Raw genomic sequence first — 57,671 nt, 5'->3', positions numbered from 1 at the left:
CTGGAAATGGTATTGTCGGGAACAATGTCTCCGCCACCTTCTGCCCAAGTAATTCCCGTCTGTTCATAATTCACTTTTACGCTGGCAACCAAAGACATATTCGAAGGATCGGTAATATTGACGACCGCAATCCCTTCGCCGCCCATTGCCAATAACGCATAGCGGTTACCGCCTTGAGCGTTATAAATTTTGATATCGCGAATGAAACCGCCTACTTCCAATCCGTATTCCGTACTTTTGGTTGTACCGAGCTGAGTGACTTTCAACTCATTGGCAACGTTAAACACAGTCCACTCGACAGCGTCTTTCGTGAAAAACTGCACTGAAGAAGTCGCCCCACCGATCCGTTCCGCCGTACTCAATGATGCCTCTTGAGGCACGTTACAGGTTTCTGGAATGCCATCACTGCTACTACAGCCACTCAACGTCAACACTGACGCCAACAACACCCCCAACCCGGACAAAATAGGACGTTTATTTGAACTTGACCCCATATATAAACTTCGCATACCCCTTCCCCCAAAAACCTTAAAAAAAATATTAGTTAGTGCTTTTATTAAAACATTGCCCCCCTTGTTTTAATAATTCTTTTTACTTATCGGAAAACTCGATTCCATAAAAAGCATTAATCACTGTGTGGAAATTTTCGTTATAGCAAATCTCATTATGATTTGTGTTATTTCTATGATTACCTTTCATAGGTCGAAACTTTTTTTAAGGTATAAAAAAACCCGCATTAAGCGGGCTTTTTATAAACAAACAGACGTCTTGGAATTACTTGTCCAATTCGAAAGCTTCGTGTAATGACTGAACCGCCAATTCAAGATAAGCTTCGTCGATAATGACCGAAATCTTGATTTCCGTCGTACCGATCATTTGGATATTGATGTTATTATCCGCCAACGTCTTAAACATCTGGCTAGCGATGCCGGAATGAGACTTCATGCCGACTCCCACCATAGAAATCTTAACGATCGTATCGTCCGAAAGCACTTCGCGAGCGCCTAACTTGTTAGCAGTGCTTTGCAGAATTTCCAAAGCGGCTGCTAAATCGCCGCGCGCAACCGTAAAGGTAAAGTCGGTCGTACCGTCAATTCCTTGGTTTTGGATAATCATGTCGATTTCAATATTCGCATCCGAAATCGGACCAAGAATCTGGTAAGCGACACCCGGCTTATCCGGCACACCTAAGACCATCAATTTTGCTTCATCGCGACTGAACGCAATACCGGAGATTAGAGGTTTTTCCATCTCGTTTTCCTTAAAATTCTCTTCTGAAGTAATGAGCGTTCCGCCCCCCTCTTGCATCGAGGAAAGCACACGCAAAGGGACATTGTATTTACTGGCGAACTCGACCGAACGAATCTGTAAAACTTTCGCTCCCAAACTGGCCATTTCAAGCATTTCGTCAAACGTAATATGATCCAAACGCTTTGCTTCCGGCACCACACGCGGGTCGGTCGTATAAACGCCGTCAACGTCGGTATAGATTTGGCACTCGTCCGCATTCAAAGCCGCAGCCAAAGCCACCGCAGTCGTATCCGAACCGCCACGTCCCAACGTCGTAATATCACCATCCGGCGTAACGCCTTGGAATCCGGCAACAACAACGACCTTGCCTTCATTCAATTGATTGAAGATTTTCTCGGAATCAATCTCTTCAATACGCGCTTTACTGTGGACGTCATCCGTTTTAATCGGAACCTGCCAACCGGTATAGGAAATCGCCGGATACCCTTTTTCCTGCAAAGCCATGCTTAACAAAGCAATCGTCACCTGCTCGCCCGTCGTTAACAATACGTCCATTTCACGCTTGGAAGGACGTGCTTGAATCTCTTGAGCCAAAGCAGTCAAACGATTGGTTTCGCCACTCATAGCCGAAACCGCGACGACGACCTGATGACCTTCATCGACAAATTTAGCGACTTTATTCGCTACGTTCTGGATACGCTCAACGTTACCGACCGACGTACCGCCATATTTTTGAACAATTAATGCCATTGCTTTCTATTTTCTTCTTATTTCGACTCTACCCAGGCATGAACCGAGGCAAGTGCTTTATCTAGATTACTTGGGTCTTTACCGCCAGCTTGCGCCATATCAGGACGACCCCCTCCTTTTCCGCCAACTTGCTGTGCCACAAAATTGACGAGTTCACCCGCTTTAAAGCGATCGGTTGCCGACTTACTCACACCCGCAACCAACGTCACTTTTTCGCCATCCACTGCAGACAGTAGAATAACGGCCGGTTCCAACTTATCTTTCAACTTATCAAGCGTTTCACGTAAGGTATTGGTATCGGCACCTTCCATCTTGGCGGCCAATACATTCACACCGGAGATCTCAACCGCCTGACCGGCAAGGTCATCGCCTTGAGAAGCGGCCAACTTGCCTTGAAGCTGCTTAAGCTCTTTTTCCAGCGCCTTATAATCGGCCACCATCTGAGAGACTTTTTCCGCCACCAGGTTTTTATCGGACTTCACGGCATCGGCTATCTGTTCCAGACGTGCATCTTCGTCATAAATCATCGACCAAGCCTGCTCGCCGGTAGCCGCTTCGATACGACGTACGCCGGAAGCGATCCCGCTTTCCGATACAATACGGAACGGGCCGATATCACCCACCGAATTAACGTGCGTTCCACCACAAAGTTCAACCGAGAAATCACCCATATCGACAACACGTACGACATCGCCGTACTTCTCGCCGAACAGTGCCATCGCCCCTTTCGCTTTCGCCGATTCGATGTCCATCTCGTTCATGCCGACCGCTTCGTTCAACATGATGTTATGGTTGACCAATTTTTCAATTTCACGCAATTGCGCGGCTGAAATCGGTTCGAAATGCGAGAAGTCGAATCGTAAACGATCCGGCTTAACCAAAGATCCTTTCTGCTGAACGTGCGTACCAAGAATCGAACGCAAAGCGGCATGCAACAAGTGCGTGGCCGAATGGTTCTTTTCGCTGGCGCGACGGTCGGCGATATTGATCTTGGCGTGAATTTCCTGATCAACTTGAATCGTACCCGCCGTCACCTTACCGTGGTGCAGGAACAACTTGCCTTGCTTATGGGTATCGTTGACATGGAAACTGTTCATCCCTTCGGTCAAGCTTCCGCTATCGCCGACCTGACCACCGGATTCCGCATAAAACGGCGTGCTGCCTAGAATCACAATCGCTTCGGTCCCTTCGTCAGCGGATTCGACCGACTTGCCGTCTACGAAAATCGCCAGAATCGTCGCATCCGCTTCGTCGCGATCGTAACCGATAAAATGCGTTTCACCCTCAAAATCGACACGGTTCTGTGCACTGCCCGAGAAGCTGCTGGCAGAACGGGCACGCTCACGCTGCTCTTCCATCGCTTTTGCAAAGCCTTCCTCGTCCACCGTCAGACCTTTTTCACGCGCAACGTCTGCCGTCAAATCAAGCGGGAAACCAAACGTATCGTACAACTTAAAGGCCATATCGCCTTCAATCACGGTACCTTTCATGTCGGCAACGTAATCTTCAAGCTGCTTCATACCGTTTTCTAACGTTTCCGCAAAACGCTCTTCCTCAAGCTTCAAGGCACGCTCGACATTGGCCGCTTCCGCTTTCAATTCAGGATAGGCTTCGCCCATCTGCTCGACTAAAGTACCGACCAACTGATGGAAAAACGGCTGGCTTTGACCCAATTTATAACCGTGACGGATCGCTCGACGGATGATACGGCGCAATACATATCCGCGCCCTTCGTTCGAAGGTAATACACCGTCGGTAATCATGAACGCACAAGAACGGATGTGGTCGGAAATGACACGCAAAGAACTGTTTGAAAGGTTCTTCTCGCCGGTCAGTTCACTCGCCTTTTTAACCAAAGCACGGAACAAATCGATATTGTAGTTATTGTGAACGCCCTGCATAACCGCCGCCAAACGCTCCAATCCCATACCTGTATCAACAGAAGGCTTCGGTAATGGCGTCAAAGTACCGTCTGCAGCACGGTCGAATTGCATGAATACCAAGTTCCAGATTTCAATGTAACGGTCACCGTCTTCGTCCGGTGAACCCGGAGGACCACCGGCAACGTCCGAACCATGATCGTAGAAAATTTCACTACAAGGACCGCAAGGACCGGTATCACCCATCGACCAGAAATTGTCTTTTGCACCGCAACGCGAGAAACGCTCTGCACTGACGCCCATCTCTTTCAACCAGATATCTTCGGCTTCCTGATCTTCTTCAAAGACGGTAATCCACAGTTTTTCTTCCGGCAGTTTTAACTCTTTGGTCAAAAATTCCCAAGCATACTGAATCGCTTCACGCTTGAAATAATCGCCGAAACTGAAGTTCCCCAACATTTCGAAGAAAGTATGGTGACGGGCGGTATAACCGACGTTTTCCAAGTCGTTGTGCTTACCGCCGGCACGAATACAACGTTGCACCGTAGTCGCGCGGTTGTAATCACGCTGTTCCTGGCCTAAGAAGGTCTCTTTAAATTGCACCATCCCCGCATTGGTAAACAACAGGGTCGGATCATTTCCAGGGACGACAGGGCTGGAATGCACTGCGGTATGGTTTTGCTTAACAAAAAAGTCTATAAAAGCCTTTCTAAGTTCTGCACTGGTCATAGGGTTAAAACCTTAGTTCAATAAAAATAATTCTGTTTAAATCTCGATCGCATCAACGATAGACTTTCCAAATCCACTCAGCCGGAAACCCCCGACTTTGCAGAAAGCGCATCCTTTTCGCCTGCTCGTTGCGTTGTTGCGGTTTGTCGAGTTCGCCGTATTTTTTAAGCAGCACTTCGCGCATTACGTCCAACCAATCCGCTTCGTCCAAATCCAGACTGGCTTCAATCTGCGATGAATCGTCGCTGGTCTGCTGCAGCTTCTGACGGATTTTCAACGGCCCCTGGCCTTTGTTCATAAGACTGAACACCGCCTGCTCGATATAACGTTGATCGCTCTGCCAGTTGTTTTCCTGACAACGTTGAATCACGTCATCCACCAAAAGCTTCAACAAACCCGGTGGTTGCCGAGTTTCCGCCAACAACTCGTCGGTTTCGGGAAACTTCGTCAACAGCTTGGCTTTCAGCTCTTTTGCGCCATGCTCGCGAATCGCCAACAAGGCTACCGCTTTAGATTCAATCTGCCGACTCAACGACTCGACAATCGAATCCGCATCCTCCTGTTCAACAGGAGCGGACGACGCCTCTGGCTGCTTTAACTGCTGGAGGAACTCTTCCGCGCTTTTCAAATCTTACTCGGCAGCCGTTTCTAATTCCGCTTCTACGGCTTTTTTACCGGTTTTAGCCGGCATCATTATTTCTTTAATCTGAGTCATCAGCGTTTCGGCGATTTCCGGATTTTCAATCAAGTACTGGCGCACATTGTCTTTCCCTTGGCCGATCTTCTGATCGTTGTAGCTATACCAAGAACCGGATTTTTCAATCAATTTCTCTTTTACGCCCAAATCGATGATTTCGCCTTCGCGTGAAATACCCTGACCGTAAAGAATATCGAATTCCACCTGTTTGAACGGAGGAGAAACCTTATTTTTCACGACCTTAACACGGGTTTCGTTACCTAGAATTTCATCGCCTTTCTTGATCGCACCGATTCGACGAATATCCAAACGTACCGACGCATAGAATTTCAATGCGTTACCACCGGTAGTGGTTTCAGGGCTACCGAACATAACACCGATTTTCATACGAATCTGGTTGATGAAAATAACCAAGGTGTTGGTACGCTTGATATTCGCCGTCAACTTACGCAACGCCTGAGACATCAGTCGCGCCTGCAGACCCATGTGTGAATCACCCATATCGCCTTCGATTTCCGCTTTAGGCGTCAAAGCAGCGACCGAATCCACAACCACGATATCTACCGCACCGGAACGCACCAACGCATCGGTAATTTCCAATGCCTGCTCACCGGTATCCGGCTGTGACACCAATAAGTTATCGATGTCTACGCCTAGCTTTTCTGCATAAATCGGATCCAATGCATGCTCGGCGTCGACGAATGCCGCCGTACCGCCTAATTTCTGGGCTTCTGCAATGGCGTGCAACGTCAAGGTTGTCTTACCCGACGATTCCGGACCGTAAATTTCAACAATACGCCCTTTCGGCAAACCGCCTATGCCCAACGCCATATCCAAACCTAAAGAACCTGTAGAGATCGCTTCGATATCACGTACAACGCCTTCGTCGCCCATACGCATAATCGAGCCTTTACCAAATTGCTTTTCAATTTGACCTAAAGCGGCGGCCAGTGCTTTTTGCTTATTTTCATCCATCTTTTTACGGTCCTTTTATTGGCTTAACATTCGCCCGCTAACTAACAAGACAGCGGGAGTGCATTTTGAAACATCCCTTCAGGCACTCAAACCTTACTTAGAGACTTTTCGCGCAGAATCAATGCCCATCAATAAAAAGCCCTTGTTTAACCGGAACCGAATTTTCCGTTTAAACAAAGGCTTTTCGCGTCTTGGTTTTCCCAACTAATTCAACACCCTACTCAGGGGAATAAAACCGAGACGATGACCGCACCAACTTCTCCCCTACAGAGCCGCAGAATTATCCCACAATTTAAAATCAAATCCTAGAGTTATGATTGTGATTCTGCACTTTACGAAAAGGAATTCATCCTTGTAAAATTTTCATGATTCCCATTAACGCAACCTCCGTCGTCTGCTCTCTGATCGATTGCCGATCTCCGCTGAACAAAAAGGCCTGACTCTCTACCTTATCGTGCCCTTGTAACGCCCAAGCAATCCACACGGTTCCTACCGGCTTATCCGGCGTTCCACCGGTCGGACCGGCAATTCCACTACAAGCCACACTGACTTTAGCATGCGATTGCTGCAACGCACCCAGCGCCATTTCCTGTACGCATTCCTGACTGACGGAACCCTTTTTCTGAATAGTGGCTTCATTCACGCCCAACATCTCTTTTTTGGATTCGTAACTATAAGTGATGTAGGCACGATCGAACCATGCGGTACTGCCACCAATCGAAGTCAATGCCTCGGCGATCATTCCACCCGTACAAGATTCCGCTGTGACCACCATGCAATCATGATCCACCAACGCTTTACCCACTTCAGAAACTAAGGTTTCAAACCCCATCTCGCGCACTCCATTATTGCTATCCAATGTAATATGACCTAGCATACCCTTTTTTAGCAATTATTAAAATTCACACAAACAGAAACATGGCCGAAAAATCGACACAACACACCCCTATGATGCAACAATACCTGGCAATCAAAGCCGAGCATCCCGATCACTTGTTGTTCTACCGTATGGGCGATTTTTACGAACTGTTTCATGACGACGCCAAAAAGGCGGCGGAACTGCTCGACATTACACTCACCGCACGCGGCAAATCCGGCGGCCAACCGATTCCGATGGCCGGCATTCCGCATCACTCGGCAGACGGCTACTTAGCCAAATTAGTTAAACTCGGCGAATCGGTCGCAATTTGCGAACAGGTCGGCGACCCGGCAAACAGCAAAGGGCCGGTAGAACGTAAAGTGGTGCGCGTCATCACCCCCGGAACCTTGGTGGAAGAAGCCTTACTGGAAGACCGTTCGGAAAATCTATTGGCCGCCATCACCCAAGCCAACGAAGTTTACGGACTGGCTTATCTGGATGTCGCCAGCGGCCGTTTCGAAGCGACTCAACTTGAAAACGAAACCCAATTAAGTGCCGAAATCGAACGCCTGAAACCCTCCGAAATGCTTTTGCCGGATGACGATCTTTTGCGTGAATCTCTACCTGAATCCATTTTAAAACGGGCTGGCGTGGTTCGTTACCCGGCCTGGCATTTTGAAGTCAAAAGTTCCAAGAAACGCCTGACCGAACATTTCGGCACACAAGATTTAACGGCGTTCGGCTGTGAAACCAAACCGGCGGTAACGGCTGCGGCAGGCGGTATTCTGCACTATGCCAAAACCATGCTGCAAAACGGCTTGGAACATATCCAAAGCTTAAACACTTACCAGACGGACGACACCTTAGTTCTTGACGCCATCAGCCGCCGCAACTTGGAAATCGACACCAACTTAAGTGGCGGCACGCATAACACGTTAGCGGCTATTTTGGATCACACCGCTACCGCGATGGGCAGTCGCCTTTTGAAACGCTGGCTGAACCAACCGTTGCGTAACCAAGCGGTCATCAATGCTCGATTGGATTCCATTGAAGAGATCATCGGGCTGCAAGACGACGAACTTCTGCGTCAATCGCTTAAACAGATCGGTGACATGGAACGTATATTAAGTCGTGTGGCTTTATATTCCGCCCGCCCCCGCGACCTATTGCAACTCGGCCGCGCGTTAAACAGCCTGCCCGACTTACAGAGTTTGCTGGGCACGCATCAGGTCGAAAAACTCCTGAGCCTCGCCGACAAAATTGCCACCTTTCCGGAATTGGCTACATTGCTCGATCAAGCCATTACCGATAATCCGCCGATGTTAATTCGCGACGGCGGAGTCATTGCAGAAGGCTACGACGCCGAACTTGACGAACTGCGCAACCTGAAAAACGAAGCGGGCGATTTTTTACTGAAGCTTGAACAGAGCGAACGCGAACGCACCGGTATTAACACGCTGAAAGTCGGATATAACCGCGTCCACGGATATTACATCGAAATCAGCAAGCTGCATTCCGATCAGGTGCCGACCGAATACGTCCGTCGACAAACCTTAAAAGGGCAAGAACGCTATATCATCCCCGAGCTGAAAACCTTTGAAGACAAAATCCTCAGTGCCGGTGAAAAATCTCTGGCGCGGGAAAAATGGCTTTATCAGCAGCTATTGGAAACCCTGAATAAATCGTTGTCCGCACTGCAATCATGTGCTGCCGCCCTGTCGGAGTTGGATGTATTAGTCAATCTGGCCACCCAGGCTATGGCCCTAAATCTGACACGCCCGATCTTGACGGAGCAGCCCGGCTTATCAATTACCAAAGGCCGACATCTGACGGTTGAAGCCGTGTCGAGCGAACCGTTTATTCCAAACGACACCCGCTTTGACGAACAAAGACAGCTGCAAATCATCACCGGACCGAACATGGGCGGTAATTCGACCTATATGCGCCAGACTGCCTTGATCACCTTAATGGCGTTCATGGGGAGTTTCGTACCGGCCGACTCGGCACAAATCGGCCCGATCGATCGCATCTTCACCCGCATCGGGGCATCCGACGACCTGACCTCCGGACGTTCGACCTTTATGGTCGAGATGACCGAAACCGCCAACATTCTGCATCACGCCAGCGAACAGTCGCTGATTTTGATGGACGAAGTCGGACGCGGTACTTCGACTTTCGACGGTTTGGCTCTGGCTTGGGCAATCGCCGAACATATGGCGAACAAAGTCCGCGGTTTCTGTTTGTTTGCCACGCACTACTTTGAACTGACTACGTTAGCGGAACAGTTTAACAACACCGTTAACGTGCATCTTGATGCAATCGAACACCAAGATAAGATTGTGTTCCTGCATCAAGTTCAAGAAGGACCCGCTTCGCAAAGTTACGGGCTGCAAGTAGCGGCATTGGCCGGCGTACCGCAAAAAGTCATTCAAAGCGCTAAACGCCACCTGGCTAATCTGGAAAATCAGACCATCCAGACCGCCCAAAATAGTCAAGCCGGCGCTCCTAATGAAATACAGCAATTTGACATGTTCGGTCATTCCGAACCGGACCCGAAACTCGAAGCGTTGCAAGAAGCGCTGGAAGCGTTCGATCCGGATGAAATGACTCCCAAAATGGCCTTAGATGCCTTGTATCAACTTAAAGCCATACAAAAAGGTTAATCAGAAACACTATGTCGCAAGCCTACATTACGGACATCACCAAAGAAAACCTGCAAGAGATTTTAAGCCACTCGGCCAAGCTCCCCCTCTTAATTCATTTCTGGGAACCTCGTAACGAGGAGAGTGTTCAGGCCAATACCATTCTTGAAAAGTTGGCTACGGAAATGGCCGGGCAATTTATTCTGGCCAAAATCAATGTCGGCCAGCAGGCTGAAATGGCCGGGCACTTCGGTGTTCAAGAAGTCCCCTATTACAAGCTGGCTTTCCAAGGCGAGATCGCAGGAGAAGCGGCCGGACTGCAAACCGAGCAGGCCTATTGGGATCTGTTGAAAGGATATGTTAAACAAGACCCGTCCGAAGAACTGCGCGCGCAAGCGAAACAGGCCTTTGCAAGCGGACAGTTCGATCTGGCGGTGAAACTGCTCGGCGAAGCGGCCAAAACCGACCCGAATAACTTCAAGGTACATTTGGATTTAGTACTGATGTATTTGCAGACCGGCCACCTTGATAAAGCCAAGGACTTGTTCTCAAAACTACCTGAAGAAGCGCAGCTGTCACCGGAAGGTAAAAACATCAACGGTATCTTGAACTTCTCTGAAGCCGTAGGCGAATCCGACGACATCCACACCATCCAGCAGAAATTGGCCGAAAATCAGGACGATCCGGATGCCCTATACGGACTGGCCGCTTATCTGGTTCTGAACGGTCATCCCGAGAAAGCAATTCAAACGCTTTTCAAACTCTTTATCGTCGACCGAAACTACAAAGACGGCATTACGCAAAAATCATTACTAAAACTCTTTGACATGCTAGCTGAAAGTAATCCACAATTAGTCAATGCCTCGCGCAGAAAACTGCAAGGACTGTTATATTAAGCGGCATCAATCAGCATTCAATTCATATTCAATATTTTCAATATAGGTAAAAGTTATGGAACTTAAAAACGGTATCAATTCATACGGCTTAGTCAGCCGGGCCAACCATTGGATTTCGGCATTGCTATTCATCGGCTTGATTGCACTGGGCATCTACATGGGCGACCTACCGAAAGGCCCGGAAAAACTTGAACTCTATAACTTGCATAAATCCTTAGGGATCGGCCTTTTAGCCTTGATGGTTCTGCGTTTGATCTGGTTGAAAGTCAGCCCGAATCCAAGCCAAATCTCTTACAGCAAATTCGAACATATTCTTGGTCATGCCGTTAAAGGCATTCTTTACCTAGCGATGTTAATGATGCCGATCTCGGGATGGATCATGAGCAACTCCGGCGGACACGAAGTCGCCTTTTTCGACCTTTTCGTACTGCCGACCATCGTAGGCGAAAATGAAATGCTGCACGAAATCGCTGAGGAAATCCACGAAATCGGCGGTTACGCCATGATCGCAGTAATTGCATTGCATATTGCAGGTGCCTTGAAACATCACATCGTCTACAAAGACGAAACCCTAAAGCGCATGCTAGGCAAAAAATAATCAAGAAGTTCAACAACAAAGATGAAATTTGATTTACACAACACCCTTTGTTTCGGCGTGGCGGGCAACTTTGCCCACCACCTTGAACAGGCGGGGGAAAACGCCGATTTTGTGAACGTTACCACCGAAAGCGAAAACGCACCGAAAGGTCTGTTCCCATACTATGTTCCGGGAGCAGAAAGCTTCGTCGGCACCTATCCGCTTTCTCACAACGAAATCCGATATCCACGGGACATGCAACAAAACGCTAACCTTCATATGGAAGCCGAAGTCTGCGTCCTTTTCGACGTAACCTATACCAATGGCGGTGTCAGCGCCTTAAAACCCAAAGCCTTTTCCGCATTCAACGACTGTTCCATCCGTAAGGAAGGTGCTAAAAAGATCAGCGAGAAAAAGAATTGGGGACCAAACAGCAAAGGCGTTTCAGAAGATTTTTTGGCCTTGAACCGTTTCGAAAAAGGCGGCGAAATGGATCCGTTCCATATCGCCTCGTTTTTAAAGCGCGACGGACAGTTACATGCGTACGGCGAAGACAGTCCGGTATTGACTTACAACTACTTCTACACCCAATTGTTGGAATGGATCATTCACCAACTGAACCACCAAAGCGATTTTGGCCCACTGGAGGATCTGCCGAGCATCATCAAACAGTGCCACTATCCGGAACAGATCATGGTCAGTCTGGGGGCAACCAGCTACACCCATTTCGGAGAAACAGTCTTCCTTCAACCCGGAGACGAACTTTTTCTGTATGTCTACGACGCACGTAAAAACACACTTGATGACGTGACCGAGCATGCTTCGGGCAAATCGATCCAGTTGGAAAATTGCTCGATATTGAATCAAAAAGTCGTTTAATCCACTTCGACATTAACCCGACCCACCCAATTGCCAGGAAAAACTTTATGCTGATAAACTCAACCGAAATTGAACAGCAAATTCGTAATTGGCTGCAACAGGTGGTCATTGGATTAAACCTATGCCCGTTTGCCGCCAAACCTTATCTGGACAACCAGGTCAGAATCGCAATCAGCGATTGTCGGGACGAAGCCTGCCTGCTGAATGATTTAAACGACGAACTGAAAAACCTTGACGCTCATAACCCCCAAGAAGTTGAAACGACGTTGGTCGTATTGCCCGACATGCTCGGGGACTTTTACGACTACAACGAATTTCTGGATCTTGCAGAGGCTCTACTTGAAGAAGGCGGTTGGAGCGGCACTTATCAAATCGCGAGTTTTCATCCGCATTATCAGTTTGCAGGCACACAGCCCGAAGACAGTGAAAATCTCACCAACCGTTCGCCTTACCCGGTACTTCATCTGATTCGCGAAGCCAGTTTGGAAAAAGCGCTGCAATATTATCCCGATCCCGAAACGATCCCGGATAAGAATATTGAGACCGTTCAAAACCTGACGGATGCGCAGAAAAAGAGTCTATTCCCCTATCTGTTCGGATAAAAACGGCAAGCGATTGCGTTCCCTACTTAAAAAATACGTGCCTTAAAAGCCAATGGCTATACCGCTCTAATCAATTCGACTCAAATCAAAGTTATCTTTTTCGCGCTGAATAAATTCCTGAAGATACTGTAAACCGAATTGTCCGGCGTCCCAGTCCCGGTCTTCCAACAAGTTACGAAATTGCGCTTTGAATACATAAACTTCCGCCTGAGTTGTTTCGCCCCCTTCCAGCGTTACCGTGACGGTTTGACGAACATACTGATCACCTTCAAACACATCCAGCAACATCAGATCACTTTCGTTTAACCCGCCGTAAAGCACGCCATCCACCCGATCTTCTACCTTACCCTCAACAACGGCCGGATATAATTCGTCTTTCACCGCAAAACGGCGCATACCCGAAACATAAGCTTTTCGACTCGCATAATTCCCTCTGACCACTCTTTGCCAAACTTCGGGAAACATTAAGGATCCATAGGTAAACAAATTCACAAAATCTTTCTCCAATTCTCGTTGTTTAAATCGACTCACTGTCAGACCAGAGGACAAAAGACATTCGCCGTTTAAATACCATTTATAAACCGATCATTAATTTACAAAATCCAATCCATTAAAAACTTTAAGGAAAATAATGAATAACAGATATTGACGAACAAATACGCATTTTCTATGATGTCTCATTAACCCCAACTTATAGTCAGGAACATTGATGCCGGTTCAAACCTTTAACGATCGCGACGAACTCAATGATCTGTCCGATCTCAACTATCATGTCATCGAATCCATTGCCTATAGTTTTATTCAAGAACACGGTCAGCGCTGCATTCATAATGGTGAACTGAAGTCGTACGAATCTGAAGACACCATGGCCAGCGAACTGCATAAAATGCTCAGCCAACCGCTATTGGGGCTCCGCCAAATTATCCCGTTGATCACTTTCTGGATTAGCGAGTTCTCTCTCGATTTTAAAGACAAACTTTACGAAATCGAACACAAACGTTTAATCGAATTTCAAAATCTCGCCAACCAACTTGAGCAGATGATTGCATCACAGGAAAAGGTCAGCATCAAGCTTAAGCTTGCCAGCTTTCTGGCGGAGCTTCAATACCACGAAATTCACGAAGCGATTCCAATCCTGGAACAACATTTTAACCTGCATTATCCATGCGACTCCCAAGACGGCTTCGAGATAGCGAATAATCCACCCTCGACCCCTGAAGAAGCATTGGCCCGCTTACAAAACTTACTTCAATTTTCGGAACATGAGATCGATTTAACCATTGATGCAACCGATCCGCATAATACTGTATTCAGCAACTCTCAAGGTTCCGAAAACGCCATATCGGACGATTCCGACAACCTTCATTCCCAGGCTGAGCGCTGGCTGGAGAAATTTCAATTTGACGGCGTCAAATTCGAACGTTTTGTCGAGGCCTACTACGCCGAACCCGAAGAGATGCAGGCCGCAATCGATCAGGCGATCGTTTCTAAACCGATTCATTTCCTAAGTACCGAGCAGCACCCTAAACGCGACTCTCTACGCGAACGTATCACCCAAAAGATCTTCCGTAACTAACCTTGTTGCGGAACGGAATAACCGCTCGGTTTTCAGCTAAAATCACAGGGTTTGCTCCTTCCCCCTTTTAGGCTTTCCTTTCACCTAAAGTCACTATATGATTAAGCTTATTTGAATTAATAAGCAATCTTTTTCCTACCGTCAAAAGTCGGAATTTGTTTTCAAAAAGCTCTCGGGCCCCTTTACGATTCAATCCATAACCTACGGATCAGATAGCTATGAGCGCGGAAAAAAAATGGCACCATCAACCCCTTGAAGAGACCCTTTCTAAACTGAAAAGCGACTTTAGCGGTTTAAGTGTCGAGGAAGCGCAGCGCAGAATCGAAGAATACGGACCCAATCGCCTGCCGCAGCCCCCAAAACGTTCACTTCTAATGCGGTTTTTACTGCAATTTCACAACATCCTCATTTACGTCCTGCTCGGATCCGCTTTGATCACCGCCTTACTGGGCCATGTGGTCGATACCATAGTTATCTTGGCCGTTGTCCTAATCAATGCCCTCATCGGTTTGATCCAAGAAGGTAAAGCCGAAAAAGCCATGGACGCCATCCGCCAGATGCTCGCACCTCAAGCCGCGGTGCTCCGTGACGGTCAACGACATACGGTTATTGGCGAAGAACTGGTGCCCGGAGACATTGTTCTGATCGAAGCCGGCGACAAAGTACCGGCCGACTTGCGTCTATTACAAAGCCACGGCCTGCAAATCCAAGAGGCGATTCTGACTGGAGAATCGGTTCCGGTTGAAAAACAGATCCAACCCGTCGATGCACACGCCCCACTAGGCGACCGTTCTTGTCTCGCTTTCAGCGGCACGACCGTTACCTATGGGCAAGGTAGAGGGGTCGTGATTGGTACGGGAACGCAAACCGAGATCGGGCGAATCAGCGGCCTGCTCTCACAGGTGGAAACGCTGAGTACGCCCTTGATAGAACAAATGGATAAGTTCGCCAAATGGCTCACACTAGTCATTCTAGGCGTCGCCGCACTGGTCATGGGATTTGGTATCTTTGTTCAGCAGCAGAGTTTTTCCGAACTGTTTCTGGCTGTGGTCGGTCTTTCAGTCGCCGCCATTCCGGAAGGCTTGCCAGCCGTCCTCACTATCACTCTAGCGGTAGGCGTAAAAGCGATGGCACATAGAAATGCGATTATCAGACGTTTGCCGGCCATTGAAACCCTGGGATCGGTTTCCGTCATCTGTACCGACAAAACCGGCACGCTAACGCGTAACGAAATGAGCGTCGCCAGCGTCTTTACAGCAGAATCCCGGTTTCAAATCAAAGGGGAAGGCTACTCCCCTAGCGGCGAAATACTCCAAAACGGAATCGCCATCGATGCCCTTAAACAATCGAGCCTCCACGGACTTGCCAGAACTCTTGTCCTATGCAATGACGCCGAACTGAAAAACCGTCAGGAAGAATGGACGGTGGAAGGTGATCCGATGGAAGGTGCCTTATTGGCCTTTGCGGAAAAGACCGGAATTGATGTAGCGGCTGAACGCAAACATTGGACGCGCACCGATCTTATCCCTTTCGATGCCAAACATCAGTTTATGGCGACGCTGAACCACGACCATGAAAACCACGCTTTTATTTTCATAAAAGGCGCTCCCGAAAAACTGTTTGCGCTCTGCGAAAAACAGATGATGGAAAACGGTGAAACCATTCCGATCAACATTGACTTCTGGCATCAACAAGCCGAATTAATTGCAAACCAAGGTCAACGTGTACTGGCCGTTGCTTACAAAAGTATCAATCCAGACCATACCATATTGGAAAGACCCGATCTTAATGACAACGTGACACTCCTGGGCATCATCGGCCTTATGGATCCGCCGAGAACCGAAGCGATCGAAGCGGTCGCAGAATGCAACCGGGCCGGAATCCGCGTCAAAATGATTACCGGAGACCATGCCGTCACGGCTGCGGCCATCGGACGGCAAATCGGCCTGCAAAATGCCGATCGTGTATTAACCGGAAACGATCTGGACCTTTTGGATGACGAAGCACTTAAAGCCGACGTTCTTGAAACCGATATTTTCGCACGCACCAGTCCCGAGCATAAACTTCGTTTGGTTATGGCTCTGCAATCCCACGGCATGACCGTTGCCATGACCGGCGACGGCGTCAACGACGCACCCGCCTTAAAACGCGCCGATGCCGGTATCGCCATGGGGCTCAAAGGGAGCGAAGCGGCAAAAGAAGCGGCCGAACTGGTCTTGGCCGATGACAATTTCGCCTCGATAGCCGCAGCGGTAAGAGAGGGGCGTACCGCCTACGATAATATTAAAAAAGTCATTAGCTGGACGTTGCCGACCAGTTCCGGTGAAGCCGCCACTATTATCTTAGCCATCCTGCTTGGCATGACTTTACCGGTCACCCCGGTTCAAATTTTGTGGATTAATCTGATTACCGCAACGACCTTAGGAATCGCTTTGGCGTTTGAACCGACAAACGAACATGCCATGGGACAACCGCCCCGTCCTCGTAATCAAGCTTTACTCGATGGTAGTTTGATATGGCACATCATCCTTGTCAGCCTTCTGTTTATTGCCGGAGTGTTCGGTATTTACACCCATGCAATCAACCAAGGAGAAACAATTGAATACGCCAGAACGTTGGCGGTCAATACATTGGTTGTCATGGAGATATTCCACCTGCTATTCATCCGCAACATGAACACGCTGGCATTAAATTGGAACGTCCTAAAGGGGACTAAAGAAGTCTGGATTGCAATTCTGGTCGTAATGGCCGCGCAAATTGCGATCACTTTCATTCCCGCACTTCAACGCTTGTTTGAAACAGAAACCATCTCGGTGGCGGATTCTTTATTGATTCTGGCGATCGGAATCGGCTTGTTTGTGATTATCGAAATTGAAAAACAACTGCGCTTGCGCTATTTTCCGAAGTGAATTATTTGTCACGCATAGAGTAGAAAGAGTGCAAAGACATGTCAGTCTTATTTCTTCATATCTTTTAAAAATGGATATTGCTCTCGAACCCGTTTAATCCGTTCAACCGGCAGTTCGGTTATTTGCACAGCCTGATCCGCTGAAGCAAATGAGAGGATTTCACCAAACGGATCAACCACCATCGATCCACCGGCATACTGTAAGCCATTACCGTCTTCACCGATGCGATTGACGCCCACCACGAAACATTGATTCTCGATGGCTCTGGCCTGCAAAAGAATTTCCCAATGCTTCCGGCGGGTACTCGGCCAATTGGCAATCACAAACACCATTTCCGCTTGCGGCATCACTTTACGAAAGAGTTCGGGAAAACGCAGATCATAACAGATAAAAACGCTGCAAGGAATACCGTCTATTTCAAACAGAACTTGTCGATTCCCAGCCTGGTAATGGCGCCCTTCCCCGGCATAATTAAAGGTATGATTCTTACTATAACAAGCTAGTTCATTTCCTTTACGATCAAATACCAATGCGCAGTTTCTTACTTGCCCTTCCGTATCGAACAGAGCCGCTCCGGCGATGATATAAATCCGATAATGTGCAGCAAGCGTTTTAAGCGTTTCATAAACTCGTCCCTGACGAGTTTCGGCAAACCGTTCCGACTGCATGGAGAAGCCGCAATGAAACAGTTCGGGCAAAACCGCAACATCGTAAGAATCTCCGGCAATGGCTTCAAATGTTTCCGATAACTTCTGCAAGTTAGCTTCGGCATCTTGCCAAACCGTATCAAACTGTATTATCGCAACTCTCGTCATCTTAACTCCGCCTAACTATTCCAATAGACAAATAGTTTGTTCGACCATTCTGCCATCTTTTCAGAATATGTTTCAAATGATTAATTCCTATAAAAAAAGCCCCTACCCTAAGGTAGAGGCTTTTTTATAATCAACCACGGTTGTCGTTCTCAAATCATAACTTCGAACTTCAAACGCATCGCTTTTATTGTTTCATCATTTGAACCGATGTTGCTTTACGGCTGAGCTTTATGAATCTTATTTCAATAAGCAATGCTTGGTAAAATCAGTCGCTTCATTAGCGGTCCATTCACCTTTCGGCTTTTCTTTCATATCGGCACACCACTGATCGCTGCCGACTTCCGCGGAACAACCCGCCAAAAACAAAATCGAAACACTTAATAAAATAGCTGAAAAACGCTTCATTGCTTACCCCTCTACCACTTTAGAATACTTATTTAATACGCATAATATCAAAAACGCCTCTATTGAGGCGTTTTTTTATCGATTTATTTCCGCTGAGAAGGAGCGGAATGTGCCGGAAGCGGCGTAGACAAACTACGCACATTCGAAATCGAATTAATCGGTCTAATCACGGATCGGTTGACGGGGCTCACCGGTTTCATCAAGGTTCTAACTCCCGGTTCCTTACCCGGTGTCAATTGAACGCCGCCATTTTCCGATGGAATCATCTTAACCTTAGGCTGTGACGACAATCCCTTCGGAACGTGGACGAATTCACCTGCCTTGTAGGCAACCAGCCAATTATCCTGCATAACTACTCGTTCGACCTTTTCCGAAAAGACGACATCCGGTTGAGTTTTGACCCATGAAACCTGTCCGTTTTGCGGTTCGACCAAAGTTGCCTGCCACGCATTTTCACGCTGACTACTGCCTTGCTGATATACCGGCAAGCCGCTGACACGCACATATTCACCGACTTTTAATTGCAGGTCATTCGCCAAACGCGTGCCTTCGTCAATATAAACCCTTTGGCCGTTAATCATGATTTCGGTCGCCATCGTATGCATTTTCAACGTCTCAATCTTACCGGCCAACGGATAATAGATATGAATATTAGCCGTTGTGGTCTTCTCTTGATCCGGATGGGTTTCCAGCCAAACCTGCTGACCGATACGTAGATCGCTTGCCTTCAATCCGGACATATGTCCTGGAATATTGCTGTCGATTTGCGTCTTCTCGCCCAGACCGATCTCGATTCCGTTCACCCAGATACTACCGAATTTTTCGATAGTTCCGATAACGCCAGTACCGCCAAAACCGGAAGAGGTATGCCCTGTTCCTCCATAGCCACTGTCTAATTGCATGGTATGACCCACTGCTTCCGTAGACATCGCAACCTGTTGAGTACGTCCGGTACCGCCAAAACCAGAAGTTGACGAAACCAATACGATTTCATCCTGCGGCTGAATTCTGTTGTTATCCGTCGTCGAACACGCCGCTAATTGAAACATCAGCAGCACAGAAACGAACGGATAAAACCATTTATTAGGCTTCATCACTTGGCTGTTCCTTTGTCCGCATCTGCTTCAATCTCAGCTTCCAAATCCTCCTGGACTTGTTCGCAGCAATAGAAATAAGCACCAAAATGCATTGCGTGATCGTTTTTATCGGACTGCTGGTCCTGATACTGTAAACGACTCGCCATCTGGTTAACTTCCGTCAACAACTCAAGCGCGCCGGCTCTTGCATAGGCTTCTAATTCCTTCACGGAATTCTCGCTCAGATCGCCGTAATAAACGGCACGATCCAGCATCGGCGCCTGTTCACCTGTCAGGTTATGTGTAACAACGCTTAAATGGTCGCCGATATTTTTTCCGACAAAGAACAATTTTTCTTCAAAATCCTCTTTAGGGACATAACCCGATTCTTGCAGTTGCACTAATCCTTGACGGTCAATTGCCACCACCCCTTGATGAATCCATTCATCGAGAATAGAACGCGGATGGACATCCTTAGTGACGCAACGCACCATCGTATCGAAAGAAAGTTCGTTGCCTTCCGAATTTCTAGGCAACGCCTTAGGTTGGCCGTTTTCGTTTAAATAGTCCGGATGACCAAGCCAGGTCGCCATTAATTGTGCGCTTAGACTCGCTTTACGCTCTTTGGCTTCCATAGGAACCGCTTCCTGCTCGCGAATGCGCTTCACTTCTTTTCGGTGTACGCCGGTCAGGACACTAATACGACTATCGGTCTGCTTCTTGCCTTTCAACGTGAATTGCTGATCAGCCACTTCAACATAAGTGGTTTTTAACAGATCGATCAAAGCGGTATAGGTAATCCCTTGGCGCAGCAGCAAGCTTACCAATGGTCTAAGGATTCTTTTGATCGCTTTAAATAAAGCTTTTTGTTGGGTATCTGTAATTTCGTTCATGTACGCATTATAGCAAAATAAATTTGACATGGAAAATTTTTACATTTAAACTGCAATCCAATCCCTAAGAAATGGTAATTTTTTACACTTTTTAAAGAATCACCATTTTCATGTAGTCTAGTCTCCTCAGAGTACAGTTGTCTTTGCCTGCCAATCTCCCAATTGGCAGGGATTTTTTTCCAACCCGCCTTAAAACCCCAATTTCATTGATTTTCAAGTTGCAAGCCACTATCCTCTCTGCTTAACCATTAAAACGAGCTAAGCATGATTTATTGGATTTACTTATCAATTGCAATTCTATTTGAAGTAGCAGGCACAATCTCCCTGAAACTTTCCACCCAAAATGGCAATATCTTAACGACCGGATTAGTTGTGTTGTTTTACATCACCTCTTTCACATTCATGTGGCTGGCGATGAAAAAGATAGAAATGGGTGTTGCCTATGCGGTCTGGGCGGGTGCCGGAACCGCTATTATCGCGATGTTAGGGTGGCTGATTTTCAAAGACAGCATGACAATCATGAAGATGATGTTCATCAGCCTAATCATCATTGGCGTCGTCGGTCTAAAATTGGCAACACCGTCCCACTAATAACTCAAACCACCTTTATTAAATTCCGAATTCTAAAAACGCAAAAGGCCTGATATAAACAGGCCTTTTTTTGTTTTTAATATTGAAAAGAAACCCGATAAACGACAAAGCGCTTTAAGGCTTCCTTTTAAGGATTACAACATGAGTCGTTCGGTCACACCTGACCGTGTTCGAACATCGGTATAATCCGGTAACTGATCGTTGCCGTCGGCATTTCCAATTTTATATTGTCCATAATTTGTTTCGTTAAAAAGTAAGTGCACTCAACCTGCACCATGACCTTGCGCTGGAAACCGGCAACTTGCTCACGAACATTTAAGCGTTCCTGAGGCTGGCCGTAACCCTGCACGTCGATCACCGAAAAAAACAAACTCGGCTTTTCTGCCAGCAGGCAATCAACCACATCATTCACCTGCGATGCAGGCAAAATGAGATGTAATACGACACTGCAATCGTCGTTCGGTTTTAGTTGACTAAATTCCATTGTTATCTCTCCATCCTTTGCCTACTTCTGTTTTTCCAAGCCCAACGATTTCACTCCGAACATACGGTAGATAATCGGTAGAATCAACAGGGTTAAAATCGTTGACGTAATCAATCCGCCGATGACCACAATCGCTAGAGGACGCTGGATTTCAGACCCGGGACCGCTAGCGAAAACAAGCGGTATCAGACCTAAGGCGGCAATGCTCGCGGTCATCAGAACCGGACGCAAACGACGCATTGCCCCTTCCACCACGACATCGTCGACCGACATACCTTGGGCAATCAGTTGATTGAAGTAACTCATCATCACCACCCCGTTGAGAACCGCAATCCCCAGCAAAGCGATGAATCCGACCGAAGCGGGAACCGAAAGGTATTCGCCGGTCAGCCACAAGGCCACGACCCCGCCGATTAACGCAAACGGAATATTGGACAGTACCATGGCTGCCTGAACACCCGAACGGAAAGTGGTGAACAGAATAATGAAAATCAATATCAAGGCAATCGGCACCACAACCATTAAACGTTGCGCCGCACGCTGCTGGTTTTCAAACTCACCGCCCCACACGAAGTAATAACCGGCAGGCACATCCAGACCGGCCGCTTTCTGCTTGGCTTCTTCAACAAAACTAACCAAGTCGCGCCCGCTGACATTCGCCACCACCACGGAGAAGCGCTTGCCCTTCTCGCGTTTAATGGCAACCGGACCGTCAACTTCAACCACCTTCACCAGTTGATTCAGTTGGATGTTCTGACCGTCATTCAACACGATACTCTGATTAAGGAAGTCCATTTTAGAAGCACGCTCGGCCGCATCCGCACGAATAATCAACGGAATCTTACGGTTCCCTTGATAAATTCCGCCAATCGGCATACCTTCAAGATAGGCACGCAAACGATTTTCCAATTCGGAAACGGACACACCAAGACGTCCCGCTTTATAACGGTCGATCTCCAATTGCAGATACTTCATACCGTCGTTCTGTGAAGTAAACACATCTTCCGCACCATCAATCGTTTCAACCATTGCGGCCATTTTTTCGGCAATATTGCTTAATTCCTGAGAATCGTCACCGAAGATTTTAATGGCGATATCACCACGCGCTCCGGTCAACATCTCGTCAACACGCATTTGGATCGGTTGAGTAAAGGCGTAATTGACACCCGGGAACTGGGTTTCCAACACATGACGAATCTCTTCGATCAAAGCCTCTTTGCTTTTCATACGCCACTCTTCACGCGGCTTAAGCACCAAGAAACTGTCGGTATCGTTCAATCCCATCGGATCCAAACCGATCTCGTCCGCCCCCAATCGAGCCACAATACGTTTTACTTCAGGCACTTGCGCCAATAACGCCTTTTGTACCTGCATATCCATACGTTTCGACTCTTCCAAAGAGATCGAAGGCACTTTTTCCAACTGTACAATCAGATCGCCTTCGTCCATTTGCGGCATGAACGTCTTACCGACCTGGGTATAAAGTACGCCGGTGATAACCAATGCGCCTAACGCCATCGCCAAAACGGTCTTGTCATGTTTCAGAGCCGTAATCAATATAGGACGATAGACCGCCGCCACCTTTCGCATCAACCAAGGCATTTCGTGAGACGCCTTACCCAATAGATAAGAAGCAATGACCGGAATAACCGTCAACGACAAAATTAATGCGCTACCCAACGCGAATACGATCGTCAACGCCACCGGAATAAACAACTTTCCTTCCAATCCTTGCAGGGTCAGCAACGGCAGGAATACGATCATAATAATGCCGATACCGGAGATGACCGGTACAGCCACCTCTTGCAAAGAACGATAGATAATATGCAGTTTCGGCAGACGCCCGTGATGCTTGTGCTCTTCATTCGCTTGATGGGTTACGATATTTTCAACCACAACCACGGCGGCGTCGACCAACATCCCGATGGCGATTGCCAAACCGCCTAACGACATCAAGTTAGCCGACAACCCGAACCAATTCATAAAAATGAACGTCATCAAAGCCGCTAAAGGCAATACCAAAGCAACGGTTACTGCAGCGCGCACATTGCCTAAAAACAATAACAGCAGCAATACAACCAAAACTACCGCTTCTACCAGCGCTTTAGAAACGGTATGAATCGCTTTCTCGATCAAGTCACCGCGATCATAAAATACATTCACGCTAATACCTTTCGGCAAAGCTGGCTTCAATTGCTCCAACTGATTACGAACCGCCTTGATAACGTCGCTCGTATTCGCGCCTCGCAAACCGATAACCAAACCTTCCACCGCTTCGTGACGACCATTCTCGGTCACGGCACCGTAACGGGTCAAAGCTTCGATACGAACGTCGGCAATATCTTTAACGTGAATAACCTGATTTTCGTAAGTCGCTACGACGATGTTACCAATCTCGTCAACACCGTTCAGGTTACCGATACTGCGCACCAACACCGCCTCCTCGCCTTGAGACACACGACCCGCACCATCGTTACGGTTATTGCTTTCCAATGCATCTTTCAAAGCGGCAAACGGAATCTTCAACGCCGCCATTTTCTGACTGTCGGGAACCACTGCATAGGTTCTGGCTTCACCACCCAACGCATTCACATCGGCAACACCGGGAACGGCACGCAATGCAGGACGGATTACCCAGTCAAGCAAATCACGCTTTTCCATATTGTTCATCGTATCGCCATCAATGGTGAACATGAAAATGTCCCCCAAAGGCGTTGTCATCGGTGCGATTCCGCCGGTAATACCCTCAGGCAAACTAACCCCGGACAAGCGTTCTGCAATCTGCTGTCTTGCCCAATAAATATCGGTTCCTTCGACAAAGTCAATGGTGATATCGGCAATCCCGTATTTACCCATGGAGCGCAACATCTTCTGACCCGGAACCCCCAGCATCTCGACCTCAATCGGCACGATAATACGGGATTCAACTTCGGAAGGCGTCATCCCCGGCGCCTTCATAATGATTTTAACCTGAGTCGGAGAAACGTCCGGGAACGCATCGATCGGCGTTTTCTGAAACGCCATCCAGCCCGCAGAAACCAGCCCTACCGTCAACAGTAGAGCCATCATTCTCTGAGCTAAGAAAAAAGCCATTAAACGCGACAACATAATTATTCTTCCCCTTGCGCGGCCGCAACAACGGACAACATGGCTACGGCCCCTTTGGTCATTACTTGCCATGCAGATAGATTAGAAGGCACCTGTCCCTGCATAAAAATTACCGACGTGTTATCTGCCTGATCAACACGTTTCACCGGCTGTACTAAGATTTTGTCGGCGGAATCCGCCGAACGCAGGAACACCACTGACTGGCCGTCCATTTCGATAACTGATTTCAACGGCACAATAAATGCATTCGGTGCTTGCAAAGGTTCTATAAACTGAATTTTTTCCAATGCGCCCGAAGTCAGGTTTCTATCCTTATTCGGAAATTTACAATGAACCTCGATCATTTGCGTCATCGGATTCGCTTGATGGCTGATATAAGCAATCTCGCCATCCACCCCTTTAGATCCAATTCTTGCAACCTGACCGACGTGGAGTTTTTTGGTTTCGGCAATCGGAACGAATACTTCCGCCACCAATACATCTAATTCGGCGAACTTGGCGATCGGCTGATTCATCTGCAAACGCATTCCCGTACTGACTTCCAAGTCATACAACTGGCCGGCATCGGGTGCTTTGATCGTCAATATAGCCGGTTGCAGACGGTTGGTTTGCTTCAGCTTGGCAATGGCCTCTTCGGCCATGCCCATCATTTGCAAATCCTGCTGCTGCTGCTGTGCCTGCTGCGTCAACGTCGTAACCCGGCTCTCACTCGCCAATAATTGTTTCTTGGAAACCACACCCGACTGAATCAAGTTGCGTGCACGTTTGACTTCCTGCTGCACCACTTTCAAGTCAGATAACGTCGCTAAATAGTCCTTTTGAGCCTTCAATAAATCCGGACTCATTAACTCGATAATCGGTTCGTCTTTAGCCACTTCACCGTGAACCCGTAAGATCTTGCTGACCAGACCGTCCATCGGAGCGGTCAATAATTGAATATGAGCACCCGGTAACGACAAATTCGCCTGATAAGCGTAACTTTTCATTTCCGTTGCTTGCTGTAACGGTTGGAATTCAAACCCCATCGACTTCTGCTGGCTGGCGTTTAAAGGCACAGTATCGGCCGCCATAGGTTGCCCCATCCACAACAGAGTGCTTAACGCCGTAAAAGCGAAGCCTTTTTTCAAGGTTTGATTAAACTGGTTCAAAAAGCTTTCTACTTGCATGTTTCTGTCCTAATTTTGATTCTATAGGTAATTCGCTGCGGTGAATTTGATCACGCGAAGCGCCTTCAATTGAATTCGACTTAATCCTGTTTCGCCTGAATCGGTTCGATGCCTTTTCCAAGCGCCTGCCAAACCATGGCAACCTGACGTTGCACCATGACCTGTTGCTGATCCAGTTCCAATAAGGCCTGCAACATCTGTTTCTGCACACCCAACAAAGTTTGAATATTGGTTTCACCCAATTCGTATGCTTTTTCAGCCATACTCAAAGCCTGTTTGGAAACATCCACCTGCTGCTGTGCAACCTCCAAAACCGATTTGGACTGCTGTAAAGCTTGAACGGCTTGTCTCGCATCATTGGTCAATGTCTGTTTGGTTTTCTGCATCGCGACCTGTTGCTCGCTGACCAACTGATTCTGTTCAGCCAGCACCGTACCGTAAGTAGCCGGCTTACCTAGCGGAAAGCTCATCTCCACCATCAAACTGGTACGTGCCGCAGTCTGATCGTCCTGTTCTGATTTAGCACCGACAAACAAACTCGGTTTCTCGACCGCTTGGGTTTGAACCAGTTGTTTATTTGCCTGAACCTTTTGTAACTGGCTGTTAGCCCACTGCATCAGAGGATGATTTTCCAACTGCTTTTGAGCGACTTGCCAATCAGGCGCTTCACGCTCTTCAATACTGAGCGGCAATTGCGAATAACCGGTCCAGAACTGATAATTGGCCAGCTGCTGCTCATAATTATTATTGGCTTCGACACTGATCTTTTGCGCCTCAAGCAACCCTTTCTGGGCCAATACGGCGTCCATCTGCGGACTTTCACCCGCCAAGACCAGTTTCTCTACCTTACTCGCCAAAGCCGCTACCAATCCTTGGTTCTGTTGACTTCTGTGCCACTGAACTTCGGCAAGTCTCAAATCCCAAACCAATTGACGGGTTAATTTAGAAGCCTGCCAGTTCAACAACGATTGATATTGAGCCGATTGCTGTTGATAGGCCTCACCCAATTTAGCGTAAGCGCTCGATTGCGCCCCGGTTCCCACCGGAAAACTCACCCCGGTCTCCCAACTCTGAAAACCGGTATCGTCGGTCAAGGCATCGCTCTCATGGCGCACCATCATATTCATCCCGTTCGGCAACCAGGCATTAGCAGCCGTTTGGCTACTACTCACCAGATCGGCGTAACTTTGAACATTAAGTTGTTCGGGCTGTTTGGCAAGCACGGCTTGCAGAACATTTTGCATACTCGGTTCCTGAGTAGCGCTTTCCGCTTGAGCGGCACTTCCCCATAAAGCGGAGGAAATTACCACTGCCGCCGTCAAACGTTTAAGACGTGAAACCGGTTGATTTTGATTTGCCTGAGCAAAGAAGAACATATCCATAGTCGAACTCCATTTTGAGTTATTACGGGATACTCTAGAAAATGAAACTGAATCGAAGCTGAAAATTATTTTAATTGTGAAAAAAGCTCTCGAACAACGTCAAGAGCGCACATGAATTGGCAAACTTACCGTGACTTGTAAACCTGATAAGGCTGGCTGATGAGAAACAAAACGTTGACCCCGGCTAAAGTTTAATTCACCCGAATAGGCTTCGACGATGCCATGCACGATGGAAAGACCCAATCCATGCCCCGGTTGCGATTCATCCAAGCGTGCCCCTCGGTGTTGCATCAATTCAATACTGTGATCCGCGACCCCGATTCCATCGTCCTCGATATGAACCACCAAGCAATCCCGTTCTATTTCCGCCACGATGCGAATCCGCTTCTGACACCATTTGCTGGCGTTATCCAATAAATTACCTAACAATTCAAACAGGTCTTCCCGATCGAAAGGCAAGGCCTCGTCAACCTGAACGTCCACTTCAAACTGTATCGCTTTTTCACGGTACAGTTGTTGCATGGTGTCGGTCAAATCGCGAAGGTCTTCCGGAAACTTGAAAGCGGTCAGCACCATACCGCTTCCGGCGGTTCTCGCCTGAGTTAATTCGCGTTCGATCAAGTCATGAATACGCTGCGCCTGCTCTTGAAGCGACTGTTGCAATTCCGGCGTTTTATTCATGCGTTCATCGTCCAACATCTGATAGATCAGATTAAGCGGCGACTTAAGAGCATGTGCCAAATTACCGGTCGCCTGTCTGGAACGCTCTAAACGGGCGTGCAATTGCGACAATGCCTGATTCAAAGTCTCCACCAACGGAGCGATTTCACTCGGAACCGGGGTCTGAACGGAGACCACTTTACCTTCTTTAACTTGATTCAACGCTTCTTTTACCGGCTGCAAGCTGTCAAAGCTGCGCTTCAAAACGCGACGCTGGGTAAACAATAAAATGGTCAAACCCAATAATGAAAATACGGCGAACAAAATATCGAACTTCTGCAAACTGCTCTGTATCGGCGTATGGTCTTCGGCCACAAACAGGTAACCGGCCTGACCATCTATCTTAAACGGCACCCTGACTGCCAAAGTGAATAAACTGTCGGGCGCATGGGTTTCATAAACTCTCTCGTGATCTTCAGCCATCGGTGCATATAAGACATACCCCTGCAAAGACGGCGAGCGCAAGGTTTCAATTTCATTCGGCGGATTCGACTTAATCAGATAATAGTGCCCGGATTTAGGGCGTTGGTAGATCACCTCCGCCGCATTGGACGAAAGTTGCCATTGATTGTCTTTGATACTCAGATGCTTTAATAAGGTTTCGGCATCATGCTCCAAACGCGTCACGATATACTGTTCAGTCAATTGGTGAATCGCATAAGTCGTGACCCACCAGAAGGCCACAAAAAGCAAAGCCAAACTCAAGGTTAAGGCATAGCGCAACTGTTTTTCCAGTGACTTCATTTTTCCTCCACCACAAAACGGTATCCTTGACCACGCTGAGTTTCAATCCAATGCTTGCCGATTAATTTACGCAATCTTCTAATATAGACTTCCAAAACATTACTGTCGCGATCATAGTTCTGATCGACGATTTTAGCCATGATATCGGATTTAGACAGCAACTTGTTCGGATGACTCATCAAAAAACGCAACAAACGGAATTCGGTATGAGTAAGATCGTGCTCAACGCCATCAGTGGTCGTGACGCGCTGAGTTTCTAAATTCAAATTCAAACCGCTTAATTGAATGACATGATTCATATCGGTTTCAGGCGTAGCACGTTTTAGGACATTTTGAATACGGGCCAGTAATTCTTCGAAGTGAAAGGGTTTACCGACATAGTCGTCGGCTCCGGCCTTCAACCCCTCTACCCGGTCTTGCCATGCGTTTCTTGCGGTCAAAATAATGACGGGAGTGGCATTTTGCGCCGAACGCATAATCTGCAAAACCGACAAACCGGGGCGCTTAGGCAATCCTAAATCCAGAATAATTAAGTCGTAGGGATGTTCTTCAATCAGATAGGAAGCCTCTTCGCCGTCGGCAGCGCAATCCACCACAAAGCCATGTTGCGATAATTGGTGACTTAATTTCTTAGCTAACAAAGTCTCATCTTCGGCCAGTAAAAGCTTCACTCACAATCTTCCCAATGTAATCCATTTTAAAAATGACTATACCTATCTTTAATAGCCCTTAACAGGCCTCAAAACCCGCACTCAATTCTACATGTTTAATGCAACTGAACGCCATTTTAAAACAATCCCCTACCAAAAAAACAAGTTTTAACTCGGTAACACCAGAAACAAAAACGAATCATAACATATTGATTTAATTACATTAAATTACAAACAGCCGCACATTCTTGTATCGTTTACTGTCCATTTTTCTTTATTTTTAATAAAAAAACCAAAAAAAGTTTGACATGGGAATTTTTCCCACATATACTGGGACCCAACACGAAATGGGATTTTTTTCCATTTATTGAAATTCTTTACCGAGCGGTGATTTCACAAGCTGCGTTTAGCTGACAAGCAAAACACACTTAAATCACTATTTCTTTAAACCATTAACGACTGAAACATTGTAAAAAGCACAACCTCTTTCAGAAAGGAAATGAATATGAAAAAGATTATCCTAGCAGCACTATTAACGTTCGGAATTTCTGCAACCGCTTCGGCACACCACATGGCTGCCAACCCAGATGCCGGTGAATTTATCCCGGATTGGTCTCCACACCTGTTGATGGAATTTTAATCCAGGCCGAGAACCTCAGATTTTAGAAAACGTTTAAAAACGTCACGTAAAAGGACAAGAAAATGAAAAAGATTATTTTTGCTGCACTACTTACTTTCGGAATTTCTGCAACCGCTTCAGCGCACCACATGGCTGCCAACCCGGATGCCGGTGAATTTATCCCGGATTGGTCTCCACACCTGTTGATGGAATTTTAATCCAGGTCGAGAACCTCAGATTTCAGAAAACGTTTAAAAACGTCACGAAAAGGACAAGAAAATGAAAAAGATTATTTTTGCTGCACTACTTACTTTCGGAATTTCTGCAACCGCTTCGGCACACCACATGGCTGCCAACCCGGATGCCGGTGACTCAATCCCGGATTGGTCTCCACACCTGTTGATGGAATTTTAATCCTTAAAGATTGAAGTTTAAACTCAAAAAAAAGCCTGCTTTAAGCAGGCTTTTTTTATTAACCGAAGAATGGAAAAATTAATTCTCCAGGCTCGCCAAATACGATTCATAATCACCGCGGTAATCTTGAATGCCATTCTTATCCATTACCAATAAACGCGTTGCAATCGAAGAAACGAATTCACGGTCATGAGAAACGAAAATGACCGTCCCCGGATATTCTTCCAACGCCTGGTTCAATGACTCGATCGATTCCATATCCAAGTGGTTGGTCGGTTCGTCCATAATCAAAACATTCGGCTTTTGCAGCATCAACTTACCGAACAACATACGCCCTTGCTCACCACCGGAAAGAACCTTAACGGATTTGCCGATGTCTTTTTGCGAGAATAGCAAACGACCCAACACCGCTCTTAAAGCTTGTTCGTCATCACCTTCCTGCTTCCATTGCGCCATCCAATCCAACAGATTCAAATCTTCTTCAAAATCCGCAGCATGATCTTGCGCGTAGTAACCGATCTTAACGTTTTCAGACCACTTGACCTCGCCGGAAGTCAAATCGGTATCCCCGACCAAACATTTTAAAAACGTCGTTTTACCGATCCCGTTCTCACCGATGACCGCCAAACGCTCTTCAACTTCAAGCATCATGCTGAAGTCTTTGATTACCTCGTTGTCATCACCGTCTTCTTCATGATAAGTTTTGCTCAGATGTTCGATTTCAAGCGCCAAACGGAACAATTTCTTATCCTGATCGAAACGGATGAAAGGATTCACTCGGCTGGAAGGTTTAACTTCATCCAATTCGATCTTATCAATCAGTTTCGCTCTCGACGTTGCCTGCTTGGCCTTGGATGCGTTTGCGGAGAAACGGCTCACGAACGTTTTCAACTCGTTGATCTGAGCCTGTTTCTTGGCGTTATCGGCCAATAAACGTTCACGCACCTGCGTTGCTGCCGTCATATATTCATCGTAATTACCCGGGTATATACGCAGCTCGCCATAATCCAAGTCCGCCATATGGGTACAAACACTGTTTAAAAAGTGACGGTCGTGGGAGATGATAATCATCGTGCTTTTGCGATCGTTAAGCACATTTTCCAACCAACGAATAGTATCAATATCCAAGTTGTTGGTCGGTTCGTCCAACAGCAGGATATCCGGATCGGCAAACAATGCTTGCGCCAATAACACACGCAATTTCCAACCCGGAGCGACCTCGCTCATCGGTCCGTAATGCTGTTCGACCGGAATACCGACGCCCAATAACAATTCACCGGCTCTCGATTCCGCAGTATAGCCATCCATCTCACCGAACTTGACTTCCAAATCGGCGACGATCATGCCATCCTCTTCGCTCATTTCCGGCAAAGAATAAATACGATCACGCTCCTTCTTGACCTCCCAAAGTTCAGGCTGTCCCATGATAACGGTATCAACGACACTGTACTGTTCGTAAGCAAATTGATCCTGCTTCAGTTTACCGACGCGTTCGTTTTCGTCGATCGATACGGTACCCGCAGTCGGTTCCAGATCGCCGCCGAGAATTTTCATGAACGTCGACTTACCGCAGCCGTTGGCACCGATCAAACCGTAACGTCTACCTTCGCCAAATTTAACGGAAATGTCTTCAAAAAGAGGTTTTTCACCAAACTGCATGGTGATATTGGCTGTTGAAATCAATGGATTTTCCTAGTTTTTAATTTATTCACAATAGAAACTTATCACAACGAGATTCGTCCGATAAGCTTGTGAAATCAAAAGGTTTCTGAAATTGCGGGTATTGTGCCATAAACGGCGACGGTTTGTGTAAAAGATCAAGCAATAACAAGCCTTCTTTTACCGATCAATTAAGAAACCCAGCGGGTAAAACGAAAAAACCGGACAAGCATGCCCGGTTTTTAAAAAGATCGTGTTTATTGCGTTAGAAACGCAATAAACTTACCTGAAATGGAATGAAATAAATTAGACCATTTCGCTCAACAACGCATTCATTCGCTTGATGAATTCGGCAGGTTGTTCCAGCTGATCGCCTTCCGCCAACTGGGCTTGTTCTAACAGGAACAAGGACCATTGCTGCAACTTGGCTTCGTCGTCCATCGACTCCAGTTTTTTCACCAATGCGTGCTCAGGATTCAGTTCCAACACCGGCTTCTGAGTCGGGATTTTCTGCCCCATCTGCTCCATCAAACGAGCCATGTGTGCAGACATTTCACCTTCGGCACTCACCACACACGCAGGAGAATCGGTTAAACGATGTGTAATTTTCACATCCGATACCGCTTCACCCAATGCGTTTTTGACTTTTTCGGTCAAAGCTTCACGCGCTTTCTTCTCGTCTTCGGATAGATCTTTATCCGCTTCTTCATCAAATTCTTTCAAATCGGCCGACGTAATCGATTTCAACGACTTGCCTTCGAATTCCGTTAGATGTGAAACCAACCACTCGTCGATACGATCCGACAATAACAACACTTCGATGTCTTTCTTACGGAACATTTCCAAATGCGGACTGCCTTTGGCTGCGGAATGAGTGTCGGCAGTGATGTAGTAAATCGCTTCCTGACCTTCTTTCATTCGATCGACATACTCTTCCAACGACACGCGCTGTTCGGCACTGGCTTCGTTGGCCGTAGTCGCAAAACGCAACAACTTGGCGATCTTATCCTTATTAGCGTAGTCTTCGACGATCCCTTCTTTCATAACCTGACCGAACTGATCCCAGAAAGTATGGTAGTCGGTCTGATCTTCGGCTTTCGCCATCTTCGCCAATTGATCCAGAACACGCTTGACCGAAGCCGAACGGATTTTATCCACGACCTTGTTGCTTTGCAGAATTTCACGGGAGACGTTCAACGGCAGATCGGCCGAATCGATCACCCCGCGGACGAAACGCATATACGTAGGCATTAACTGCTCCGCATCATCCATGATAAAGACACGCTTAACGTACAACTTCAAACCGTAACGGCGTTCACGATCGTAAAGGTCAAACGGCGCTTGTTTTGGAATATACAGCAAAGAGGTGTATTCCAGAGTCCCTTCCACCTTATTGTGGATGTGAGCCAACGGTTCGTTAAAATCGTGAGAGATCGTTTGATAAAAGTTATTGTATTCCTCATCGCTCAACTCGGATTTCGATTGCGTCCAGATGGCAGTCGCCTTATTGACCTGTTCCATCTCGTCGGTCACCTTCATCTCTTTCGCTTCTTCATCCCACTCGCTCTTCAGCATTTTGATCGGGAAGTTGATGTGATCGGAATAAGTGGTCACGATATGCTTCAAACGGTTCTCTTCCAGGAATTCGTCCATGTCTTCTTTCAAATGCAGGACGATTTCCGTTCCTTTCTGCTCTTTTTCGACGTTCTCCAGAGTGAATTCACCTTCCCCTTTAGAGATCCAACGGGTCGCTTCCGCTGCATTGGTACCCGCTTTACGAGTGGTCAGAACCACTTCGTCGGCCACAATGAAAGAAGAGTAGAAACCGACACCGAATTGTCCGATCAGATTAGAGTCTTTAGCCTGATCGCCGGTCATGCTTTCCAAAAACTTCTTAGTACCGGAATTGGCAATCGTACCGATATTGGCGATCACTTCATCACGTGTCATACCGATACCGTTATCGGTGATCGTCACGGTGCGTGCTTGCTTATCGAAACGAATGCTAATCGCAAGTTCATCTTCACCTTCATTCAGGGCATCATTCGAAACCGCCTCGAATCGTAACTTGTCCAAAGCATCCGAAGCATTTGAAATCAGCTCACGCAAAAAAATCTCTTTATTTGAATAAAGCGCGTGAATCATCAATTTTAAAAGTTGGTTGACTTCAGTCTGAAACGCATGTGTTTCCTGTGCACTCATGAATTCATCTCCAATCATATTTTTTAGTTAAATTATTTGTCGTTAAAGGGTTCTATTAGTTTGGCTGATTCATAGGGACGGAGCCCGCTGTTTTCAAGCCCCGGAAACAAAAAAAGCACAGAAGATTCTGTGCTTTTTAAGAAGCCGTCCGATGTTGTTTAAAAACCGGAACTTTCTTTTTCCAAGGGCTTGTCTTTAGCAACCGCTCCCAATGCTTTAACGATATCGTCCGGCGCATTCGAAATGCTCATAAAACTCCCCTGCCCCATCATCGATAAGCTTGGCCAGCTAATCGCGATACGGAACTTACCGTTCAATGCGATGACTTCGTCGTCTACCACCAATAATTCATACGGGAAATGAGCGGCATGGCTTTCCGAACCGATATCGATTCTATCTTGAATAAACGTGTCCGCCGCTTCTCCATTCGACATGGAAACACCAAACACACTCATTTTCTTACCCGGAATATCGATTCGATACACTTTTGTAGCACCGGCTTTTCTACTTGATAGCCCGGCTTCCACTTTACTGATCGCTTCTTCATAAGAACCGTATTCGGCCAATTCATCTTCATCATCAAAATAAGGCATCATCATCTTATAATGGTATTCGCGCAATTCTTCGGCGCTCAAACCTTGTTCCGCACCAAATTCTTTTGTCGCGCCCAATGCACTCTTCAGGGCAGTGTCAACCGAAGTGATATCACCTTTCATGCGGTACACGTTCCACTGATATTTCGGATTGGTATAACTGACTTGAACATTACCGTTGGCATTGACGATCGCAACCCGCTCCATAGCACCAAACCCGCCGTTTTCGGATTCGGCAGCTATCGCTTTCAGCGCGTTATTAGTAACGACCAATACACGGGTTCCGGCGGCAGGCGCATAATCGCCGACAATTTCAAAACCGTTCGTCTGCAGAGCCGCTTTGGTATTCGCTGTAACCTCTTCAACGCTTCCCGCTGTTGGACTGCCAAGAACAAACGGCATATAATTCGCCGCCCAAACCGCCATTGGCGCCGTGACCAATGTCAAACTCATCAAAGCCTGAGCTCCGAATGCCGTTAATTTTTTCATTCTGTATCCTCGTTGATATTTAATAATTTCAGACTTTGCTGAATTACTACCATTGTTATAAATTTTTTTAGATAAAGACACATTAAATTTTTTATAGGCAAATAAGCAGTTTGCAGTATTTATCTGGATTCCATCCGGGCATAAAAAAACCCCTAAAAAGGGGTTTTTATTATTTGAGATCTCAGTTAGAAGAGTTCGATTTCGTCTTCGTCCTCAGCGGCGGCTGCGGGTTCATTCATACGGGCTCGCATTCTCGAACACATAATTTCAATCGCTTCTTCCACCGGCAGATGCTGATCGAAGATAAGCTCAAACAGCTCTTCTTCTTCACGCATGGTTGTGCCTTTACGCACACTCTTCTTAAACGCTTCCCATTCTTCGCGGTTTTTAACGCGCATTTCATGAGAAACGATCTCCGCCAATCCGGAAAGTCCATGAGAAACGTGATTCAAACGCTGGCTCAATTTATCGTAAAACTGGAAAGCGATAATCGCTTGTTGCATTTTACTAGCCAATTCGGCCGTTTGATTTGCCAATAGTGCGTTATAAGACTGTGCCGCTTCGTTGTCTGCGACCAAATCGAAAATGTTTTGGCTAGACTGTTGAATCTCCTCGATATGTTGTGACATATAAGTAAACGAATCAATCAACGCATTAACCGAATGGTCACCTTCGGTAATCGACAAGTCGATTTGAGCAACGGACAAATTTAAAATCAAAATCGTTTGCTGAACTTCTTCAGCACCCAATGCGAACTCTTCAGTTCCGGTAGTCATTCCGACTCCTTATTCTTTTTTATTATTATGCTTTTATTTTTAAAGTCTTGGACATCAGGCAACATTCATATGCGAAGTAACTGCACCGTTCTTATGACTGGAAACCGCTTCCTTAACATCCAAAATAAACGAAACCGTACCGTCACCCAAGATAGTCGCTCCGGCTATACCGTCAATTTTCATGAAGTTGCTTTCCAAACTCTTAATAACCACTTGTTGCTGGCCTAAAAGATCGTCGACAAAAATCCCTGCTCGTTTACCGCCGTCTTCAACAACCACTAACAAACCTTCTGCCAGGTCTTCGCAGGCATCTTTAATACCAAGTTTCTTATGTAGACGAATGACCGGGATATAAGCGTCACGCAGTTTATACAGTTCTGCCTGTCCGGAAATACCTTTGATCAATGACTTATCGACCTGAATCGATTCAATAATAGAAACCAATGGGAAGACGTAGGTCTCGCTGCCGACTTTACACAACTGGCCATCCAAGATTGCAAGCGTCAGCGGTAGACGGATGCTAAACACACTGCCGACACCTAGAGTGGTCTGAACTTCAACGGAACCGCCAAGCCCCTTAATGTTTCGACGCACCACATCCATCCCGACACCACGTCCGGAAATATCACTGACGACTTCTGCCGTCGAAAAGCCCGGATGGAAAATCAAATCCACAATTTCCGCTTCGGACAAGTTGTGATCGGCTTCGATCACACCCTTTTCAATCGCTTTTTGCTCTATTTTCGCAGCGTTGATACCGGCACCATCATCGGTAATCTGAATCATGATATTACCGCCTTCATGGAAAGCGGCCATTTTAACGGTACCTTTCGCCGGCTTACCGGCTTGTGCACGCACTTCAGGACTTTCAATACCATGGTCAATGGAGTTACGGACAATGTGCACCAACGGATCGGTCAACTGTTCCAACATGGTTTTATCAAGCTCGGTTCCTTCGCCTTCCATCACCAGGTCAATTTGTTTTCCAAGCTTTTGACTAACATCATGAACGATACGCGGCATACGGTTAAACGCAAAACTGACAGGCAACATACGAATATTCATCACGCTTTCCTGCAATTCACGCGTATGGCGTTCCAAATGGGTCAAGCCTTCTTTAAGCTTGTCAATCCATTCACCGCTACCGCCGCTGTCACGCTCCTGTTCGGCCTGCTCACCAAACTGACTTAACATTGACTGGGTAATAACCAATTCACCGACCAAGTTCACCATTTGGTCGATTTTACTCAAATCAACACGAATTGAACTTTCTTGTTTTGGCGGAGCCGCAGCAGCTTTTGCATTCGCCTTACCAGCCGCCGGCTTAGTCGCTTGAATATCCGCCACCTTACTGCTTGCAGGAGCCTCTTGAACCACGCTCTGTTCCACGACTCCCTCTTCAACAGTAGTCTCGGCTTCTGATTGCACGGCGTCTACCGAAGAACTCTTTGGCGACGTTATGGTAATTTCAGCACCATCTCCGTCAATCCATTCAAATACTTCTTTAATATCATCCTCTACAACGGAATCACCCGACAGGGTTAGATCCCATTTGATATACAAATCTTCCGGTTGGAACTCCGCAGCTTCGGGTAACTGGCTTAAATCCGCTTTAACGTTCAACTCACCCAATGTTTCCAACTCGCGAAAAATTCTCAACGGCTCGTTACCGGTTTGCAGCAACTCTTTTTCAGGTACGATTTTAATCTGCCATTCACCTGAGCTCTCTTCAGATGTTTCTGCAACTTGTTCCGATTTACTTTCTTCGGAACCGCTTTCCATTCCTAAAATTCGTTCTAAGGCACTCTGGACTTGATTGGCTCGTTCTTCATCAATCGGTTGGCGGTCCTGTAACTTGGTCAACATATCTCGTAGAACATCAACTGCAGCCAACATCGTATCAATCGCTTCTTGAGTCACATCACGGCGACCGTCTCGCATCTCATCCAACAAGGTCTCTAAAACGTGAGTAAACCCGGCTATTTCGATAAAACCAAACGTACCGCTTCCGCCTTTGATTGAATGAGCGGCACGGAAAATTTCATTAATCTTTTCATTATCCGGTGTCCCGGGAGGCAACGACAATAATCCAGCCTCCATCACGTCTAGGCCTTCAAAACTCTCTTCAAGATAAGTTTGACGAAAGGTTTCCATCATATCCATAGTAATTTCCTTAGAATAGTTCTACATCACCTTCAACAGGATTAGATCCAATATTATTAATGTAACGATTTTCTTGATCGGCAAGCGACTGGTTGTGCATCGGGTTTAAGCGTCGGACACGAACACGTCCATTCAGAGGGTAATACAAAACCTTCCTTGGATAGATGTCTCCGATATCTTGGGAAACCACTTTAAAACCTTCGGTGAATACGTAATCAAATGCAAAACCGATGTTGTACCAACCGATGTTGGTCATCGAACTCATAATGCGTCCGCCGCCAAACAATTTAAACTCCAAACGTTCCCTTTTGGCGCCTTCCGAAAGCAATGCATTCACCAGGTTTTCCATGGCATAGTTACCGTAACGGTTGGCATCCGATAACTCTGTCGGTTTACCTGCACTCTTATCGACGGGAAGCATAAAATGGTTCATACCGCCGACTCCGGCAATGGGATCTCTTACGCAAGCCGAAATACACGACCCCAAAACAGTCTCGATACGTTCATTTAACTTGGTGACATAAAACTCACCCGGTAAAATTTTAATCGTAGTTATGCCTTCAGCTGGATCGACACTTTTCTGCATAATATATTATTTTGTAACCCGCTCAACATCATTCAAATATGCCGATTTGCACCTGAAAGTCCGTATACAACCTTCGTAACTCAAAATAGCTTTCATCTCAAATTAAATGCAATCATTCTTATTATGGTTATATTCGCATTCTTTCTTATTGCTATCAAGTTTTAAACACATGAATTTTTCTTACTCAGACGCTTTCGCTCTTTATGTTCAAGTCTGCGTTGCTTAAAAAACTGACTCAATAATCCACTGCATTTCTCTTTTAAAATCCCACCGCAAAATTCGACTTGATGATTCATTTTATCGCTGTTAAGCAAATGAAAAACCGAGCTAACGGCACCGGTTTTCAAGTCTTCCGCTGCATAAACCAATCTAGCCACTCTGGCGTGCACCATTGCGGCAGCGCACATTGCGCAAGGCTCCAGTGTGACATAAAGCGTCGTATCGATTAATCGATAATTCTGCAAACGATCGCCTGCCTCTCTTAACGCCAAGATTTCGGCATGCGCACTTGGATCATGCATTTGTATCGGCTGATTCCAGCCTTGGCCGATTAAACGTCCATCCTGAACCAGTACAGCCCCGACAGGCACCTCTCCTTCGGACTGGGAACGCAACGCCAACTTATAAGCTTGCTCCATCCAGAATTCGTCTTGCTCTTCCTGGGCTAACCCCGGAGGACAGACTTGCTGTAACTCAGACATCCACTATTCCTAAAATTGAAAAAGGCCTTCATCAAGAAGGCCTTTTAATCCGATATAACCGGCATTACTCCCATTCAATGGTTGCAGGCGGTTTACTCGAAATATCGTAGGTGACTCGCGAAATGCGCGGAATCTCGTTAATAATACGTCCTGAGACATGCTCAAGAAATTCGTAAGGTAAATGCGCCCAACGAGCCGTCATGAAGTCGATGGTTTCAACCGCACGCAATGCGACGACATAATCGTAACGACGGGCATCGCCCACAACCCCAACCGACTTAACCGGCAAGAACACGGTAAACGCCTGCGAAGTTTTGTCGTAAAGATCCCATTTCACCAACTCTTCGATAAAGATGTGATCGGCAAGACGAAGAATATCCGCATACTCTTTTTTCACTTCACCCAAGATTCGCACCCCTAAACCCGGACCCGGGAATGGGTGACGATAAACCATGTCATAAGGCAACCCTAACGCCACACCCAGTTTACGCACTTCATCTTTGAACAACTCGCGAAGCGGTTCAATTAGAGACATTTCCATATCTTCCGGAAGTCCGCCGACATTATGGTGCGACTTGATAACCTTAGCCTTACCGGTTTTTGAACCGGCCGACTCGATTACGTCAGGATAGATCGTCCCTTGAGCCAACCAATTAATACCTTTAAGCTTTGCCGATTCCTCATCGAAAACTTCGATGAATTCGCGTCCGATGATCTTACGTTTTTTCTCAGGATCGACTTCGCCCGACAACGCAGACATGAAACGTTCCTCGACATCGGCACGGATAACCTTGATCCCCATGTTCTCGGCAAACATGGCCATAACCTGATCACCTTCTTTATAACGAAGCAATCCGTGATCAACGAACACACAAGTCAGCTGATCGCCAATCGCTTTATGCAATAAAGCAGCGACCACCGAAGAATCCACACCGCCGGAAAGCCCCAGCATCACCTGATCCGTTCCGACCTGCTCGCGAATGCGGGCGATGCTGTCGTCAATGATATTTTCAGTTGTCCACAGCTTTTCACAGCCGCACAAATCAACGACAAAGCGCTCGATCATACGCATACCTTGCTTGGTGTGCGTCACTTCAGGATGGAATTGAATACCGTAGAAATCTTTCTCTTCATTCGCCATACCGGCAATCGGGCAGCTCGGCGTGCTTGCCATCAACTTAAAACCTTCCGGCATCGAATCGACACGGTCACCGTGCGACATCCAGACATCCAACATACCATAACCTTCTGGCGTAACGTGGTCTTCGATGTCTTTCAACAGTTTGGTGTGGCCGTGCGCACGGACTTGAGCATAGCCATACTCATGCTCGTCTGCATTAATGACCTTTCCACCCAACTGCTCGGCCATGGTTTGCATACCGTAACAAATCCCTAAAACCGGCACATTCAAATTGAATACGACATCCGGGGCAACCGGAGCATCGTCACCGGTGACCGTTTCCGGTCCGCCCGAAAGAATAATTCCGCGGGCGCCGAAATCCACAACATCCTGCGCATCAATATCCCAGGGTTCGACTTCGCAATAAACTCCTATTTCACGAATACGACGTGCAATGAGTTGCGTATATTGAGAGCCGAAATCCAAAATCAGAATTCGATGTTCATGAATGTTTGCTTGTGTCATAGGTTTTCCAAATTTTGTAAATTACTAAATTATATTAAGTTCTACACGCGGTAGTTTGGCGCTTCTTTAACCATGGTAACATCATGCACATGACTCTCGGCCATACCAGCAGAAGTAACGCGGACAAAAGAAGGTTTGGTATTCATGGTCGGAATATCCTTACAACCGGTATAACCCATGCTCGAACGAACACCGCCCATCAACTGATGGATGATCGGAGCCAACGGTCCTTTATAAGCAACACGCCCTTCAATCCCTTCTGGAACCAACTTATCTTCCGCATTTGAAGCCTGGAAGTAACGGTCACTTGAACCACTTGGTTGCGCCATCGCACCCAACGATCCCATTCCACGGTACGACTTGTAAGCGCGCCCTTGATAGTATTCGATTTCGCCCGGAGATTCTTCGGTCCCTGCGAACATACTTCCGATCATGCATGAAGAAGCACCGGCAACCAATGCCTTAGCAACGTCACCCGAGAAACGCAAACCACCATCGGCAATTAGAGGAACGCCACTGTCAGCCAACGCCTTAGCCACATTCGAAATCGCAGAAATTTGAGGAACGCCCACACCGGCTACAATTCGAGTAGTACAGATCGATCCAGGACCGATTCCCACTTTGACGCCGTCGGCACCCGCTTTCACCAAATCCAACGCCGCTTCAGCCGTCGCAATGTTCCCGCCGATCACGTCCACTTCCGGATAGTTCTGCTTAACCCAAGCCACGCGATCCAATACACCTTGAGAGTGACCGTGAGCCGTATCGACGATAATAACGTCAACACCGGCTTCAACCAACGCGGCAACACGCTGCTCAGTCTCTGCACCGGTTCCTACAGCCGCACCGACACGTAAACGACCGTTATCGTCTTTACAGGCATTTGGATGATCCGAAGACTTCATCATATCGGAAACCGTAATCATCCCTTTCAAGTTAAAGTCGTCGTTTACAACCAGAACGCGCTCGATACGATGCTCGTGCAAAAGATCTAACACTTTCTTAGGGTCTTCTTTTTCTTTAACGGTCACCAAACGCTCTTTAGGCGTCATGATTTTTGAAACAGGCTGCGACATATCCGTAACGAAACGGATATCTCGGCTGGTGACGATTCCGACCAACTCCGTACCGTTCATAACCGGAGCGCTGGAAACACGGTTCGCTTTGGTTTTTTCAATCGCTTCGGCAACCGTATCCGTATGCTGGACGGTAACCGGATCTAAAATAACGCCGTGCTCGTACTTTTTAACTTTACGCACAACGTGCGCCTGCTGTTCGACCGTCATATTCTTATGAATGATACCGATACCACCCTCTTGCGCCATCGAAATAGCCAAACGTGCTTCGGTCACCGTATCCATCGCGGCAGAAACCAATGGAATATTCAAAGAAATATTGCGTGTTAATTTTGTTTTCAAAGAAACGTCTTTTGGTAAAACCGTAGAATGGGCTGGTACCAATAAAACATCGTCAAAAGTTAAAGCTTCTTGTAAAATTCGCATCTTTTTCTACCTTAATATAAAACTTATAGGCTAATCAGTTATTTTTCTAACTAAACACGGCCTCATCGGTGTTTTTCACAAAACAACCAAAAATCAACCAGTTACAAACAGAAATTGTATTTTTTAAACAAAAAATAACCGATTTTTCATTTAATAGAGCACATTATAAAGATTGACACGGGCTGGGTAAACTTAATAACGTATGCATCTAGACGAAAACAGTAAAAAAACTGTTCGTTAATTAAGCTTTTCATTCAAGCCACTACCCATTACAATAAGTTGGATTGAACAGAAATAAAGCTCTTTCAACTGGAGGAAAACAATAATGAAGAACGTTTTGATCAGTGCAAGCATTGCAGCAGTACTAGGCCTAACCGCTTGCTCAAGCATGGCAACTCAGTCAGCAGATTCTTATGACGCAATCGTTGCAGACGCAACAGCAACTCAAGCTAAAGCCGCCGAGATGAAAAATGTCTGGCAACAAAAAGCAATGAAATTGTCTTATGTCGATCATTATTTGGATTTAGCAGCTAAAGCTAAAGAAAAAGGTGACGAAGCAAAAGCGGTAGCAATGGCTAAAGAAGCTCAAAAAACTGCGCATGCAGAAGTTGCGCAAATCGAACAAAACGCAAACTTAAAAGCTGCGTGGGAAAAATAAGCAACGAATTTATTCTTTCTTGCTAAGAAAATAAAAACCGGCTAAAAGCCGGTTTTTTTATGTATTTTTCATACCCAATTCGGAAATCCGTCATTTAAAATAATCACGGTCACTAAACGAGCTCACCCACTCCGGCTTGAATAAAATGAAAGCCATCATCAGCATTCCGTTTACAAACCCTTCCGGTATAGCCATTAAAGGGATATAAGGAATAAAACTCTGCTTTAAGACATCATAACTGTGCAGCTCAGCCGCATACAACACCATCGCACCTACTCCCAGAGAAACCACTATTCCAACCGCTGCGGATAAAAATGCATTAAAGAACGCAAACACAAAAATATTGTGATCCAAGACCCGATAAGCCCAACGCGCCATCCACCAGGTAATGAAAATCGGAATCACACCCATCAAAACCGCATTCAAGCCAAATGCCAAAACTCCCAAGCCCGATTGCAGCGTAACGCCCACTAATGCCAGACTCATCGCCATGAATGCAAACTGGGGACCAAACATCAAAGTCAATGTCGTCATAAACAGGAAATGGAACGTCAGGCCGTTACCGATACTCGCACCGAACAGCCAGACCAAAAAGACCACCATGGCTGCGCCAAGGAGGACATGCTGCGCCCCCTTATCATCTTGGACTTTGTACCAAGGTGCCGTCCTCAAAGCCCAGACCAACATGCCTGCCCAAATCAGCAAACTGCCCACCAACCAACTTAAACTCAACCCTTCCGCATGTAAATTCATCACATCCTCAATATGCCGCGAAGACAAAAAAAGCCATCCACTTTATGAAAGTGTACAATATTGCCAACTATTATAAATGACTCAACCTATGAACCGATTCAAAATTATTTTCGCCATGCTGTACGATTTCATTTTGCTCTGTGCGGTCTGGTTTGCTGCGGCATTACCCTATGTATTATGGCAGGGAGAGCAGTTTCAAAGCACCCCCGCCGCCAACTTAGGCTTTCAACTCTACCTGCTGGCAATTACCTATCTTTATCTCACTTATTTCTGGACCCATTCGGGACAAACCCCGGGATTAAGAACCTGGAAACTCAAACTGGTGAGAGAAGACGGATACCTATTGACCCGTCACAACGCCAACATGCGCTTTCTGGCCGTGGTTTTCTTCTGCCTCATCGGCTGGATCAGTCTGTTTTTCACCTCAAAACAACAAACTTTGCAGGATATTCTAGCAAAGACTAAAATAGTGCCCATTATTGAAGAGTAGGCCCGATTAGAGTCTTATCGCCCGCAACCAACAGGACATTTCATGGCAATCATCATCATCCATTCAAACGCCTTAAACTTTGAACAAAGTAAAATCCTTGAACGCAAATTCGGTAAATTGACCGCAGTAAACAACCATTTCCGCGCCGAAGTCGAAACCAGACCGGATCGAAACAGCTTAATAGAACTAAGCCAATCATTGGAACTGGACATCAATATTCTACCGGATAACTTTGACCCAAAAGCGGTCAAGCTGGTTATCAGCGACATGGATTCAACCTTGATCAGCATCGAGTGCGTGGATGAGATTGCCGACTTTATCAACGTCAAACCGCAAGTGGCCGCCATCACCGAAGCCGCCATGCGCGGCGAGTTAAACTTTGAAGAATCCTTGACCGAGCGTGTCGCTCTACTTAAAGGTCTCGACACCGCGGCACTGCAGCATGTTTACGATGAACGTTTAACGTTAAACCCGGGAGCGGAAGCCTGGATTGAAGGCCTAAAAGAACAGCAAATCAAATTCGCTTTGGTTTCAGGCGGCTTCACATTCTTTACTCAACGACTGCAAGAACGTCTCGACATTGATTTCACCCGCGCCAACACTCTGGCAACGGCAGAACACAAACTCACCGGACAAGTAGAAGGCGATATTGTCGGCGCACAAGCTAAAGCGGACTTCCTGATCGAACTGTGCCAACAAATGGAAATCTTAATGAGTCAAACCATTGCCGTCGGCGACGGCGCCAACGACCTGATGATGATGCAAGAAGCCGGCTTAAGCGTTGCCTACCATGCCAAACCGGCGGTGCAGGAAAAAGCCGATACCGCTTTAAACTATCGCGGACTGGATGCCATTCTGGATTTCGTGGCATAAGAATAAGCCCTATTCCGCTTATTCAAGTTACTCAAGATACAAAAAAGCCGGGGCAAACTTCTGTTTGACCCGGCTTTTTTATTGATCGCACTTTAAAGCTGACGCTTTAAATTTAGAACATGCTCTTTTCGACTTCGGCAATTGCAACCACGATAAACTTACCTAACGTGCTGTCATAACCTGGCCACTGGCTGGCAACGTCTTTCATGAAAGGATGCGCCATAATCTTCGGTTTCATCTCGAAATCCGACAGACCTTCATCATAGTACTTAGCGGCATCGTTATAAATGGTTTCACAGAACGTCTTGAACTCGTTCGGCAAATTCTCACCGTCATGTTTACCGTGCCCTGGAATATAAGTATCGACCGGCAATGCTTTGATCTTATCCATCGCTTCGATCGAACCGACATAAGAACCGTCAGCCATGTTGGCAATACGGCGCATCATCATGTCGCCCGAATACAATACCTTGTCTTCAACCACTTCGATCGCCAAATCCGATTCGGTATGTACTTTACCGAAATGGTGAATCTTCAAAGTCGTATCACCGAACTTCAACGTTTCGCCGCCCGCTAAAGCTTTTGTCGGGCTAGTCGCAATCGTTCCGGACACTTTATTACCGGTCGTACGTTGCATAAATCCGATCCAGAAATCACCTGAACCGTTTTTGATCTGGTTGATCACCACTTGATGCGAATAAATATCGACGTTCGGATTAGCGGCAACAAAAGCGTGATTCCCTAACCAGTGGTCACCGTGATAGTGAGTATTAATCACCGCAACAACCGGCTTATCGGTTACTTTCTTGATTTGACGTAAAAGCATTTCAGCAATCTGAACCGATCCACCGGTATCAATCACGACAACACCTTCAGAAGTAACGATAAAACCAGGGTTACTGAAAAAACCGAAGTTTTCCGGACTTGGCTCCGGATCTTTTGCCAATAAATAATAACAACGATCGCTTACCTTTGTATAAGCGACGTCAGGCACAGCCGGACCTCTAACAACCATATCATCACTTGCATACAGTGGTTTCAATGCAGACATACCGACCATACCAGCCGTTAGTCCGAATGCCGACTTCAATAAATCACGACGTTTCATAAGCAACCTTGCTCCTATTTATCCACTTTGAAATATTTGGACAGAGTAATATACTCTTGTGATATTCAAATCGCAATAAATACGTCCCAAGAGTCATACTTTTTAAAGACTTATAGATTGCATTGTTTTAGCGGATTTGGCACACTTAACGGCTCATTTTTAGCCGGTTCCAAGCCGCATTTACCACTGAATTATAAGTAAGCAACGACCCATCCATGGAATTATTAAAACTCTATCTAGACGGCACCATCTTCGGCATTCTCGGACTTATGGGCTTTATCGCCTTGTGGATCACAATAGAACGCCTGTTCTTTTACAAAAAAATGGACATTTCCCAATTCAATCATGGCGAACTGCTTCAAATTGCAGCTACCCGTAACCTCACCACCCTATCGACCATCGGTGCCAATGCGCCTTACGTCGGTCTGCTTGGAACGGTACTTGGCATATTAATCACCTTTTACGATCTAGGCCAACAACATACCATTGATACAGGTGCCATAATGACGGGCCTCGCCCTGGCATTAAAGGCAACAGCCGCCGGCATCGCCATCGCCATTCCGAGCATCATGAGTTTTAACGGTCTAATGCGACGCGTTGACGTCATGCAATCCCAGTTCAAAGCACAACAAGATTTAAAACAATGAAACGATTTGACAGCATCAATGTCATCCCCTTAATTGACGTCATGCTGGTATTGCTGGCAATCGTACTGACCACGGCAAGTTTCATCGTCAAAGACAACCTGAACATCGAACTGCCGGAAACCCAAAGTACCCAGTCTTATGTTCCGCCCGTTGACGAAAAACCGGTTAAGTTTCACATCGATCAAAACAATGTGTTCTACCTGAATGAAGAACCTCAAGAGATGGCCTCAATCGATGGTTTTTTAGCCCGATTGGACAAAAAACAGAGTATCGTCATTCAAGTTGATAAAAGTGCCGATTTCGGCAGTTTCGTCAAACTCATCGATGCGTTAAAGGCACAACAGCTCAACAATCTGACCATTCTTACCAAAGCTTCGTCGTAATGAGTTCCAATTCGTTAAAAGCCCTGATACTGACGATTTTTCTATACAGCCTGCTTTTCATCGTGGGCTACTGGCTCTATTCCCTACCGATTAAAAAAGACGAACCACTCGTAAACGTGCCTGTTACCCTGTCCATGTTTCAAGAAATGAAAGCACAACCGGAACCAAAACCGGAACCAAAACCGGAACCAAAACCGGAACCAAAACCGGAACCAAAACCGGAACCAAAACCGGAACCAAAACCGGAACCAAAACCGGAACCGAAGCCGGAACCGAAGCCGGAACCGAAGCCGGAACCGAAGCCGGAACCGAAGCCGGAACCGAAGCCGGAACCAAAGCCGGAACCAAAACCGGAACCAAAACCGGAACCAAAACCGGAACCGAAGCCGGAACCGAAGCCGGAACCGAAGCCGCTATACAGTTCGGAGCAAATAGCGAATGCCGAACAGGCTTATTTAAACAACCTGCGTGACGAAATCATCCGCCATGCACAAGACAGCTATCCTCGTCAGGCTAAACGCCGTCACTGGGAAGGTACGGTTATCATCCAATTCGTTATTTTGGAAAACGGTAACATCGTCAATCTACAACTCCTCCAAAGTTCGGGGAAAAGATTGTTGGACAATGCCGCCCTTTCAATCATTCAAGAACATATGCATAACCATTTCCTCTCTTTTCCAAAGCAGATTCAACGGACACAGTGGCAAATCAAAGTTCCGGTTAACTATCACCTGAACTGATTCGGTTCCCGGCAACCCGACTTGACGGCAAAATAGCCGTATTTTCCCCAGTTTAGATGCTTTCGTAAAAGTGGTATCATTAGCGCCTCAGAAAATAACCGAGGAATCGAGTGTGGAATTTACCCCACCAAAACAAAGTCTTGAAGAAGTACAAGCGGATCTAATCAAACGCTTTACGCACTTTGCCAATCCAAAGGATCGCTACAAGTACTTGATCGATATGGGCAAGCAATTACAGCAATTGGATTCGGCTTTTCAAACCGAAGAAAACCGCATCCACGGTTGCCAATCGCAGGTTTGGATTCATATCGAAGAACACGACGGCCGCCTGTACATGCAAGCCAAAAGCGACGCCGCCATCGTTTCGGGACTGATCGCTCTATTACTTCGCGTATACAATGGACGCACCCCTCAAGAAATTGCCGGTGCGCCTTTAGATTTTTTAGGGAAAATCGGTTTGTTACAACAATTAAGCCCGAACCGTTCGACCGGCCTGTACCACATGATCAAACGCATTCAGTCGGAAGCACAAAAACGCCTCACTCAATAGATTGCCGTCGAGAAACGGCCACTACGATTTCCCCCTTTCCGGGTGAGAAATCACTGGCCGCTCAAATAACGGCGAATACTGCCGTCGCGCCCCCAAACAAAGCAATACAGCCATTCGTTATCGATCAACTGCCTAACCACTTCATTTTCAGCCGCGACTTTATCGACCGCTTCCCAAGGAGCATCGATATAAACACTTAACCTCAAGGGTTCGTGCATCCATTTTTCCCCGTTATGGAGCGATTGCATCGGCAACCCGATTCTCAAGTCACCGCCATTGCCTTCAAACACACCGATGCAACCGTCGACAACATTATGCAACACCTTGTTCCCACTACCATAAACATGGTTATCGCAAACCGAGGCGTAGTACTGCATATTGATCCAGTTGGTTACAACCATGGGCGCGGTCATGATCAATGTCAACAAAGACAAGTCTTCATCCTGCTGCCAATCATAATCATGCAAGAACGCACGGCCCTCCAGATTCAAACCTTTGGTTCTTGAACGGGGAGCGACAATGAAAGCGGCATTATTGGACAACCCCCACTCAGGCCTAACCTGAGACCAATCCTTGGCACGGCGTTGAATCGTCTGATGCAGACTTTGACCCTGCAAGTGATTCAATCCCAACCTACCCGCCCGCTCTTGTCGAGCCAGGCCGGTGGCGCGGGATAGCCAGGTCTTAACCTGACCGTCCAGACCTTCGGAACCGAAACAGGTAAACTCGTCCGTCGTGGTGTTATGCATGGCTGCAATAAAACGGGTGCCATCGGGAATCGTGATTCCCCTTTCCATCAAACCGTTCCGAACCTGCTCGTCATTCAACAAAAACGCCAGAACGCGAACATTGATTTCACCGGTCTGTCCTCCACAGGCACCGCAATCCAACCCGGCCGCATGCGGGTTGTTGCAACTGCTGCTGCCGTGACCGACCAACAACACCGTTTCCGCCAGATTCCGATCCAAGCCCATGGCATGCAAAATACCGGCCGCCAAATCCGCTTTCTGATCCACAGTCAAAGGCGAATCATGCTGAATCATCTCAAACTCGTCCGTTGCCGGGAGTTCGTTGATCGGATTCGCATGCGCATCGGGAAACAGGCTATTACGAAGCAACTTAAAGGCATACATCAAGCCCGTTGCTTCAACCATACTGAAGGTGGCCGGAGGCGCATTCCCCCACTCGATCCAGCGCGCTTTCCGGTTCAAGGAACTGGCCGTCTCGTTTTTTGACGATGCCGACATAACCGGAGAGACCTTGATTCCGGACTTCAACAAGCCGGGAAGCTGAGGACGGGAAACATCCGTCCCGATAGGCTGATACTCTATGGGCAAGCCGAAAAATCCGGCAAATCCGAGAGTTTCTATTCGCGCATCCTGGGCCTCCAAAGCACGCCTGATGACCTCGGAACGAACATCGATACAGAAAGCCGCCTGCAAAATCGAAGGTTCCTCATTAACCTGATTCTTCGCTTTGCTGGCATGATCCAACTGTTGATGCAGATCCGACTGGAAGGCGATCTCCGCCGCTCTTTGCCAGATCCAGGATTTGGCCTGAGCCGCCTCATGAATTGAGATCAGCTCCGGCAAAATGCCGATCTGGTGACGCCACATGACTTTAAGTTCATTGAACACCGAACGGTCACTGTCTCTCTGGTGCCCCCACAGAACCCACTCCCAAGCCATACGAATCGCCAGGAATTCCATCATCAACTCATTTTCATGGCCGTTCAAACGGTCCTGCCAACGCAAATAGGCCACCCAAGAAGCCCAGCCGTTCACATCCAGCAACAACGCATGCGCATAGTCGGCCAGCTGGCTGTCTGGTACTCCGAGCCCCACCAAGGCTTGCGCCAACAGGGTTTCCGGATCTTCCGGCAAATCCATGAAATGTTCGGTCAGCCCGTCTTCCGCCATGAGGATTTCAATCCCCTTATCCTGTCGGGTGGTTGCCAACCATTCACCATACAGTCCCTTGTAACGATCCGAATAAGCTTCCCGGTCTTCTTTCAGACGGAAATAGTCCGCACAGAATTGGCTGATTTGATGGGTAATCTCATCGCGCCAAGCCATCTTGTATTTACGATCCCGCCCGCTGTCGACAAAATCGCTGACGTTATGCCAATGGGTATGCTCGTCTTCTTCGAGCAGATAACGCTCAAGATTCTCAACCGAATAATCCAGCCCCTTCTCTTCGGCCGCCTGCTGTAAATGCTGGGGCTGAAGACTCTCCATCCAGATTTCCCGGAAATACGATTTGGGCATCACACACTGAGCCTGGCTTAAAGCACTCAATTTTGCCGACACTTTAGCAACCGGTTGGTCGCGCATTTCCCACCAAGGATTGACGGCAATCAACTCATCCAACGGCCAAGTAGGCGCAATACGGCCACAAGCGTCCGTCAATTCCGTTTTTTGTTTTTCCGAAAGCTCCGGCATCAGCAACTTTGCTTGATTCAAGCCATCGCTTTCCGAAGCCTTTTCCTTATGCAAAATCATTGATATAACTCCTCCTTGGGAACCTGTAATTTCTTGGGCTTGAACCGCACCGGCAATCTCGTCGGGTAAATTCTGAGATTCAGGCGTGTAACCCATTCATCCAAATAGAAACCGGCATAAAACGCACGTCTCACTTTCTTTATCCAAGGACGTTCACTTTGATATTGGAGTAGCAAATAACCCGCTATAAACAGAATCAGAAGGAAAGCTATCCATAAATCGCCCGCCCAGCCGACACTGGTCTGCATGGATGGCACAATCAAGCTGGCTCCGCTCTTCTGCAAACTGTAAACCAGCAGCAAAACGGCACCTAAGCCAACCATTCCAAGTACCGAGGCGGCGGTCAATCGACCCCGCCTTTCGGCAATCAACAACGTCAATGCAATCGCAAATAGCAACCATGGACTGTATGGCGCAGGCAACGCTAATGCCCAAACCAACGCAACAACCAGACCGGCAGAGATCGCTCCTGCAATCCACCACTCGGTGACCGAAGGCGCCACCGGTCTTGAAAGCCTGCGTTTCATACTGGATTCGACTTCCGAACCGGAGTTTAGGAACGCATAAGCTTTGTAACAGGAGTGGGCGACCAAATGAAGCAACGCCAATTCAAACAATCCCAAAGCACACTCGACCAGCATCAATCCCATTTGCGACATGGTCGACCAGGCCAGACGCACCTTCACCGAAGCACGCGTCATCATCACCAGCGCGGCCAAGACGGTCGTGATTCCACCAATCACCAGAAGCGTCCACTGAGCGAAGTCCGACAACACGATCAAAGGCGCGAAGATAATGAGAAGGTATCCACCCAGATTGATGATACCGGCATGCAACAGTGCCGAAACCGGTGTCGGTGCCTCAACCACCTGAATCAACCAGCCATGCAACGGCAATTGGGCACATTTAACCAATGCCGCCATCGCCAGAAGCACCGCGGCAAACTGATCCAGTCTGCTTAACTGCTCCGACGAAGAGACATTTTGGTAAATTTCACTGATGAACCAGGTACCGTGTTCATAATGCAAAATCAAAATGGCGCCCAGAAGACACGATTCCGCAACCCTGGCGAAGATAAACTTTTTGTGCGCCGCCAATACGGCTCGCTGACGGTTCGGGAAAAACACCAACAGTCTATGCAAACTCAGACTGATCGCAATCCAGGCAACCATCAATAGCAGCATATGGTTACTGACGATAACCGTTGCAACACTGCCCAGCGTCACCAGCAACCAACGCAGATAACGTTTTTCTTCTTCGACATTGCCCGCCATATAAGCACTGGAATAACGGATATTGACGAAGGCGATGAAATTCACCAAGCCCAACATCACCAGGCTCATTCCTGACGCGCCGAACCACTGACCGGATGCCGAACGGTCAATCCAGTCAAAATAAACCGACAGGGCAAGAAACAGTGTCAGTGACAATCCCAACAAACTGATCGCGGTTGCCAATTTCCAATTGGCACGTCTCTCGTTGGTTAAAGCCCCGATAAAATATATGGTCGGTATCACCAACATGATTGAGGCATCCATCCATTGCATATTCATAGAAGACTCCTTAATTTTCTTTCGAATGCAGACAAGCAATTCTTGCTTTGCGCAATTCGCGTTTTTGAATGTTTTTTAAATATTAGGAGATAGCGCATCGAAAGAAAAATTGGTAAATCGAATACGACCTATAGACTAAATGGAATGGTTATTTTTATAAGCGACATAAACCCTGAAAACCCCATCAATAAAGGGTTGTAGACTTTACATGCCAAAATGAAATTTAAAGAATTCCGTCACCGGAAAAGCATTGCCTTTCGGAAAAAAGAACCTTTTATTTTAGACGGGTATGCGCTCTGCATTGGCACAAAGCGCACGCCGGATAAACAGGAGAAAAGACGAAAATAAGAGTTACTTAGAGCCTCTTTACAGTTCAATGAAATCTTCGCCCGACTTCCTCAAAAAGTTCAAAAACTCCTGAGCGATAATCGAGAGCTCCTTGCCGCGCGGATAGACAATATTCCACTGTTTTTGAATCGGGAATCCCTCGACATCCAATTCGGTGATCGGCCCCTGCTCCTTTTCCAAGTAGAGGGCGTGTTTGGATACACAGGCCACGCCGAGATCTCCTGCGACGCAGTGTTTGATCGCCTCGTTACTCTTCAAGGTCAGTCTCTCATTCACTTTCAGCCCTTTGGCTTCAAATGCGTTTTCAACCGCCGAACGGATACCGGACCCCTCCTCCCTCATAATAAAAGGCTCTTTTGCCAATCGCTTGAGTGTCACTTTCTTTCCTGCCAGTTCATGCTGACTGTTGGCAATGATCACCAAAGGGTTGGGGGCAAACGGAATCACCTCCAAATCGAGTTCGCTCGGGGGAATCTGACCCAAAATATAGATATCATCCAGATTTCGTCTGATCCGGCTTATAAGTGTATTACGGTTGGCGATGGTCAAATCCAAATCAATATCCGGATATTTTTTACAAAAATCACCCAACGCCAACGGCATGAAATATTTGGCCGTTGTCATGACCGCCACGCGAAGACGCCCTCGAGTCATCCCTCGGTAATCATCCAGCTTCATCTCCAGGTTGGAGAACTGATTAATGACATCCCGGCAACTACAGGCAACCTCCTCACCGATTTCGGTAAGAAAGATTTTACGACCCACCTGCTCGTAAAGCGGCATGCCGATCGCCTCCGCCAGACTTTTCACCTGGGACGACACCGTTGGCTGCGTCAAATAGAGTTCTTCGGCCGCTTTGGTAAAACTGAGGTTACGCGCAACCGATTCAAACACCTGTATCTGGCGTAACGATGCGTGCCGTATCAAAAAGTTTTTCGGTTGTTGAATAGGTTGTTGTTCGCTCATAGCTAAAGTCTTTATTAATTTGTTAATCAACCACTTACAGCGATTGATGATACATTACCTGTACAGTAAGTTATACAGGCAATTGTTTATAAACCATACAAACAATTGTTTATGATGACGCCCGGCACGTTAAGCGCTGAAGCGCGTCATTGGCCGCCCTGGCCGCTTCGGTAATATCCGATTCTTTACCGCACATCAACAGACGACCGTAAGCACCGACCGCACGGGCCTCCACCAATGTGACGTTGGCCGCCTTTTCCGCTTCGTTTGCGGCATAAACGATGTAACCGGCCGGTTCGGTCTCCATAATAAACATACTTTGTCCGGGCAAAATCATTGAACCCTTACGGTTATCACGGTTGATCAAAGTGGCGTGATCCGGCGTCACTCCGCGGATAATCTCGCTCCACATCACAACGCACTGCTGCCGGTCATACTCATGAGTATTCAAGTGTCTTAATATATGTTCACCCGCTTCCTGTACGTCGCTCTGGTCTCTATGGTGAATAACCATTGATCCATAAGCTCGTTCGACAATCTGTTGCCCCAAGCGGACATTCGAAGCCTTAAGGGCAACGTCCGACAGGCGATGTACCGCCATCCCCGGAGCCACCTCTATCCAAAGACAGGAATCTCCGGGAACCGGCAAAAACCCCATGGATGCCGTTCCCATATACGAAGCCAATTGAGGCTGAAGGGAATCGAGAAAAACATAGGTACGCAATTCAATCATCTTCTCGCATCTCCCTTTAATTGGTTTAACTGGTTAATCACAGACTGAACCGCCTTGGCTCGGTGACTAATCCGGTTTTTTATTTCAAACGGAATTTCAGAGACGGATTTCACCAATTCGGGAATCCACATAACGTCGTCATACCCGATCCCGTAGCCGGTACGTGGCTTCATTAAAATCTCTCCATACCAATGCCCGACTCCAATCACTGGCATCGGATCCCTTGCATGTTTTACATAAACGACCGCGCACGAATAACGGGCGAGTCGCTGCGGATACGGCAGCATCGCCATGTCCCTTAACAGTTTTTTTAAATTCAGCTCCTCCGAGCCGTTCTCGACCCCGGCATAACGGGCGGAATAGATTCCCGGCTGGCCGTTCAAAGCCTCAACCTCCAAACCGGAATCATCCGCCAAAGCGGGTAACCCGGTTCTCTCGCTGGCAAATCGCGCCTTGATGATGGCATTCTCAACAAAACTTAAACCGTCTTCGACGGCCTCTTCCGTAAAGAAGTCGGTCTGCGGTTTTGTCACGATACCCGCCATGCCCAACATGGGCGCGAGCTCTTTAACTTTATTGGGATTGCCTGTTGCCAAAATAATCGGAGACATCATCTTATTTCTCAATTAAAGCGCGTCATGACTTCTACATCCGAAGAAAAAACCATCAAGTCGTGGCCCTTCTGGATGTATTGGCTCAGCTCGTCCAACAACAAAGCAAAAGTACTGTTTTTGACTTTAGCCATAAACATGATATTGCTGCCTGCCAATGAATCTTGTAATTGAACATTTTCCCTGACATCGTAGAGCGTATATTCTTTGATCCCGAGCACCTGCATGATTTCAATCAGCTCTTTCTCAAGGCAATCCGGAGGTATGATCTGAACACACTTATCGCTGCTTTCCTCAGCCAGGATCGCACGGGGCTTTTCATTTGCTTGCCGACTTTCCGTCTCGGCAAGGCCTACACTCCATTCTTCGGTTTCGTATTCTTCTTCACACCATTGCATGACTGATCTCTCTTTAACAGTTACCGTGTTCTCTTAATATCTTTGCGAAAACATTCAGGCAGAACAAAGTCATTCAAATTCATTCGCCCGGATATGTCGTCGAACATACAGATTCTTAAATTGGTTCCCATGTTATTGAATTTATTCTATTTTGAGAAATTGAAGTTTTCTCTTCCTACCATAGACTCGAATCAATATATTTTTATAGGAAACAGCACACACCCTCATGACGAAATCATGAAACTAAAATCAAAAAAAGAATGGGCAGAACCGGCACTGCCCAATAGGCTAAGACTTCCGGTTTGAACGCCTAAATAAGACGAGGTATTTCTAATCCGGCCAAACTCTTCTGCTTGAGAAAACCTTTACCTGATCAGCAATATGCTTTGACTCGACAGGGGATTCCTTAGAGGAACTTCCCTGAGAAGATGGCTTTGACGGCTTGGCCGCCGTCGAGCTTCTTACTGGAGAGGAAGTTGCCTTTGAAGTCGGTTTGCTTGTAGCCGCATTCGACTTTTGAACCCCTGCTTTTTGTGGTGCGGCCGCTTTTTTGACGCTGCTCGCTCCGCCGGTTTCCTGTTTGCCAGAAACCTCTTTTTGAACGGTTGATGCCGCCTTGTCCGCGACTTCTACCGTCGTTTTATTTGAATCCTGTGGTGTCGTCATGCACATGCTCCTTGCGAATATTCGGTCACACGGTAAAACCCTTCGTCTATACCGGTCGCAAGATTGAAATCGACTTCTCCAAGTGATTCGCCCTTGGCATAAATAACCACCGAAACATGTCCCCTGCCAAAACTGACATTAGGGTGATGCTCCAATCGATCGGCCTGTTCCGCCAACTCATCTAAAAACGTTCTCAAGGTTTCAAAACTTTCGAACTCAAACCGGGCTTCCATAGAAGCCGGCTTGTCTTTCAGTTTCCATCGCTCGTTCATACAAAGCTCCTATTTGGTTGATAAGCCTGAGTCATCGCCTGAAAGTAATCTTCCAACCAAGACCGTACTCTCACCAATTGTGTCTGCTCTTCTTCCAATAGACGGTTAAACAGGGCATAGTCTTCCTGCGCACCAAAATTGGCGCAATATTGAGAGGCTTCGGAATAGAGTTGAATCAAGGCGATTTCGCGCTCTTCACAACTTCTCAAAGCCTCGGCAATATTATTTGCCGGACCTGCCGGACGTAAAACACTACCTGCCGGCAATGCTCCTTGAGCCACCATACGGTCTGTAATCAGATTCGCATGTTGAAACTCTTCGTTCGCTAAAGTCACAAACCCTTCGGCATAAGCTATTTCCTGGCGAAACTTTGCCAACGAAGCCTGTGCGAGATAATGCTGTCCGGCGGAAAACTCCAAACTCAGCGCTCGTCCCAAGTACCCCAGGATTTGACTGTTAGCAACAGCTGTTTGAGCCTGAGGAATTTGGGGATAGGCGCCGGCACCCGGCATGACGCTCCCTGGCATTCTGGACGAATAACGCATGTCTCCCTCCTGATTTATCCGGGGCTAAATTAAGCCCCATCGATATTAGCTTCGGCCTGCAGAGTTGCCGCCAATCATCAACACCGGTTCCACTTCTTTGTGTGGACGTGCGATGATGTGCGCTGCTACCAAACCGTCACCGACACGTTCACAAGCGTCTGCTCCGGCACGAACCGCTGCGTTAACCGCGCCGGTTTCACCGCGAACCATCACAGTGACGTAACCGCCGCCGACAAACTCACGGCTTACCAAACGTACTTCCGCCGCTTTA

The 57,671-nt window shown here is 47.1% G+C and carries 56 protein-coding genes (1 of these 56 running past the window's edge); 18 read left to right on the top strand and 38 right to left on the bottom strand.

Translation table 11 applies throughout. The annotated features are described in order from the left end of the window. The 6 genes from ABY044_RS03365 to ABY044_RS03340 form a co-directional block, all read right to left on the bottom strand. On the bottom strand, positions 1-509 hold the 5' end (the start) of the coding sequence (locus ABY044_RS03365; RefSeq protein ID WP_373018160.1) for a hypothetical protein. 2,494 nt of this gene lie to the left of the window's left edge; the window shows 509 of its 3,003 coding nt (coding positions 1-509); its start codon is at positions 507-509; its stop codon lies beyond the left edge, outside the window. A 265-nt stretch (positions 510-774) separates the two neighbouring features. Beyond that, positions 775-2,001 (bottom strand): aspartate kinase, encoded by a 1,227-nt coding sequence (locus ABY044_RS03360; RefSeq protein WP_373018158.1) that lies wholly within the window; start codon positions 1,999-2,001, stop codon positions 775-777. Between the two features lie 17 nt (positions 2,002-2,018). Then, positions 2,019-4,610 (bottom strand): alanine--tRNA ligase, encoded by a 2,592-nt coding sequence (gene alaS / locus ABY044_RS03355; RefSeq protein ID WP_373018156.1) that lies wholly within the window; start codon positions 4,608-4,610, stop codon positions 2,019-2,021. 52 nt (positions 4,611-4,662) lie between these two features. After that, the gene (locus ABY044_RS03350; RefSeq protein WP_373018154.1) at positions 4,663-5,238 is read right to left on the bottom strand and encodes a regulatory protein RecX; all 576 of its coding nucleotides are present in this window, start codon (positions 5,236-5,238) and stop codon (positions 4,663-4,665) included. Between the two features lie 3 nt (positions 5,239-5,241). Beyond that, positions 5,242-6,282: a recombinase RecA gene (recA, locus tag ABY044_RS03345; RefSeq protein WP_373018152.1), complete on the bottom strand. Its 1,041-nt coding sequence runs from the start codon at positions 6,280-6,282 to the stop codon at positions 5,242-5,244. 346 nt (positions 6,283-6,628) lie between these two features. Beyond that, positions 6,629-7,159 carry a CinA family protein gene (locus ABY044_RS03340; protein WP_373018150.1) on the bottom strand — a complete coding sequence of 177 codons (531 nt, stop codon included), beginning with the start codon at positions 7,157-7,159 and terminating at the stop codon, positions 6,629-6,631. Positions 7,160-7,200: 41 nt separating this feature from the next. Here ABY044_RS03340 and mutS point away from each other — a divergent pair, with 41 nt between their 5' ends. The 5 genes from mutS to ABY044_RS03315 are packed head-to-tail and all read left to right on the top strand — an operon-like array spanning position 7,201 to position 12,737. Beyond that, positions 7,201-9,804 (top strand): DNA mismatch repair protein MutS, encoded by a 2,604-nt coding sequence (gene mutS / locus ABY044_RS03335; RefSeq protein ID WP_373018148.1) that lies wholly within the window; start codon positions 7,201-7,203, stop codon positions 9,802-9,804. Between the two features lie 11 nt (positions 9,805-9,815). Next, positions 9,816-10,679, top strand: coding sequence for a tetratricopeptide repeat protein (locus tag ABY044_RS03330; protein WP_373018146.1), 864 nt, complete (start codon positions 9,816-9,818; stop codon positions 10,677-10,679). A gap of 55 nt (positions 10,680-10,734) precedes the next feature. Further along, on the top strand, positions 10,735-11,277 hold the full coding sequence (locus ABY044_RS03325) for a cytochrome b (protein ID WP_373018144.1): 543 nt from the start codon (positions 10,735-10,737) through the stop codon (positions 11,275-11,277). Positions 11,278-11,298: 21 nt separating this feature from the next. Then, positions 11,299-12,135 (top strand): DUF5718 family protein, encoded by an 837-nt coding sequence (locus ABY044_RS03320; RefSeq protein ID WP_373018142.1) that lies wholly within the window; start codon positions 11,299-11,301, stop codon positions 12,133-12,135. 47 nt (positions 12,136-12,182) lie between these two features. Then, positions 12,183-12,737 carry a DUF1415 domain-containing protein gene (locus ABY044_RS03315; protein ID WP_373018140.1) on the top strand — a complete coding sequence of 185 codons (555 nt, stop codon included), beginning with the start codon at positions 12,183-12,185 and terminating at the stop codon, positions 12,735-12,737. 66 nt (positions 12,738-12,803) lie between these two features. Here ABY044_RS03315 and ABY044_RS03310 read toward each other — a convergent pair whose 3' ends face one another. Continuing rightward, positions 12,804-13,229, bottom strand: coding sequence for a gamma-glutamylcyclotransferase family protein (locus ABY044_RS03310; protein WP_373018138.1), 426 nt, complete (start codon positions 13,227-13,229; stop codon positions 12,804-12,806). A gap of 217 nt (positions 13,230-13,446) precedes the next feature. Here ABY044_RS03310 and ABY044_RS03305 point away from each other — a divergent pair, with 217 nt between their 5' ends. Then, positions 13,447-14,313, top strand: a complete 867-nt coding sequence (locus ABY044_RS03305; protein ID WP_373018136.1) for a hypothetical protein — start codon at positions 13,447-13,449, stop codon at positions 14,311-14,313. A gap of 218 nt (positions 14,314-14,531) precedes the next feature. Further along, positions 14,532-17,222: a cation-transporting P-type ATPase gene (locus tag ABY044_RS03300; RefSeq protein WP_373018134.1), complete on the top strand. Its 2,691-nt coding sequence runs from the start codon at positions 14,532-14,534 to the stop codon at positions 17,220-17,222. A gap of 47 nt (positions 17,223-17,269) precedes the next feature. On the opposite strand, the gene ABY044_RS03295 is transcribed toward ABY044_RS03300, so the two are convergent. The 4 genes from ABY044_RS03295 to ABY044_RS03280 all read right to left on the bottom strand — a co-directional run bounded on the left by ABY044_RS03295 (position 17,270) and on the right by ABY044_RS03280 (position 20,411). Continuing rightward, entirely contained in the window at positions 17,270-18,037 is a 768-nt protein-coding gene (locus ABY044_RS03295) for a carbon-nitrogen family hydrolase (RefSeq protein ID WP_373018132.1), read from the bottom strand. A 237-nt stretch (positions 18,038-18,274) separates the two neighbouring features. Further along, complete coding sequence (locus tag ABY044_RS03290) at positions 18,275-18,442, bottom strand: DUF3012 domain-containing protein (protein WP_373018130.1); 168 nt, start codon at positions 18,440-18,442, stop codon at positions 18,275-18,277. A gap of 83 nt (positions 18,443-18,525) precedes the next feature. Then, positions 18,526-19,536, bottom strand: a complete 1,011-nt coding sequence (locus tag ABY044_RS03285; RefSeq protein ID WP_373018365.1) for a DUF5666 domain-containing protein — start codon at positions 19,534-19,536, stop codon at positions 18,526-18,528. Next, a complete protein-coding gene (locus ABY044_RS03280) occupies positions 19,536-20,411 on the bottom strand; it encodes a DUF6502 family protein (protein WP_373018128.1) in 876 nt (291 codons plus the stop codon). Before ABY044_RS03280 ends, ABY044_RS03285 begins: the two co-directional genes overlap by 1 nt. A 264-nt stretch (positions 20,412-20,675) precedes the next feature. On the opposite strand from ABY044_RS03280, the gene ABY044_RS03275 reads away from it, so the two are divergent. Then, on the top strand, positions 20,676-21,002 hold the full coding sequence (locus tag ABY044_RS03275) for a multidrug efflux SMR transporter (protein ID WP_373018126.1): 327 nt from the start codon (positions 20,676-20,678) through the stop codon (positions 21,000-21,002). Positions 21,003-21,156: 154 nt separating this feature from the next. On the opposite strand, the gene ABY044_RS03270 is transcribed toward ABY044_RS03275, so the two are convergent. The 6 genes from ABY044_RS03270 to ABY044_RS03245 form a co-directional block, all read right to left on the bottom strand. Next, the gene (locus tag ABY044_RS03270; protein ID WP_373018124.1) at positions 21,157-21,486 is read right to left on the bottom strand and encodes a DUF3240 family protein; all 330 of its coding nucleotides are present in this window, start codon (positions 21,484-21,486) and stop codon (positions 21,157-21,159) included. Positions 21,487-21,507: 21 nt separating this feature from the next. After that, entirely contained in the window at positions 21,508-24,594 is a 3,087-nt protein-coding gene (locus ABY044_RS03265; protein WP_373018122.1) for an efflux RND transporter permease subunit, read from the bottom strand. A gap of 2 nt (positions 24,595-24,596) precedes the next feature. Next, the gene (locus ABY044_RS03260) at positions 24,597-25,760 is read right to left on the bottom strand and encodes an efflux RND transporter periplasmic adaptor subunit (protein ID WP_373018120.1); all 1,164 of its coding nucleotides are present in this window, start codon (positions 25,758-25,760) and stop codon (positions 24,597-24,599) included. 80 nt (positions 25,761-25,840) lie between these two features. Beyond that, positions 25,841-27,142, bottom strand: coding sequence for a TolC family protein (locus tag ABY044_RS03255; protein ID WP_373018118.1), 1,302 nt, complete (start codon positions 27,140-27,142; stop codon positions 25,841-25,843). A 99-nt stretch (positions 27,143-27,241) separates the two neighbouring features. After that, positions 27,242-28,606: a sensor histidine kinase gene (locus ABY044_RS03250; protein ID WP_373018116.1), complete on the bottom strand. Its 1,365-nt coding sequence runs from the start codon at positions 28,604-28,606 to the stop codon at positions 27,242-27,244. Further along, complete coding sequence (locus ABY044_RS03245) at positions 28,603-29,277, bottom strand: response regulator transcription factor (protein ID WP_373018114.1); 675 nt, start codon at positions 29,275-29,277, stop codon at positions 28,603-28,605. Before ABY044_RS03245 ends, ABY044_RS03250 begins: the two co-directional genes overlap by 4 nt. Positions 29,278-29,761: 484 nt before the next feature. On the opposite strand from ABY044_RS03245, the gene ABY044_RS03240 reads away from it, so the two are divergent. The 3 genes from ABY044_RS03240 to ABY044_RS03230 all read left to right on the top strand — a co-directional run bounded on the left by ABY044_RS03240 (position 29,762) and on the right by ABY044_RS03230 (position 30,289). Next, on the top strand, positions 29,762-29,896 hold the full coding sequence (locus ABY044_RS03240; protein ID WP_279419382.1) for a hypothetical protein: 135 nt from the start codon (positions 29,762-29,764) through the stop codon (positions 29,894-29,896). A gap of 62 nt (positions 29,897-29,958) precedes the next feature. Next, positions 29,959-30,093 (top strand): hypothetical protein, encoded by a 135-nt coding sequence (locus ABY044_RS03235; RefSeq protein ID WP_279419385.1) that lies wholly within the window; start codon positions 29,959-29,961, stop codon positions 30,091-30,093. Positions 30,094-30,154: 61 nt separating this feature from the next. After that, positions 30,155-30,289 (top strand): hypothetical protein, encoded by a 135-nt coding sequence (locus tag ABY044_RS03230; RefSeq protein ID WP_279419383.1) that lies wholly within the window; start codon positions 30,155-30,157, stop codon positions 30,287-30,289. Between the two features lie 78 nt (positions 30,290-30,367). On the opposite strand, the gene ABY044_RS03225 is transcribed toward ABY044_RS03230, so the two are convergent. From ABY044_RS03225 to guaB, 9 genes are all read right to left on the bottom strand, one after another. Then, positions 30,368-31,972: an ABC-F family ATPase gene (locus tag ABY044_RS03225; RefSeq protein ID WP_373018112.1), complete on the bottom strand. Its 1,605-nt coding sequence runs from the start codon at positions 31,970-31,972 to the stop codon at positions 30,368-30,370. A gap of 282 nt (positions 31,973-32,254) precedes the next feature. Then, positions 32,255-34,150 carry a molecular chaperone HtpG gene (gene htpG, locus ABY044_RS03220; protein ID WP_373018110.1) on the bottom strand — a complete coding sequence of 632 codons (1,896 nt, stop codon included), beginning with the start codon at positions 34,148-34,150 and terminating at the stop codon, positions 32,255-32,257. Positions 34,151-34,308: 158 nt separating this feature from the next. Then, on the bottom strand, positions 34,309-35,232 hold the full coding sequence (locus tag ABY044_RS03215; protein ID WP_373018108.1) for a hypothetical protein: 924 nt from the start codon (positions 35,230-35,232) through the stop codon (positions 34,309-34,311). A gap of 185 nt (positions 35,233-35,417) precedes the next feature. Further along, positions 35,418-36,008, bottom strand: coding sequence for a hypothetical protein (locus ABY044_RS03210; protein WP_373018106.1), 591 nt, complete (start codon positions 36,006-36,008; stop codon positions 35,418-35,420). A 54-nt stretch (positions 36,009-36,062) separates the two neighbouring features. Beyond that, the gene (locus ABY044_RS03205; protein ID WP_373018104.1) at positions 36,063-38,171 is read right to left on the bottom strand and encodes a chemotaxis protein CheA; all 2,109 of its coding nucleotides are present in this window, start codon (positions 38,169-38,171) and stop codon (positions 36,063-36,065) included. A gap of 10 nt (positions 38,172-38,181) precedes the next feature. Next, positions 38,182-38,757 (bottom strand): chemoreceptor glutamine deamidase CheD, encoded by a 576-nt coding sequence (gene cheD, locus ABY044_RS03200; protein ID WP_373018102.1) that lies wholly within the window; start codon positions 38,755-38,757, stop codon positions 38,182-38,184. A gap of 161 nt (positions 38,758-38,918) precedes the next feature. Beyond that, on the bottom strand, positions 38,919-39,458 hold the full coding sequence (gene tadA, locus ABY044_RS03195; RefSeq protein WP_373018100.1) for a tRNA adenosine(34) deaminase TadA: 540 nt from the start codon (positions 39,456-39,458) through the stop codon (positions 38,919-38,921). Positions 39,459-39,522: 64 nt separating this feature from the next. After that, complete coding sequence (gene guaA, locus ABY044_RS03190) at positions 39,523-41,103, bottom strand: glutamine-hydrolyzing GMP synthase (protein ID WP_373018097.1); 1,581 nt, start codon at positions 41,101-41,103, stop codon at positions 39,523-39,525. Positions 41,104-41,144: 41 nt separating this feature from the next. Next, positions 41,145-42,605 (bottom strand): IMP dehydrogenase, encoded by a 1,461-nt coding sequence (gene guaB / locus ABY044_RS03185; protein ID WP_373018095.1) that lies wholly within the window; start codon positions 42,603-42,605, stop codon positions 41,145-41,147. Between the two features lie 325 nt (positions 42,606-42,930). Here guaB and ABY044_RS03180 point away from each other — a divergent pair, with 325 nt between their 5' ends. After that, the gene (locus tag ABY044_RS03180) at positions 42,931-43,263 is read left to right on the top strand and encodes a hypothetical protein (protein WP_373018093.1); all 333 of its coding nucleotides are present in this window, start codon (positions 42,931-42,933) and stop codon (positions 43,261-43,263) included. A 90-nt stretch (positions 43,264-43,353) separates the two neighbouring features. Here ABY044_RS03180 and ABY044_RS03175 read toward each other — a convergent pair whose 3' ends face one another. Further along, positions 43,354-44,016, bottom strand: a complete 663-nt coding sequence (locus ABY044_RS03175; RefSeq protein ID WP_373018091.1) for an energy-coupling factor ABC transporter permease — start codon at positions 44,014-44,016, stop codon at positions 43,354-43,356. A gap of 88 nt (positions 44,017-44,104) precedes the next feature. Here ABY044_RS03175 and ABY044_RS03170 point away from each other — a divergent pair, with 88 nt between their 5' ends. Both ABY044_RS03170 and serB read left to right on the top strand, forming a co-directional pair. Then, entirely contained in the window at positions 44,105-44,506 is a 402-nt protein-coding gene (locus ABY044_RS03170) for an RDD family protein (RefSeq protein ID WP_373018089.1), read from the top strand. A 42-nt stretch (positions 44,507-44,548) separates the two neighbouring features. Next, a complete protein-coding gene (serB, locus tag ABY044_RS03165; protein WP_373018087.1) occupies positions 44,549-45,379 on the top strand; it encodes a phosphoserine phosphatase SerB in 831 nt (276 codons plus the stop codon). A 112-nt stretch (positions 45,380-45,491) separates the two neighbouring features. Here the strand turns inward: serB and ABY044_RS03160 are convergent, their stop codons facing one another. Beyond that, the gene (locus tag ABY044_RS03160; protein WP_373018085.1) at positions 45,492-46,487 is read right to left on the bottom strand and encodes an MBL fold metallo-hydrolase; all 996 of its coding nucleotides are present in this window, start codon (positions 46,485-46,487) and stop codon (positions 45,492-45,494) included. Positions 46,488-46,702: 215 nt separating this feature from the next. Here ABY044_RS03160 and exbB point away from each other — a divergent pair, with 215 nt between their 5' ends. The 4 genes from exbB (at position 46,703) to ABY044_RS03140 (ending at position 48,807) form a co-directional block, all read left to right on the top strand. Continuing rightward, the gene (gene exbB / locus ABY044_RS03155; RefSeq protein WP_373018083.1) at positions 46,703-47,134 is read left to right on the top strand and encodes a TonB-system energizer ExbB; all 432 of its coding nucleotides are present in this window, start codon (positions 46,703-46,705) and stop codon (positions 47,132-47,134) included. Further along, positions 47,131-47,517 carry a biopolymer transporter ExbD gene (locus ABY044_RS03150; protein WP_373018081.1) on the top strand — a complete coding sequence of 129 codons (387 nt, stop codon included), beginning with the start codon at positions 47,131-47,133 and terminating at the stop codon, positions 47,515-47,517. Before exbB ends, ABY044_RS03150 begins: the two co-directional genes overlap by 4 nt. Continuing rightward, the gene (locus ABY044_RS03145) at positions 47,517-48,257 is read left to right on the top strand and encodes an energy transducer TonB (RefSeq protein ID WP_373018079.1); all 741 of its coding nucleotides are present in this window, start codon (positions 47,517-47,519) and stop codon (positions 48,255-48,257) included. Before ABY044_RS03150 ends, ABY044_RS03145 begins: the two co-directional genes overlap by 1 nt. Positions 48,258-48,369: 112 nt before the next feature. Beyond that, entirely contained in the window at positions 48,370-48,807 is a 438-nt protein-coding gene (locus ABY044_RS03140; protein WP_373018077.1) for a SufE family protein, read from the top strand. 50 nt (positions 48,808-48,857) lie between these two features. Here ABY044_RS03140 and ABY044_RS03135 read toward each other — a convergent pair whose 3' ends face one another. From ABY044_RS03135 to ABY044_RS03090, 10 genes are all read right to left on the bottom strand, one after another. Next, positions 48,858-51,308, bottom strand: coding sequence for a YbcC family protein (locus ABY044_RS03135; RefSeq protein WP_373018075.1), 2,451 nt, complete (start codon positions 51,306-51,308; stop codon positions 48,858-48,860). Continuing rightward, the gene (locus ABY044_RS03130; RefSeq protein WP_373018073.1) at positions 51,305-52,861 is read right to left on the bottom strand and encodes an NADH-quinone oxidoreductase subunit L; all 1,557 of its coding nucleotides are present in this window, start codon (positions 52,859-52,861) and stop codon (positions 51,305-51,307) included. Before ABY044_RS03130 ends, ABY044_RS03135 begins: the two co-directional genes overlap by 4 nt. A gap of 366 nt (positions 52,862-53,227) precedes the next feature. Further along, positions 53,228-54,175, bottom strand: coding sequence for a LysR substrate-binding domain-containing protein (locus tag ABY044_RS03125; protein WP_373018071.1), 948 nt, complete (start codon positions 54,173-54,175; stop codon positions 53,228-53,230). Positions 54,176-54,284: 109 nt separating this feature from the next. Further along, on the bottom strand, positions 54,285-54,908 hold the full coding sequence (locus tag ABY044_RS03120) for a BMC domain-containing protein (RefSeq protein ID WP_373018069.1): 624 nt from the start codon (positions 54,906-54,908) through the stop codon (positions 54,285-54,287). Then, positions 54,905-55,522: an RdgB/HAM1 family non-canonical purine NTP pyrophosphatase gene (gene rdgB, locus ABY044_RS03115; RefSeq protein ID WP_373018067.1), complete on the bottom strand. Its 618-nt coding sequence runs from the start codon at positions 55,520-55,522 to the stop codon at positions 54,905-54,907. The genes ABY044_RS03120 and rdgB overlap by 4 nt, the downstream gene beginning before the upstream one ends. Positions 55,523-55,530: 8 nt before the next feature. Next, positions 55,531-55,917 (bottom strand): hypothetical protein, encoded by a 387-nt coding sequence (locus tag ABY044_RS03110; RefSeq protein ID WP_373018065.1) that lies wholly within the window; start codon positions 55,915-55,917, stop codon positions 55,531-55,533. 330 nt (positions 55,918-56,247) lie between these two features. Beyond that, the gene (locus ABY044_RS03105) at positions 56,248-56,583 is read right to left on the bottom strand and encodes a hypothetical protein (RefSeq protein ID WP_373018063.1); all 336 of its coding nucleotides are present in this window, start codon (positions 56,581-56,583) and stop codon (positions 56,248-56,250) included. Further along, complete coding sequence (locus tag ABY044_RS03100; RefSeq protein WP_373018061.1) at positions 56,580-56,855, bottom strand: 4a-hydroxytetrahydrobiopterin dehydratase; 276 nt, start codon at positions 56,853-56,855, stop codon at positions 56,580-56,582. The genes ABY044_RS03105 and ABY044_RS03100 overlap by 4 nt, the downstream gene beginning before the upstream one ends. Beyond that, positions 56,852-57,400, bottom strand: a complete 549-nt coding sequence (locus tag ABY044_RS03095; protein ID WP_373018059.1) for a bacterioferritin — start codon at positions 57,398-57,400, stop codon at positions 56,852-56,854. The genes ABY044_RS03100 and ABY044_RS03095 overlap by 4 nt, the downstream gene beginning before the upstream one ends. Positions 57,401-57,445: 45 nt before the next feature. Beyond that, a partial coding sequence (locus tag ABY044_RS03090; RefSeq protein ID WP_373018057.1) for a BMC domain-containing protein occupies positions 57,446-57,671 on the bottom strand: 226 nt, incomplete at its 5' end.

Source organism: Thiomicrorhabdus sp. (assembly GCF_041583835.1).
Classification (GTDB): Bacteria; Pseudomonadota; Gammaproteobacteria; order Thiomicrospirales; family Thiomicrospiraceae; genus Thiomicrorhabdus.
The sequence above is the reverse complement of the archived record's forward strand: the minus strand, read 5'-3'. Positions and strand labels throughout refer to the sequence as shown.

Coding starts and splice junctions, on each gene's coding strand:
- ABY044_RS03270 (WP_373018124.1), bottom strand. CDS start 21,486: ATGGAATTTAGTCAACTAAAACCGAACGACGATTGCAGTGTCGTATTA.
- ABY044_RS03120 (WP_373018069.1), bottom strand. CDS start 54,908: ATGATTGAATTGCGTACCTATGTTTTTCTCGATTCCCTTCAGCCTCAA.
- guaB (WP_373018095.1), bottom strand. CDS start 42,605: ATGCGAATTTTACAAGAAGCTTTAACTTTTGACGATGTTTTATTGGTA.
- ABY044_RS03315 (WP_373018140.1), top strand. CDS start 12,183: ATGCTGATAAACTCAACCGAAATTGAACAGCAAATTCGTAATTGGCTG.
- ABY044_RS03340 (WP_373018150.1), bottom strand. CDS start 7,159: ATGCTAGGTCATATTACATTGGATAGCAATAATGGAGTGCGCGAGATG.
- ABY044_RS03175 (WP_373018091.1), bottom strand. CDS start 44,016: ATGAATTTACATGCGGAAGGGTTGAGTTTAAGTTGGTTGGTGGGCAGT.
- ABY044_RS03235 (WP_279419385.1), top strand. CDS start 29,959: ATGAAAAAGATTATTTTTGCTGCACTACTTACTTTCGGAATTTCTGCA.
- ABY044_RS03255 (WP_373018118.1), bottom strand. CDS start 27,142: ATGGATATGTTCTTCTTTGCTCAGGCAAATCAAAATCAACCGGTTTCA.
- ABY044_RS03325 (WP_373018144.1), top strand. CDS start 10,735: ATGGAACTTAAAAACGGTATCAATTCATACGGCTTAGTCAGCCGGGCC.
- ABY044_RS03265 (WP_373018122.1), bottom strand. CDS start 24,594: ATGTTGTCGCGTTTAATGGCTTTTTTCTTAGCTCAGAGAATGATGGCT.
- ABY044_RS03260 (WP_373018120.1), bottom strand. CDS start 25,760: ATGCAAGTAGAAAGCTTTTTGAACCAGTTTAATCAAACCTTGAAAAAA.
- ABY044_RS03300 (WP_373018134.1), top strand. CDS start 14,532: ATGAGCGCGGAAAAAAAATGGCACCATCAACCCCTTGAAGAGACCCTT.
- ABY044_RS03125 (WP_373018071.1), bottom strand. CDS start 54,175: ATGAGCGAACAACAACCTATTCAACAACCGAAAAACTTTTTGATACGG.
- ABY044_RS03295 (WP_373018132.1), bottom strand. CDS start 18,037: ATGACGAGAGTTGCGATAATACAGTTTGATACGGTTTGGCAAGATGCC.
- ABY044_RS03160 (WP_373018085.1), bottom strand. CDS start 46,487: ATGAAACGTCGTGATTTATTGAAGTCGGCATTCGGACTAACGGCTGGT.
- guaA (WP_373018097.1), bottom strand. CDS start 41,103: ATGACACAAGCAAACATTCATGAACATCGAATTCTGATTTTGGATTTC.
- cheD (WP_373018102.1), bottom strand. CDS start 38,757: ATGCAGAAAAGTGTCGATCCAGCTGAAGGCATAACTACGATTAAAATT.
- ABY044_RS03250 (WP_373018116.1), bottom strand. CDS start 28,606: ATGAAGTCACTGGAAAAACAGTTGCGCTATGCCTTAACCTTGAGTTTG.
- ABY044_RS03180 (WP_373018093.1), top strand. CDS start 42,931: ATGAAGAACGTTTTGATCAGTGCAAGCATTGCAGCAGTACTAGGCCTA.
- ABY044_RS03130 (WP_373018073.1), bottom strand. CDS start 52,861: ATGAATATGCAATGGATGGATGCCTCAATCATGTTGGTGATACCGACC.
- ABY044_RS03330 (WP_373018146.1), top strand. CDS start 9,816: ATGTCGCAAGCCTACATTACGGACATCACCAAAGAAAACCTGCAAGAG.
- ABY044_RS03215 (WP_373018108.1), bottom strand. CDS start 35,232: ATGAAAAAATTAACGGCATTCGGAGCTCAGGCTTTGATGAGTTTGACA.
- rdgB (WP_373018067.1), bottom strand. CDS start 55,522: ATGATGTCTCCGATTATTTTGGCAACAGGCAATCCCAATAAAGTTAAA.
- ABY044_RS03100 (WP_373018061.1), bottom strand. CDS start 56,855: ATGAACGAGCGATGGAAACTGAAAGACAAGCCGGCTTCTATGGAAGCC.
- serB (WP_373018087.1), top strand. CDS start 44,549: ATGGCAATCATCATCATCCATTCAAACGCCTTAAACTTTGAACAAAGT.
- ABY044_RS03105 (WP_373018063.1), bottom strand. CDS start 56,583: ATGACGACACCACAGGATTCAAATAAAACGACGGTAGAAGTCGCGGAC.
- ABY044_RS03275 (WP_373018126.1), top strand. CDS start 20,676: ATGATTTATTGGATTTACTTATCAATTGCAATTCTATTTGAAGTAGCA.
- ABY044_RS03240 (WP_279419382.1), top strand. CDS start 29,762: ATGAAAAAGATTATCCTAGCAGCACTATTAACGTTCGGAATTTCTGCA.
- exbB (WP_373018083.1), top strand. CDS start 46,703: ATGGAATTATTAAAACTCTATCTAGACGGCACCATCTTCGGCATTCTC.
- ABY044_RS03360 (WP_373018158.1), bottom strand. CDS start 2,001: ATGGCATTAATTGTTCAAAAATATGGCGGTACGTCGGTCGGTAACGTT.
- recA (WP_373018152.1), bottom strand. CDS start 6,282: ATGGATGAAAATAAGCAAAAAGCACTGGCCGCCGCTTTAGGTCAAATT.
- ABY044_RS03210 (WP_373018106.1), bottom strand. CDS start 36,008: ATGACTACCGGAACTGAAGAGTTCGCATTGGGTGCTGAAGAAGTTCAG.
- ABY044_RS03110 (WP_373018065.1), bottom strand. CDS start 55,917: ATGCAATGGTGTGAAGAAGAATACGAAACCGAAGAATGGAGTGTAGGC.
- ABY044_RS03230 (WP_279419383.1), top strand. CDS start 30,155: ATGAAAAAGATTATTTTTGCTGCACTACTTACTTTCGGAATTTCTGCA.
- ABY044_RS03305 (WP_373018136.1), top strand. CDS start 13,447: ATGCCGGTTCAAACCTTTAACGATCGCGACGAACTCAATGATCTGTCC.
- ABY044_RS03285 (WP_373018365.1), bottom strand. CDS start 19,536: ATGAAGCCTAATAAATGGTTTTATCCGTTCGTTTCTGTGCTGCTGATG.
- ABY044_RS03145 (WP_373018079.1), top strand. CDS start 47,517: ATGAGTTCCAATTCGTTAAAAGCCCTGATACTGACGATTTTTCTATAC.
- ABY044_RS03170 (WP_373018089.1), top strand. CDS start 44,105: ATGAACCGATTCAAAATTATTTTCGCCATGCTGTACGATTTCATTTTG.
- tadA (WP_373018100.1), bottom strand. CDS start 39,458: ATGTCTGAGTTACAGCAAGTCTGTCCTCCGGGGTTAGCCCAGGAAGAG.
- ABY044_RS03320 (WP_373018142.1), top strand. CDS start 11,299: ATGAAATTTGATTTACACAACACCCTTTGTTTCGGCGTGGCGGGCAAC.
- ABY044_RS03150 (WP_373018081.1), top strand. CDS start 47,131: ATGAAACGATTTGACAGCATCAATGTCATCCCCTTAATTGACGTCATG.
- ABY044_RS03135 (WP_373018075.1), bottom strand. CDS start 51,308: ATGATTTTGCATAAGGAAAAGGCTTCGGAAAGCGATGGCTTGAATCAA.
- ABY044_RS03290 (WP_373018130.1), bottom strand. CDS start 18,442: ATGAAGCGTTTTTCAGCTATTTTATTAAGTGTTTCGATTTTGTTTTTG.
- ABY044_RS03095 (WP_373018059.1), bottom strand. CDS start 57,400: ATGCGTTATTCGTCCAGAATGCCAGGGAGCGTCATGCCGGGTGCCGGC.
- alaS (WP_373018156.1), bottom strand. CDS start 4,610: ATGACCAGTGCAGAACTTAGAAAGGCTTTTATAGACTTTTTTGTTAAG.
- ABY044_RS03280 (WP_373018128.1), bottom strand. CDS start 20,411: ATGAACGAAATTACAGATACCCAACAAAAAGCTTTATTTAAAGCGATC.
- htpG (WP_373018110.1), bottom strand. CDS start 34,150: ATGAGTGCACAGGAAACACATGCGTTTCAGACTGAAGTCAACCAACTT.
- mutS (WP_373018148.1), top strand. CDS start 7,201: ATGGCCGAAAAATCGACACAACACACCCCTATGATGCAACAATACCTG.
- ABY044_RS03205 (WP_373018104.1), bottom strand. CDS start 38,171: ATGGATATGATGGAAACCTTTCGTCAAACTTATCTTGAAGAGAGTTTT.